Origin of the sequence: Streptomyces sp. 7-21, assembly GCF_016741785.1 — a bacterium.
GTDB lineage: Bacteria > Actinomycetota > Actinomycetes > Streptomycetales > Streptomycetaceae > Streptomyces.
In genome coordinates, this window is sequence record NZ_JAERRL010000007.1 from 1 (window position 1) to 55811 (window position 55811).

A 55811-nucleotide genomic window follows, 5' to 3' on the forward strand; every position below is an offset into this window, starting at 1 on the left:
ACCGGTAGGGCCCCGCTCCCTCCGGTCGCGGGTGTTGGGGGGTTGGGGCTTGGCCTCCGGCCTGCGCCTGGGTTCTGGCTGCTCCCGTCAGGGTGTCAGTGAGCGGCGGTGTACGGGGAAGTTGAAGTAGGTGTCTGGGTAGGCTTCGGGTGTGTAGGTGAAGTGCCACCATTCACGGTCGTAGTTGACGAAGCCGACGTCTTCTAGTGTTTTTTTGAGCAGTTGCCGGTTGGTTCGCTGTTCTCCTTGGATGCGGGGGTCCAGGGTGTGGCTGAGGGTGTCGAAGCAGTCGAAGCCCGTACCCATGTCTATGGAGTTGTCGGGGAAGCGCTCGTCTTGTGGGGCGGCGCAGTCGGTCAGTGGTTCGCCGGGTATGTAGGGTCGTTGTTCGGCTGCGGGGAGTTGTACCAGGGTGAGGTCGACGGTGCTGCCGCGGCTGTGTCCTGAGTTTTCGGCGATGTAGCCGTCTTCGAAGAGGCGTGACTTGTCGACCCGAGGATAGAATTCGTCGCGCATGCGCTGGTCGTCGAGGTCTTCGGCCCATTCAACGAATTGGTCGACGGCGCGTTGCGGGCGGTAGCAGTCGTAAACCTTGAGGGTGTATCCCTGTTGCCGGAGGGTTTCTTGTGCTTCGCTCAGTGCTTGTGCGGCGTCCCTGGTGAGGATGCACAGGGGCATGTTGTAGCCGTCGATTGGTTCGCCGACGAAGTTGTGGGCGGTGTGGTAGCGGATGTCGTGGAGGATGGTGGGGTCTATGTCGGCCAGGGCGACGAAGTCTTCGGGAGCTTTGGGCTCTGGGTCTGCTTGTGCGGGCGTGGTGGTCGCCACGAGCAGCGCGGCAGTGATCGGGACGGCGGTGCGGAGTGCGGAGGGGAGTCGTTTCATGGCTTCATTCATTTACCAGGGCAGCGTGCTGGTTCGGTAGAGCCGGGTTGTGCGGAGCGCCGCCGTGGTGCGGTGGACGGGTCTCCACCACTGTCGTCACTCGTCTGGAGCTGGTGCACGGAGTGGTCCGCCGTTTGGGTGAGGTGTGGGGGCTCGGGGCTGCCTGGCGGCTGCTGGCCCGCATTACCGTGCGGGCCAGGGTGCGGGGTGTGTCAGCCGGTATGCATTGCGTGTTTTTGTTCCCCGGCGCGGTGGCGGCTGAGGGGGCGGAGGGCGTCGAGGACCGCGTCGTTCGCGGCGCGGTTGCCGACTGTCAGGCGTAGGCCTTCGCCGGGGTAGGCGCGGGTCACGATGTTCTCTTGGGCCAGTTGCTTGCCCAGCCGGTCGGCGTCCTGGGGTTCGTCGAGCCAGAGGAAGTTGGCGTGGCTGGGCAGGACGTGCCAGCCCTGGTTGCGGAGGCGGTGTGCGAGCCGGTCGCGTTCGGTGACGATGTGGCGGACTCGCTCGTGGAGTTCCGCTTCGGCGTGCAGGGATACCTCCGCTGCTGCTGCGGCGAGGGAGGTGAGGGCGAAGGGCAGCTCGTATGCCCGGATGCGTGCGGCGAGTTGGGGGTTCGCCATGCCGTAGCCGACGCGAAGGCCCGCGAGTCCGTATGCCTTGGAGAAGGTGCGCAGCACGAGGAGGTGGGGGAAGCGGCGTATCCAGTCGCGGTGGTCGGGGCGGTGGTCTGGTGCCGCGAATTCGATGTAGGCCTCGTCGAGCAGCACCACGGTGTCGCGCGGGACGGCGGTGAGGAAGCGCTCGAGGTCGTCGGGGGGGATCAGCTGGCCGGTGGGGTTGTGCGGGTTGCACACGATGACCGCGCCGGCGGAGGTGGCGGCGGCCTGTGCCATGCCGTCGAGGTTCTGGTGCCCGCCTGGGAGGAGCGGTACGGGCCTGGCGGGTGCGTTGGCCATGCGGGCCAGGAGCGGGTAGGCGTCGAAGTTGCGCCATCCGTAGACCACGCTTCGGCCGGGGCCGGTGCTGGCCTGCAGGGCGTGCAGTGCCACGGCGACGGACCCGGGGGCCACGATGAGGCTGTCTTCGGGGACTTGTTGCCAGTGGGCGATGGCTTTCCTGAGGCGGTTGGGGTAGAACTCGGGGTACCGGTTGGCTTCGCTGGCCGCTTGCCTGATCGTTTCGGCTACTGAGGGCAGGGGCGGCATCGGGTTTTCGTTCAGGGACAGCAGGTGCCTCACGTGATCACCTAGCCGTTGGCTGCTGCCGATTTCACCATCTCCACGGCATCGGCGAGGGTGGAGTCGCGGGTGAGTTCGTCGCCCGCCAGGGGGATGTCCAGCTCGCGCTGGAGGACGAGGAGAAACTCGACGACTTTCAGCGAGTCGAAGCCGGCTTCCTGGAAGGTGGCGCCGGCGACGATCTTGCCGGTTTCCGCGGGATAGGTTTTCTGCAGGATGGCCACGAGCTGGTCGTGCGGTGTTGGCACCGTTGTTTCCTCCGTGTGTGTGGGGGGGGTTACGTCTGCGGGCGGATGTCCGCCCAGGTGAGGGCCGCTGATCCCCAGGTGAGGCCGCCGCCGAAGCCGGTGAGGACGACGCGGTTGCCGGGTTTGAGGCTGCCGTCAGCGGCTGCGTCGGCGAGGGCGAGCGGTATGGATCCGGCGACCGTGTTGCCGCGCTGCGCGATGTTCTTGGCGATGCGGTGCTGGGGCAGGCCGAGTTCTTCCGCGCAGGCGTCGAGGATGCGCACGTTTGCCTGGTGGGGCACGATCAGGTCGATGTCGTTGGTGGTCCAGCCCACGCGTTCGGTGACCGCGGCGACCGATCCGCTCATCCGGCGTACCGCTTGGACGAAGACCCGGGGTCCGGCCATGCGGAAGTAGGGGTCGGCGTCGGCTGACTCGGAGCCGCCGCCGCGCACGGTGATGAGGTCGGCGCCGCTGCCGTCGCTGCCCAGGTCGAAGCCGTGGAGGGCGCCGGGTTCCGCCGGGTCGCCGGCGCGGAGGACGAGGGCGCCGGCGCCGTCGCCGAAGATGGCGCGGGTGGAGCGGTCGGTGGGGTCCAGGATGGTGGAAAAGGTGTCCGCTCCGATGACGAGCGCGGTGTTCGCGGTGCCGGTGCCGATCAGGCCGGTGGCGGTGGCCAGGGCGTAGACGAAGCCGCTGCAGACGGCGGCGACGTCGAAGGCCCCGATGTCGCCGAGGCCGAGGCGCGCGGCCACTGTGGGGGCGGTTGCGGGGCAGGGCCGGTCGGGGGTGCTGGTGGCGAGCACCAGGATGTCGGGGGCCGTTGTTCCGGCGGAGTCCAGGGCGCGGCGGCCCGCCTCGGCGGCGAGCAGGCTGGTGCTCATTGAGGGGTCGGCGATGTGCCGGCGGGTGATGCCGGTGCGGGTTCTGATCCACTCGTCGGAGGTGTCGAGTGCGGGGTCGGCCGCGAGGTCGTCGTTGGTGACCACGGTGGGTGGCACCCATGCGCCCAGTCCCGCGACGACGGCGGCCCGCCGCGTGTTGTCCATGGGTTTTGTGCTCCTTTGCGGCTGGTCAGCCGATGCCGGCGGCGTGCGGGGCGCGGACGCGGTAGCCGTCGCGTTCGGCGCGGCGGTAGATGCGCCGGGCGCGGGAGATGGCGGACAGTGTCCGGGGGACCATGACGACGGAGGAGAAGCCGAGTCCGGGGCGTCGTTTACGGAAGAAGGCGTAGTCGTTGGCGGTCAGTGCGGCGATCATGCGGTCGTGGACCTCGATGTCGAGTTCCATGAAGGGGCGTGAGGTGGGGTGCAGGGTGCCGGGCCAGGCGCGGCCTGCGTCGAGGTGGGTGCGGGCCCGGTCGATCTCGGTCTGCAGCAGTTCGCGCAGGGGTGCGGTGAGCTGTCCGGCGCTGAGCAGTTTCCTGAGTTGCGGCAGGTCGAGGCCGGCCTTGCGGAGTTGGTCGGTCGGGAGGTAGATGCGGCCGAGTTCGAGGTCTTCGTGGAGGTCCCAGAGGAAGTCGAGCAGCTGGAAGGAGGTGATGGTCTGCCGGCAGAGTTCCTCGGCCTCGTCACTGAGCGGCTCGAAGATCTGGTTGATCATGACGGCCGGGGGGAGCGTGACGTCGTCGATGAACTCGTCGATTTCGGCGCGGGTGGCGTACTCGCGGGTGTGCACGGCTTTGCGCTGGCCGTCGAAGATCCGCCACAGGGAGTCGAAGGAGAGGTCCCAGGTGCGGATGGTGTGGACGTAGGCGCGGGCGAGTGCGGCGTCGTCGCGGGCTTTACCGGTGGCGGGGGGTGGTGCGGTTTCGCCGGATTCGGCGGCGCGGAAGGCGGTTTCCAGTTCGGTGACGCGCCGTTCGCGTTCGTCGGTGCTGAGGGTGGGGTCGTCCACGAGGTCGTCGAGGTAGACGACGAAGCCTACGTGGGCGTCGAAGTAGGGGCGCTTGGCCGGCGGGAACATCAGGCGGCCGGAGAAGCGCTTCCGGGCGCGGTCGCGGAACAGGGCGGTGGTGACGGCGTATGCCTGGCGGAGGCCGGGGTCGCGGATGCCGGCGGCGTCCAGTTCCTGGGTGGTCTTGCTCACGGGTGTCTCTTTTCTTGACGGGGTGGGGGCCCGTCAGGTGTCGCTGGGGGCGGGGATGGCGGCCGTGGGCTCTCCTGGTGGGAGGAGCGGGAGGAAGGGGGGCACTTCTTCGGCTGCCAGGCGGAGGTCGAGGACGCCGGGGAGGTGGCTGGTTTTCTGGTAGTCGTCCAGGGCTTGTGCTAGTTCGCCGGGTGTTTCGGCCCGGCCGGTCCACAGCCGGTCGGGGGCGCCGATCCCGCGGGCCACGCTGCAGGCGTCGACGGGGGTGTAGCCGACGGCGGTGATCCGGGATTCGAAGAAGGTCTGCTGCCGGGTGGCGCACATGCCGTGCATGCCGTTGTTGAAGACGACGTAGAGGATGGGCAGGCCCCATTCGACGGCGGTGTGGATTTCCAGGCCGCTCATGAGGAAGGCGCCGTCGCCGCAGAAGACCACCGAGCGGGTGCCGGCTGGTTCGCCGAGCTGTGCGCCGATGGCTGCGGCGATGCTGTAGCCCATGCCGCCTGCGCCCAGGGCGATGGTGGAGGTTGTGCCCGGGGGCACGGCCGACAGGTGCATGGCGGCGGCGGCGCAGTTGCCGGCGTCGTAGAGCAGGTGGCCGTTGGCGGGGAGGTAGCGCTCCAGGATGGCGATGGCCTCGCTCTGCCGGAGTGTTCCGCCGGTCAGGTGTGCCCGGGGGGCGGCGTCGTCGGGCAGGGGTTCGGCGAGGCGTGGCACGAAGCGGTCGAGCCGGAGGGGGCCGGCGTCGGGTGCGGTGAAGGGCTCGTCGGCCAGGTGGTCGGTCAGCTGCTCGAAGACCAGCCCGGCGTCGCCGGTGACGGTGAGGCTGGCGGTGTCCGCGCGGGTGAGGTCCTGTGGGTCGGTGTTGACGGCGATGACTTTTGCGGGGTCCCATGCGGGGAAGGCGCCGCTGGTCATTTTGGACAGGCCGGTGCCGACCGCGACGACCAGGTCGGCTTCCGTGGCCAGGTAGGCGGCGGTGGCCGGGTTTCCGCTGACGCCGGCGGTGCCGGCGTAGAGCGGGTCGTCGTGGGGGAATTCCCCGCGTGCGCCCATGGTGGTGGCGACGGGTATGCGGGCCTGCCGCGCGAACCGGGCCGGGGCGCCGGGGCGTGCGGATCTTCTGATCCCGTGTCCGAACAGCAGGACGGGGCGGCGGGCCTGCCGGAGCCTGCGGAAGAGGGTGGCGACGTCGCCGGGGTCGGGCGTGGCCGGCTGGGTGAAACCGCTGAGGTCTGCGGGCCAGTCGGCGGGCCGAGGGCCGACGTCAGCGTCGAAGGAGTCGCGGGGTACCAGCAGGACGGCCGGCCCTGGCCGACCGCTGAGGGCGGCCGTGAGGGCCTCGGTGAGCTGTTCCCAGAAGCGGCCGGGGTCGAGCAGGCGCTGGACGGTCTTGCTGACCGTGCTGAGGAGCGCGTGGGCGTCGACGGTCCGGCCGATGCCTGAGGAGTCCTGGAACGAGCCGCGCCCGTCCAGGGCGGCCGGCGGCTGGCCGACGATCGCCAGCACGGGGACGGACTCGGCGTAGGACTCCGCCAGGCCGGCGACGAGGTTCATCATGCCGCCGCCTGAGGTGGAGCAGCAGACGCCGAGCGTGCGGTGGATCCGTGCGCGGGCGTCTGCCATGAACGCGGCGCCGTCTTCCCGCTTGGTGAGGACGGCGGTGAGCCGTCCGTCGCCCAGGCGGTGGAGGGAGTCGTGCAGGTGCTCGATGTTGGCCCCGCTGACCCCGAAGACGTACCGGACGCCGAGGTCACGCAGGACCGTGGCGAGCGCGTCGTTGAGCCGCATGTCGCTGGTACCCCGCTGTCTGTCAGGCCGTTGCGAAGCGGTGTTCGAGGATCTTCTTGAGGTTGCTCATCTCGATGGAGTGGCCGGCGTGGAACATGGGCCAGATGTCACCGACCCACATGCGGTCGGTGCGGGCCCGGCCTTCGGCGATGTAGTCGGGGACGTTGGGGGTGGTCTTGTCGTAGTAGGGGTGCTTGCAGTTGGTCCACAGCACGATGGTGCCGGGCTTGTTGAGGGTCTTCGCCGAGTCGATGATGGTGAGGTAGTAGCGCATCCACAGCTCGTGGCCCTGGTCCCAGGCGCAGGGGTATATGACCAGGCCGTGCTCGGGGCCCTTCTGGGAGTCGGCGCGGATGTAGATCTCCGTGTCGGGCTGGATCATCTCCTTTGCCCGGTACAGGCCGCCGCCGACGTGCTTCATGTCGCGGATGCTGTAGGTCCACTCTTCCAGCGACCTGGCGTTGGCGCAGTACTCGAAGACGATGTCGTACGGCACGTTGATGTGCTCGGCCAGGGAGCAGAACTGTCCGTAAACCTCGTCGTGGGTGTATGTCTCCTTGGTCTTGCTCTGCATGAGCTTGACCATGTCTTCCTGGCTGGTGTTCTCGTTCCATACCAGGTCGAGTGAGGTGAGGTCGGAGCGGTCGAGCTGGTAGTTCTGGGGAAGGCCGGACTCGTCGGGCACGCGTGCGGACACCATGGTGTTTCCTTTGTTGCTTGGGGTTTGCGGTGGGGGGGGGGTTGACGGCGGGGAGCGCCGTGCGGTGAGGGGTCAGCCGTTCCAGTGCCAGACCATGGCGGAGGCCAGTTCCCCGCCGTGGCTGAAGGTGGCGAACGTGACGATGTCTCCTGTCGAGATCACGCCCTTGTCGCGGGCTTCCGCGAACGTGACGGGCAGGTTGCTCTGGAACATGTTCCCGTAGTGGCGCAGTGTGTCGTAGGAGCGTGCTGGCTCGATGCCGCACCGCTTGCGCCACTCGTCGATGTAGCGGGTGTTGGGCTGGTGGGTGAGGAGGCAGGAGACGTCGCCGGGGCCGAGCCCGGCTTCCTTCAGTGCCAGGTCGACCGCTTCGGGAAGGCGTTCCATCGCTACTTCCCACAGCCGGAGCAGCATCTTCTTGTTGAACCTGACGGTGAGCGGGCCGGCGCCCCGCTCCCAGTAGGGGAGGTCCACTCCGTTCACCGCGTCGGGTTCGATGCGCAGGGCTCCCCAGTTCTCACCGAAGGCCCGTTCGTGGACGGAGAGGACGGTCGGTTCGCCGGAGGAGGCCACGAGCAGGGTGGCCGAGGCGCCGTCGCCGAGGACCAGCGATTCGGATGAGCGCTGGAACTCCGGCAGCCGTGAGACGAAATTGGTGGCGGTGACGACGGCGACCCGCCGGTAGCGGCCCGAGTCGATGTAGGCACGGGCCATGTCGATCGAGGACACCCAGGAGCAGCAGCCGTTGTCCACCTGCACGACGGCTGCGGAGGTGGCGCCGACGGCGTGCTGGATGGCGGTTCCGACGCCGGGTGAGAAGACGTCGTTAAGCTGTGCGGAACAGATGATGAGGTCGAGTTCCGTGGCGCGTATACCGTTGCGCTCCAGGAGCTTTTTCAGCGCCTGGGTGCCCAGCTCGGCGGAGGTGTAGTCGGGCGAGGCGAAGCGGCGTTCATCGACGCCGGCAAAGAACGCGTCGTCACTCAGCTCGCTCGCGCTGACCTGGAATTCGTCGTTCCGCACCACGCGCTCAGGCATGAATTGGACGACGTCGACAACTCGCGTAGAAGCGGCTGAAGTCACCGAAAGTACCCCCGTATTGCACTTTTGGACATGGTGACGTTAACACAGTCGCAGAGCGATAACGCGCCAGCCTGACGAAATTCGATCTTCGATGCAGAACTGCGATAAGGCAGTGACAGAACCATGACGTCCGCCCTCTTGCGGGAACATTAGAGGCGCCACTCAGAAGTGGTGTTGCACAAACGCCGCCTGACTCAGCGAAAGACCGGTTTACGGCTTTTTTCGATTGCCCATTTTCGAGACATAGAGGGACAGATAGTAATGAAGCGTCAGATCTTTCTGACCCTTTTTCACCTGTTTTCCCCGGCGCCGCGGCAGCCCGCATGTCCTCCGCCCGGCGCCGGCGGAAAGCTGGATGGCAGGCACACAGGCCGAGTGGCCTGCAGCAGGCGGGTTGACGTCACGGCAGCGTCTTGACAGACCGTCCGCACCACGGCGGCCCTTCGCATGGTGCCCGGCGGTCAGCGGGCCGGACGTGGCGCGGAGGCCTGCGTCGTGTCCGTCGCCGGGGCCGGCAGCCCGGGGCCCTGCGGGTGTGAGGCGCCCCGGGCCCCCGCGGTGCCTTACCAGCAGACGAAACCGCCGTCGACGATCAGGTCGGTGCCGGTGACGAAGCTGGCGGCGTCGCTGAGGAGGAAGACGGTGGGGCCGACCATCTCGTCCACGGTCGCCATGCGGCCCAGCGGGGTGTCGGACTCGAACTGCTTGGCCTGCTCGGCTACTTCGGGCCGCCGGTTCATGGGCGTGGCGGTGTAGCCGGGGCTGACGCTGTTGACGCGGATGCCGCGGTCGCACCACTCGGTGGCCAGGCTCTTGGTCAGGTGCATCACGCCGGCCTTGGAGGAGTTGTAGGAGGCCTGCTGCAGGCCGCGGTTGGCGATGGTGCCGGACATGGAGGCGATGTTGACGATGGCGCCGCCGCCGTTGCGGAGCATGGCGCGGCCTTCGGCCTGGCAGGAGAGGAACACGCCGGTGAGGTTGACGTCGATGACGGACTGCCACTGCCGCAGCGGCATGTCCTCGGCGGGGGCGGCGTTGGCGATGCCCGCCGCGTTGACAGCCAGCCGCAGCGGGCCGAGGTCCGACTCGGTGCGGGCGACGGCCTGTTCGAGGTCGCCGGGCCGGGTGACGTCGGCGGGCAGGGCGACTGCCTTGCGCCCCGTCTCCCCGACGGCCGCGACGGTGCCGGCCAGGTCGCTGCCGGGCAGGTCGAGACAGCCGACGTCGGCGCCCATCTCGGCGAGTCCGGTGGCCAGGCGCCGGCCGATGCCGCTGCCGGCTCCGGTGACGAGGGCGACGCGTCCGTCGAGTCGGAAAGAAGGGGCGGGCATGTGGTTCTCCTGCGGTGGTGTGTTGGGTGCGGGGTCAGGGGCCGCCGGTGCCGCTGTCACCGGCTGCGCGGTCGGTGCCGCCGTCCGGCTCGACGAGCCGGCTGGCGACTCCCAGGTCGGTGATGAGGACATCCACCCACTTGCCCAGCAGGGCGGCTTTGATCGCCGCGTGCTTGCGGTATCCGCCGGCCACGCCGATGCGGCGCGGGATGGCGGCGTAGACGTCGGGTGAGATGCCGATGACGCGGTCGTTGAGCTCGGTGTCCAGCAGGGCACCGTCTTTGTCGAAGAAGTGCAGGCAGATGTCGCCGACGGCGCCGAGGGCGCGGAGTTTCTCCTGGTCCTCCAGGGAGAAGATGTTGCCGCTCTGCCGCAGCAGCGGCGAGGGTTCGAGGCTGCCGATGCCGACGATCGCGGTGGTGAGACGCTGCCAGGCCTCGGCGACGCTCGCTACCTTGGGGTCGGCGCTGATGGCTTCGCGCGCGGCGCTGTTGGCGACGAGGCCGGGAGCCGACATGAAGACCGGCTCGGCGCCCGTCATGTCGCTGAGGCGTCCCATCAGCCGTGTCGCCTGGACCTGGACCCGGGGGTCGCCGACGCCGCCCACCAGCTGCACCACTTCTTCCAGGAAGCGGCCGCCAGGGCGGGAGCGCATGGCTTCCACGGAGGCCAGCAGGGTGGCGCTCCAGGAGGAGATACCGAGCCGGTCACCCTCCATGAGGGTGGTCTCCAGGTAGACGGCGGTGGCGGCGCCGAGCGCGGGTATCACGGCTTCGGCCTCGCCTTCGACGTCGACCACGACGACGTCCCGCAGCCCGTAGCGGGCGGCGATCTCCTCTTCCAGGTCGGCGAAGACGCCGTCGGGAGGGACGACGACGGTGCGGACGATGCCGAGTTTCGCGGCCTGGTTGAGCAGCCGGGACACCCGCGGCTGGGAGATGTGGAGCTCCTCGGCGATCCGCGGCTGCCGCATGCCCTGTTCGTGGTAGAGACGGGCAACGCGGGTCATCAGGCGCAGCTGCTCGTCGGTGGTGGCCATCCGGGTTGTCCGCCGGCCCACCGCGGCAGAGCTGCGGCTACGCGTGGTCATCAGGTTTCCTCGTTCACTCCGGCTTCGACGGCGTGGGGACGCCTCCCATCATGCCGTCGCCAGGCGCATCACGGCCGTGTCGGTCGCTTCGGCCGCGGTGAGGATGCCGCGCTGCTGGCCCCGGCTGAGGACGAGGACGCGGTGGGAGAGCCCGAGCACTTCCTCGAGGTCCGAGCTGACCACCACGACGGCCGTGCCGGTGCGGGCGAGCTGGGCGATGACCTCGTAGATGGCGGCCCGGGCGCCGACGTCGATGCCGCGGGTGGGTTCGTCGAGGATGACGACCTTGGGCCTGCGTTCCAGCCATTTGCCGATGACGACCTTCTGCTGGTTTCCGCCGGACAGGGTGCGTACCGGCTGGTCCGGGCGTCCTTTGACGGTCATCGTGGCGATGGCGTCGCTGGCGACCGCGGTGACGGTGGACGGGCGCAGCCAGCCTCGTGAGGTGACGCGGTCGAGGTTGGCGAGTGCCACGTTGTCGGCGATGGACATGTCGAGCAGGACGCCCTGGTGCTTGCGGTCCTCGGGGACGAGGACGATGCCGGCGCTGATGGCGTCGCGGGGGCCGCGCAGCCGCAGCGGGCGGCCTTCGACGGCCACGGTTCCGCTGGTCACCGGGTCTACGCCGGCCACGGCGCGGACGAGTTCGGTGCGTCCGGCGCCGACGATGCCGGCGATGCCGAGTACCTCGCCTTCGCGGACGCTGAACGACACGCCGGTGAAGGAGTCGCTGCTGAGGTCCGTCACCCGCAGTACCTCGCGGTCCCGCGGTGTGCCGGTTTCAGGGAAGATGCGTTCGATGCTGCGGCCGACCATGTCCTCCACGAGCCGGGAGACCGGCACCTGGGCGGTGGGGTGGGTGGCGACGCACTGCCCGTCGCGCATGACGACGACGCGGTCGCAGATGCGGGCGATCTCCTCCAGCCGGTGGCTGACGTAGAGGAAGGACATGCCTTCGTCGCGGAGGGCTTCGATGCGTGCGAAGAGGTGGTCGGTCTCCTCGCTGCCGAGGGCGGCGGTCGGCTCGTCGAGGATCAGCAGGCGGGCGTTGAGGGTGAGTGCCTTGGCGATTTCGACCTGCTGCTGCGCGGCCACGCTGAGGTGGCGGACCAGCCGGGTGGGGGGGATGTCGAGGCCGAGGCGCCGCAGTTGTTCGGCGGCGCGCCGGTTCATCGCGGCGCGGTCCAGGCGGCCGGCGCGCATGGGGAGCCGGCCGAGGAAGACGTTCTCCGCGATGGACAGGTCGGGCAGCAGCCGCATTTCCTGGTGGATGATTCCGATGCCCTGGGCGATGGCGCCGCCGGAGGACTTCGGGGCGTAGGGGCGGCCGCGCCAGGTCATGCTGCCGGTGTCGGAGGGGAAGGTGCCGGCGATGATGTGGGAGACCGTGGACTTGCCGGCGCCGTTCTCGCCGAGGAGTGCCACGACTTCGCCGGGCTGCACGTCCAGGTCCATCCGGTCCAGTGCCTGGGTGGCGCCGAAGCGCTTGGAGACGCCGCGGACGATGAGGCCGTCGTGGGTGTCCGGCGCTGGTGTGCTGGCGGTGGCTGCCATGCGGTCCTCCTCGGCGTTCCCGGGGTTGTGGCCGGTGGTGGTCATGGGTGGTGCTCCAGGAAGCGGGTGGCCTGTTCGGTGTCGTCCGAGGTGAGCAGTTCGGCGGGCAGCAGCTGTTCGGCGGGGACGTCCTTGCCGCGGATGATGTCCAGGGCGGTCTGCACGGCCATGCGGCCCATGCGACGGGTCTGCTGGACCATGGTGGCGTCGATGGTGCCCCTGCGGACGGCCTCGATGCCGGCGATGTCGCCGTCGAAACCGACGATGAGGGTGTCGCCCTTGCCGCCGGCGCCGCGGAGGGCCTGGGCGGCGCCGAGGGCCATGGCGTCGGCCTGCCCGAAGAAGATGTCGATGTCGCGGTGGGCCTGGAGCATGTCCTGGGCGACCGCGTATGCCTTGTCCTGGGCCCAGTCGGCGGGCTGCTGGGCGATGACGTTGATGCCGGGGGCATCGCGCAGTGCCCGTTCGAAGCCGGTCTGGCGGTCGACCTGCGGGGTGGTGCCGAGCTGGCCCTGGAGGACGGCGAGGTTGCCCTGGCCGCCGCTTTGTTCCACCACCCAGTCGCCGAGTTCTTCGGCGGCGGCGACGCTGTCGCTGGCGATGAAGGACTGGCCGGGTGCGTCGGGCGGGTTGCGGTCGACGGTGACGACGGGGATGTCCTCGCGTTCGGCGGCCTTCACGGGGACGCTGGCGGCGGTCGCGCCGGCGGGGATGTAGATGATGGCGTCCACCTGCTGGGCGATCAGGTCGTAGATCTGGTTGACCTGGGTGGCGGCGTCGCCGCGGGCGTCGGAGACGATGATGTCGACGTTGCGCCGCTCGGCTTCAGCTTCGACGGACTGCTTGATCTGGTTGAAGAAGTCGGCCTGGAGGTTGGCTACGGCCAGCCCGATGGTGGCCCTGGACCCGTCGTTGCCCCGGCCGCAGGCGCCGAGGCCCGCCGCCATGGCCAGGGCCATGAGGATTGCGACGATGGCTCGTCCGCGCATGGGAACCACTCCTTTGTCGGTTTTCACCGGGCCGTCCGGCGGCGGAGCACGTCGAGCATCACGGCCAGGGCGATGACGACGCCGATGATGATCTGCTGGACGAACGGGGACACGCCGAGCAGGTTGAGGCCGTTGCGCAGCACGCCGATGATCAGGACGCCGAAGACGGTGCCGCTGACGGAGCCGACGCCGCCGCTGAGGCTGGCGCCGCCGATGACGACGGCCGCGATGGTGTCGAGTTCGTAGCCGGTGCCGATGCTCGGCTGGGCGGAGTCCAGCCGCATGGTCATGAAGACGCCGGCCAGGCCGGCCAGCAGGCCGGTGACGGCGTAGACGAGGACGGTGGTGCGCTTGACGTCGATGCCGGCGAGCCGGGCGACCTCCGCGCTGCCGCCGATGGCGTACAGGGAGCGGCCGCCGGCGCGGTAGCGCATGTACAGCCAGCCGGCTGCGAAGAGGATGACGAGCGTGAAGGTGGCGACGGTGAAGACGCCCAGGTAGCGGGTGACGGTGAGGTTGCTGAACCAGTCGGGGAAGCCGACGATCTGCTGGCCGTCGGTGATGACGTTGGCCAGGCCGCGCGCGATGGACATCATGGCGAGCGTGGCGATGAACGGCGGCAGCATCGTGTAGGTGACGCCCAGGCCGTTGGCGAGGCCGCAGGCGCCGCCGACGAGTATCGCGGCGAGGGCGCTCAGCCACACGGGCCATCCGGCCTCGTGGCTGAGCCAGCCCAGCACCATGGATGACAGCGCGAGCACCGCGCCGACTGACAGGTCGATGCCGCCCGCGATGATCACCCCGGTCATGCCCAGGGCGAGCAGGCCGAGGACGACGGCCTGGTCCAGCACGTTGAGCAGGTTGTTCTGCGTGAGGAAGTGGGGCGTTGCGATGAAGAAGACCACGCACAGCGCCGCAAGCCCCAGCGCGGGCCCCCGGGAGCCGGTGAGGAGTGACACTCCCCAGGACGGCAGCCACGGGCGGCCGGTCTCCGACGGCGGCGAGGTGTCTGCTGGCGGCATGGTGTTCTCTGTCGTGCTCATCGGTGTGGTTCCTCTCAGTGGTGCGGCGTCGCTGCCGCGCGCGTGCCGGTCGCCGGGGGCGCCGGCGGCGCGTTAGTTCATGAACATCCCGCCGTCGACGTTGATCGTCTGGCCGGTGATGTAGCCGGCCTCGGGAGAGGCAAGGAAGAGAAGCAGGTGGGCGATGTCGTCGTGGGTGCCGGCGCGTCCGAGGGGGATGCCGGCCACCCATTCGGCCATCAGCTCGCCGGGCTGGTAGTCGCCGAGGAGCCGGCCCCACTCGCGGTCGTTGTAGTCCCACATGTCGCTGCCGACGATGCCGGGGCAGTAGGCGTTGACGGTGATGCGGTCCGGGGCGAGTTCCTTGGCCAGGCTCTGGGTGAGGCCGACGACCCCGAATTTGCTGGCGGCGTAGTGAGGGGTGTAGACGAAGCCCTGCCGTGCCTGGCCGGAGGCGGCGTTGAGGATGCGGCCGCCGTGGCCGTGCCGCCTCATGATCGCGGCGGCGGCCCTGGCGCACAGGAAGGTGCCGGTGGTGTTGACCGCGAGGACTTTCTGCCAGTCGGCGAGGGTGAGGTCTTCCAGGCGGCTGATGGTGATGACGCCGGCGTTGTTGACGAGGACGTCGAGCCGGTTCCAGGTGCGTTCGGCGAGGGCGAAGGCTGCTGTCACGGCCGTCTCGTCGGTGACGTCGGCCTGTACGCCCAGGACGGTGGCGGGGCTGGTGGCGTCCAGCTGGGTGGCGGCGTCCTCGACGGCGGGGTCGGCATCGATCACCAGCACGGCGGCGCCCTCGTCGGCGAACCGGGTGGCGATGCCCCGCCCGATGCCCCGGGCGGCGCCGGTGACCGCGACGGTCCTGCCTGCGTATCGTCCGGCGTTCATGCTGGTCCTCCTTGCGGGCTGCTGCTGTGCGGTGGCTGTCCCGGGGGGTCGCGCCGTTCGGGGGCGCGGAGCCGGGCGCGGTGCACGGCGGTGTGCCAGTGAGCGCGCCGGCGGGCGGCGCCGGCGGGGTCTTCGGCGGGGTGGTACCGGTCGCGGGGCCGGTCCAGCGCGGCGAGTTCCCTGTGGGTCCAGACGCCGGCGGCGAGTCCGGCGAGGTGGGCGGCGCCGAGTGCGGAGGTTTCGCGTGCGCGGGCCCGTTCGACGGTGCGCTGGCCGGTGTCGGCCTGGAGCTGCATCAGGACGGGGCTGGCCGCGGCGCCGCCGTCGGCGAGCAGGCGGGTGACGGGGGCGGTGTCGCGTTCGATGGCCGCGACCACGTCCTCTACCTGGAAGGCGATGGACTCCAGGGCGGCGCGGGCCAGCTGGGCGGGTCCGGCGCCGAGCGTCAGACCGCTGATGAGGCCGACCGCCTCGTCGTCCCACCAGGGTGCGCCGAGGCCGCCGAAGGCAGGGACGATGACGACGCCTTCGCTGCTGGCGGCGGCTGAGCGGGCCAGCTCGTCCGGGGTGGTTCCCAGCAGGCGGGCCAGCCAGGAGACGGTGGCACCGGTGGAGCGGATGTTGCCTTCCACGCCCCAGACGGGCCGGTCGGTCTCCCAGGCGACGGTCAGGCACAGGCCGGGTGAGAGGGGGGTGGCGGCGGGGGCCGCGGCCATGACGGACGAGCCGGTGCCGTAGGTGGCCTTGACGGTGCCTGGTTCCCAGCCGGCGTGGGCGAACAGCGCCGCGTGGGAGTCCCCCAGTACGGCGGTGACGGGAACGCCGTCGGGCAGCGGGTCCAGTCCGCGGGTGGCGGGAAAGGGGCCCTGGGAGGAGACGACGCGCGGCAGCGCCTGGGCGGGCACGTCGAACAGGCGGGTCAGCCGCTCGTCCCAGGTGCGCCGGCGGACGTCGAGCAGCTGGGTGCGTGAGGCGTTGCCCACCTCGATGAGGTGGGTGCCGCCGAGCTGCCACAGCAGCCAGGAGTCGACGGTGCCCAGGCACAGGTCGCCGGCGCGGGCGCGGTGGCGGTCGGGGTCGTGGGTGTCCAGCAGCCAGGCGGCGGTGGGGGCGGAGAACATCGGGTCCAGCGGCAGTCCGCTGGCCTCGCGGACCAGGTCCGCCTCGGGTGCGGCGCGCAGCAGGGCGGGGTGGCCGGCGGTGCGCTGGTCGAGCCAGCTGACCAGAGGGCTGAGGGGGCGGCCGGTGGCGCGGTCCCACAGCAGGAGCGATTCGCGCTGGGTGCTCAGGCCGACTGCGGCGATGCGGGCCGGGTCCTGGTCTTGCAGGCAGGCGGCCACGGCCTGGCGGCAGCTGGTCCAGATGTCGCTGGGGGACTGCTCGACCCAGCCCGGTGCGGGGGTGTGCAGCGTGAGCGGGGCGGAGGCGCGGGCGATGATGGTGCCGCTGCGGTCGACGAGGACCGCCTTGGTGGCGCTGGTGCCCTGGTCGATGGCGAGGATGAGGGGCTCAGCCATCGTTGTTCCCCAGCAGGTCGCGTGCGGCGGCGGCGATGCCGGCGGCGGTCAGGCCGAAGTGTTCCAGCAGGAAGGCGGGGCTGCCGGTGGGTGCGAACTCGCGGTGGACGCCGAGGATGCGCATGGGCACGGGGTGGTGCTGTGCCACCAGGCTGGCGGCGGCGGCGCCGAGGCCGCCGGTGGTGGTGGCTTCCTCGGCGGTGACGATGCCGCGGGTCTCGCGTGCGGCGCGCAGGACGGCGTTGGTGTCGAGCGGCTCGACGAACGTCATGTTCAGGACGCGGACGCCGATGCCGTCGGCGCGCAGCTCGCGGGCGGCTTCCAGGGCGCGGGAGACCATGGTGCCGATGGCCAGCACGGTGATGTCGTCGCCGTCGGTGAGCTGGAGGGCGCGGCCGGTTTCGAGGGGGGCTTCGCCGGGGGTGACGGAGGGCACCTTGAAGCGGGGGACGCGCAGGTAGACGGGTCCGTCGTGGGCGGCGGCCCAGCGCACCGCGGCCCGGGTCTGGGCCGGGTCGGCGGGCACCAGGACGGCCAGGTCGGCGATGGCCCGCATCCAGGACAGGTCCTCGATGGAGTGGTGGGTGGGGCCGAGTTCGCCGTAGGCCATGCCGGGTGACTGGCCGCACAGGGCCATGGGCAGGCCGTTGTACGCGGCGTCGGTCTTGATCTGTTCGGTGGCGCGGCCGGTGAGGAAGGGGCCGGCGGCGCTGACGAACGGGAGCAGTCCGCCGTTGGCCAGGCCGGCGGCGACGCCTACGAGGTCCTGTTCGGCGATGCCGACGTTGATGAGGCGGTCGGGGTACAGCTCGCGGAAGCGGACGAGGTTGGAGGAGCTGACCGAGTCGTTGCAGACGGCGACGACGCGTTCGTCTTCGGCGGCCAGCGCGATCAGCTCGTCTGCGAAGGCCTGCCGGCAGTCGTAGGTGGGGGCGGGGGTCTGGACGAGTTCCGCGGTCATCGGCTCAGTTCCTCCAGCGCGGCGTGGACCTGCTCGGTGGTGGGCACTTTGTGGTGCCACTCCGCTCGGTCCTCGATGAACGACACGCCCTTGCCCTTGACGGTGCGGGCGATGACGGCGACGGGCCGGCCCGTGGTGGAGGGCCGGAGGGCGGACAGCAGGGCGGCGTGGTCGTGGCCGTCGGCCTCGCGGGTTTCCCAGCCGAAGCTGGCCCACTTGTCCGCCAGGGGTTCCAGCCGCGTGGTCTGCTCGGTCCGGTCGCCCTGCTGCAGGCCGTTGCGGTCGACGATGGCGGTGAGGGAGTCCAGGCCGTGGTGGGCGGCGGTCATGGCGGCCTCCCAGTTGCTGCCCTCCTGCAGCTCGCCGTCGCCGAGGACGACGAAGGTCCGGTAGGAGCGGCCGGAGAGGCGGGCGGCGAGGGCGCAGCCGACGGCGACGGGGAATCCGTGGCCGAGCGGCCCGGTGTTCGTCTCCACGCCGGGTACCTTCCTGCGGTTCGGGTGGCCGTTGAGGGGGGAGAGCGGTGCCATGAACGCGGACAGCTCGGACCGGGGGAAGTAGCCGCAGTGGGCGAGCGTGGCGTACAGGGAGGCCGCGCAGTGGCCTTTGCTGAGGATGAAGCGGTCGCGGTCGGGGTCATCGGGGCGTGCCGGGTCGTTGCCGAGCACGCCGCCGAACAGGGTGACGAGGATGTCGGTCACCGACATGTCGCCGCCGATGTGGCCCATGCCCGCGCGGTCGATCATGGTTACGACGCTGCGTCGCACCTCGGTGGCGAGCCGCTCGAGATCGCGGGCCTGGCCGGGCAGGTCGGCGTCGGCGAGCTGGTGTCGCCAGGTGCGGAACCGTTCGGCTGCGGCGGGATCTGCACTGAGCATCTTGGAACGTCCTTGGATTGCGCTGATCCGCCGGCCCGGCAGGGGGCACGGGGCGCGGATCACAAAGAAAGTGAATATCTATTCACTAGTGGTTTTTGATGCGGCTCAATGTAGGGCGCTGCGCGGCCGAAGGTCAATGGATGTGCGGCATCCGGAGCGAGCCAGCCAGTCGGCCCCGGCCAGGGGCAGCCAGAAGCCCTCTGCATTCCCGTTTGCCCCGCATATCACCGCTCTCCCCCATCCGGCGCCCCGGCTCCGGGGCGCCTGGCGGCGTGTCCGGTCCGGGCAGCCGAGCCTCCGACCCGGTGGGGCACCCGGTACGGGGCGCCCGGCGGCGTGTGTTCCCGCATTAACACCACCTGACGGTCTCAGTCAGTAGCCGGACGGTCACGATCCGGGGGCGCCGTCGGCGGCGGGTTGGCGGAGACAGCCGGGCTGGGCGAGGCTGGGCCCGGGAGCGGAGGGATGCGCGTGAGCAGCCTGGTCGTCGTCGGCGTGGACGGGTCCCGGTGGAGCGATGCCGCGGTCGTGCAGGCCGCGCGGGAGGCGGCGTGGCGGCGCGCGCGGCTGCATCTGGTGCACGTCGTCCCCCGGCCCGTGAGTGCCGTGGGGGTGCCGTCGCTGGATCTGGCGCCGCTGCGGCGGCTGACCCGCCAGGCCGCCGCGCTCGCGCAGGAGGCGGCACCGGGGATCGAGGTCTCCGAGACGGTGGAGGCCGGTGCCACGGTGCCCGTGCTGGCGCGGGAGGCGCGCGGTGCCGGTCTGGTGGTCACCGGCAGCCGGGGCATGGGCGGATTCACCGGCATGCTGCTGGGCTCCACGGCGGAGTCGCTGTCCGCTCACAGCGAGTGCCCGGTGATGGTGGTCCGCGGCGACACCGAGCACGCCGGGCCGGTCGTGCTGGGGGCCGACGGTTCACGCAGCGGGGAGTGGGCGGTGGAGTTCGCCTTCGCCGAGGCGGCGCTGCGCGGCGCCGGGCTGGTTGCCGTGCACGCCTGGTCGCCGGAGGGAAAGGCACCGGAGCGACGGGACGAGGAGGCCGCCGAGCGGCTGCTGACCCGGGTGGTCGCGAGCCGGCGCGAGCGCTATCCGGAGGTGGCGGTCACGCGGGAAGTGGTCCGCGGTGAGCCCCGCCAGACGCTGATCGGCGCAAGCGCGGCGGCGCAGCTGGTGGTCGTCGGCGCCAGGGGCGGGGGCGGGTTCCTCAGGCAGCTCCTGGGGTCGGTGAGCAAGGCGCTGCTGCACCACGCGCACTGTCCGGTCGCCGTGGTGCGGAATCCCCGGGCGTCCGGCTGACGGCGGCCGCGGCGTGGCGGGCGCCGCCGGGTGCCGATACGTCGCGTACGGCTGCGGCTGCGCACCGCAGGCAAGGGGGCGGGATACTCCTCACGGTGCGTGCAAGCGGGCACTCCGGTCGGTGACGGCGCGCGGGGCGGGGTGTGAGGCCGCGCACGGGACGCGCGTCACATCCGAAGGCCGGTAGGAGCGGGTGAGGGTGCGGCTGCCCAGGCGGGACGGGGCGGGGCGGCAGACGGGGGCGGCGGGCTACGAAGCGGCTTCGCAGACGGCGGTTTTCCGGTGGCGGCACGCCGGTTCCCACACTGGGCCAGGCCGCACCACGGCGGCACCACTCCCCCAGCAGTCGTGAGGATCGAGGTACGCCTTTATGACCGCCACCACCGGCACCCGCCGCGCCACGACCCGTTCGGTCGCCCTGGCGAGCGCCGCCGTCGCCGGCGTCGCGGCCCTGGCACTGCCTTTCGCCCCTGTGGCCGCCGCTGACGACGCGCACCACGGTTCCGCTCCGGCGGCCGAACGCGCCGACGCTCCGGCCGCCGCTACCCCGCGGGCTTCCGAGATCGTCTACGGCAAGACAGCCTCGCTTGGCGGCGACGACCGCGACGACGCCGGGCAGGAGAGCCAGGACAAGCAGGACGGCGACGGGCACGGGGAGCGTTCCGGCCGGGACGGCCACGGCAGCGACCGGGACCGCGGCCACGGCTCTGGGTCCTCCCAGGAGCGGCACGAGGACCGGGGCCGCGGTGCCCGGTACCACGAGGACGGCACGCTGATCACCGTGGAGCGCCACCAGCAGCCCGAGCCGCAGCCCGCTTCCCGGGAGCAGATCGACCGCTGGATCGACCAGGCCCTGGAGATCATGGACGAGCACGGCATCCCGGGCTCCTACGAGGGCATCTACCGCAACCTGATGCGCGAGTCCAGCGGTGATCCGCTGACGATCAACCTGTGGGACTCGAACGCGCACAAGAACATCCCGTCCAAGGGGCTGCTCCAGGTGATCGAGCCGACGTTCGAGCAGTACCACGTCGAGGGCACCAGCACGGACATCTACGACCCGGTCGCCAACATCGTGGCCGCCTGTAACTACGCGGCCGACCGGTACGGCTCCATGGACAACGTCGACAGCGCCTACTGACAGTGCTGACAGCGCTCTGCTGACGGCGCTTGCGGGGCGGCACCGCCGCCCGCAGCCCGTGGCTTCCCGTGCCTGTGGCGCGGGAAGCCACGGGCTTCGTGCTGTCCGCCCGCGCTCCCGCGCCCGCTGCCGCGTCCCCGCCGTGCCGTCTGCTGTGCCGTTTGCACTGTCGCGCCGGGCCGCTGGCCCGCTCGCCGGGGCGGGGCGATGGTGGGGCGGGACGTCGGCGTTCGGGGAAACGGGGGCGGTCATGGAGTTCCAGGTGCTGGGAGGCCTCGGGATTCGGCGTGAGGGACGGTTCACGGAGCTGTCCGGACGGCTGCAGCGCACACTGTTCGCCATGCTGCTGGAGCGGGCGGGGCAGCCGGTGCCGGTGGATGTGCTCACCGATGCGCTGTGGGGAGCGCAGCCGGTTCCCCGGGCGGGGCAGAAGCTCCAGGTCCATGCGCACCGGCTGCGCCGGCTGCTCGGGGAGCCGGAGCGGCTGTCGTTCACCGGAGGCGGGTACCGGCTGCGGGTACTGCCGGGAGAGCTGGATGCGCAGCGGTTCGAGACGCTGGTCGCGGAAGCGGTGCGCGCCACCGGGCGGGAGCCGCGCGGTACGGCGCAGTCACTGCGTGAGGCGCTGGCCCTGTGGCAGGGGACGCCGCTGGGTGACCTGGAGGTGCCGGTGCTGGCCGACTGGGCGCACCGGTTGTCGGAGTGCCGCCTGACCGCGCTGGAGACGCTGTACCAGGCGGAGCTGGCCGCGGGCCGGGAGGCGGAGGTCGCCGGCGAGCTGGCTGGTCTGGTGCGTGCGCACCCGCTGCGGGAGCGGTTTCACGGCCTGCTGATGACGGCGCTGTACCGGGCGGGGCGGCCCGCTGACGCGCTGGCCGCTTACCGGGCGGCGCGCGAGGTGCTGGCCAGTGAGCTGGGGCTGGAGCCGGGCCCGGCCCTGCGCGGTCTGCAGCGGCGGATGCTGGCCGGAGCGCCGGTGGGGCCGGACGGCGGCACCCCCGCGGGGGCGTGCCCGCCGGCGCAGCTGCCCGTCAGGGTGCGGGGGTTTACCGGCCGGGAGGCGGAGCTCGCGGAGCTGGACCGGCTGCTGCTGGCCGGGGGGCCGGGGGCGGTCGCGGTGGTGGCGGGGACGGCCGGGGCGGGGAAGACGGCGCTGGCGGTGCACTGGGCGCACCGGGCGCGGGCGCGGTTTCCGGACGGCCAGCTGTACGTGGATCTGGGCGGCTACGGTCCCGGCCGCCCGGCCGGGCCGGAGGAGGCCCTGGCGGGGCTGCTGCGGGGGCTGGGGGTGGACGGCGCCGCGATGCCGCCGGGGAGGGACGAGCGCGCGGCGCGGTTCCGCTCACTGGTGGACCGGCGCCGTCTGCTGGTGCTGCTGGACAACGCCCGCAGCGCCGAGCAGGTGCGGCCGCTGCTGCCTGGCGGCACGTCGTGCGTGACGCTGGTGACCAGCCGTGACGCGCTGGCCGGGCTGGTTGCCCGGGAGGGGGCCCACCGGATCTGCCTGGACAGGCTGCCCGCCGGGGATGCCCGGGCGCTGCTGCGCGCGCTGGCGGGTGAGCGCGCGGCGGCCGAGCCCGCTGCGGCGGGGGCGCTGGCCGAGCGGTGCGCTCGGCTGCCGCTGGCGCTGCGGGTCGCCGCGGAGCTGGTGCGGTCGCGGCCGGCGGGCGGGGTCGCGGCGCTGGCGGCGGAGCTGGCGCGCGCGGAGGAGGCGCTGGATCTGCTGGATGCCGGGGGCGACCCCCGTTCGGCGGTGCGGTCGGTGTTCTGGTGGTCCTACCGGGTGCTGGACCCCGCGGCGGCCCGGGTGTTCCGGCTGCTGGGGCTGCTGCCCGGAGAGGGGGCGGACGTGCGCGCCGTGGCGGCACTGGCCGGGAGCGGGCCGCGCGAGACCCGGCGGGTGCTCGGGGCGCTGCTGCGTGCGCATCTGGTGGAGCGGACCGCCGCCGGCCGGTTCCGGGTGCACGGACTGCTGCGGGCGTACGCCGCTGAACTCGCCGGTGCGGCCGGTGAGCGGGAGGCGGCGCTGGAACGGCTGCGGGATCACGACCGGGCCGCCGCGGCGGGGGCTGACGCGGGGGTGCCGGGCGGGTACGGCCGGGTCACCGGCGTCTGCCGCGGCGAGGCGTTCCGCTGGCCGGGCGGCGGGCGAGCGGCCGTGCTGGCGGCGGCGCGGGATGCGGGGGCCTGAGAAGCGGGCCGTGCGCCGGGGACGGCCGCCAAGCGGGAGGGAGGCCCGGCACGCGCCGCGGGAGGGAGCGAGGCGTGCCGGGGGCTTCGGTGTGCCGGTGCCGCGGCGGCGTCAATAGATGTTGACGTATCCCCACCAGCCGTCGGCCGAGGACGCGCAGTAGCCCTCGACGGCGGGGGTGGCCGCCACGTGGGCGGCGACGCCGTCGGCGCACGCCACCGCGTCCGGGTACCAGGACAGGCAGCGGAAGCCGGGCTGCGGCGCCGGCTCGTTGCCCGGGCAGGACATCGGCGTGACGTCGGCGGGCGCGGAAGCCGCGGCGGCGGACGGGGCGAAGGCGAGCGCGCCGCCCAGGGCAGTGGCCGCCACGACGCCCGCGGTGGCGACGGCGCGCTGGGTGAAGGTCTTCAGGGTCATGACTGCTTTCTCCTGTGATCGCCGTGCTGACGGGCTGCCAGCAGGCGCCGGACGGTCTGTCAGCGTCAGCCTGGCGGGCGGGGATGACGCCTGGCTGACGGTCCGCTGACCGCGGCGCGGGCGGGGCCCGGTCAGGGGCGGGAGTCGTCGGCGGGCGTCAGGACGTGGGTGGCGGTCTGCTGGTAGATCACTGAGCTGCGGAAGGTCATGACCTCGCGCCGGGCGCTGACGCGGTCCATGAGGAAGGCGTGCAGGCGCTCGATGTCGCGGACGGCGACGTGGATCACGATGTCGTCGTCCCCGGAGACGACGAAGACGGACAGCACCTCGGTGAGCTGGGACAGGTAGTCCTGGAACCCGGTGATGACCTCGCGGCTGAGCGGGCGGAGGCGTGCGAAGACAAGCGCCTGGAGGTTGCGGCCGAGGGCGCGGGGGTCGACGGCGGCGTGGTAGCCGGTGATGACGCCGCGGGCGCGCAGGGCGCGGACCCGTTCCAGGCAGGTGGAGGGGGCGACGCCGACGAGGCGGGCGAGTTCGCGGTTGGTGAGCCGTGCGTCCCGCTGGAGATAGGCCAGGATCGCCGAATCTGTGTCGTCCATGGTCGCCTTCTCCCGGGTCGTGCCGAACGTCGTTCGGGGATCCGCCCATTGTGCCGGATCTTGATCTACATTCGCTGTGCGCTGCCGCACACGGAGAGGATGCGCGATGACGAGTCCCGCCCAGGGCCAGGTGACGACCGCGGTGGAGCACTACGACCGGCTGCTCGCCGAGCACTACACGTGGATGCTGGGCGGGGACATCCCGGCGCTGGCCCGGGCGCAGCGGGCGGAGTTCGCGCGGATGGGGGTGGAGCCCGGGGCGGCGGGGAGGGTCGCCGTGGATCTGGGGTGCGGGCCGGGGCACGCGAGCCTGGCGCTGGCCGGGCTGGGGTTCGACCCGGTGCTGGCGGTGGACCTGAGCCAGCCGCTGCTGGACGAGGTTGCGCAGCACGCGGCGGGGCTGGCGGCGGTGCGGCCGGTGCGGGCGGATATCAGGACGGCGCTGCGGGAGCTGGTCGCGCCGGGGTCAGCGGGGGCGGTGGTGTGCCTGGGGGACACGCTGACGCACCTGCCGACGCGGGGGGACGTGGCGGCGCTGGTGCGGGATATCGCGGCGGCGCTCGCGCCCGGCGGGGTGGCGGTGCTCGCCTACCGGGACCTGTCGCGGCCGCTGACGGGGACCGACCGGTTCGTTCCGGTGCGGACCAGCGAGGACCGCATCATGACGTGTTTCCTGGAGTATCCGGACGACTTCGGCGACTACACGGTGGTGGTGCACGACCTGGTGCACCAGCGGCGCGGTCCGGACTGGACGCTGCGGGCCGGCAGCTACCGCAAGCTGCGCCTGGCGCACGCGTGGGTGCTGAGCCAGTGCCTGTCGGCGGGACTGCGGCTGGTACGGGAGAGCGCGGAGGACGGGACGTGGACGGTGGTGCTGCGGCGTGACGGCCGCGGCTGACGGCCTACCGCGCCCGGCCCCCGGCTGGCGGCGGGCGGGGGCCGCTGGGCGGCGCGGTGGCGCCGCGGGTCACAGGCCGAAGCCGACGCTGGAGACGTAGGAGTAGGAGTCGTACTCGGAGCCGAGGTCGTAGATGATGTCGTCCCAGGCGGCATCCAGGAGTTCGCTGTTGCCGGTGAGCCAGCCGTCGATGATGTCGTCCCAGATGCGGTGGCCGCGGACGGTGATCCGGCGGACGGTCAGGTCACGGGCGTGGCCCGGAAAGTCGCGCCGCACCTGCTCCTGGTCGACGGGGTGGATCTCGATGCGGGTGCCGCGCTCGGCCAGGCGGCGCTTCCAGGTGGCGGCGAGGCGGCGGCGGCGCAGGTCCCAGTAAGCGGCGTCGATCCGGCGCAGGTTCTGGCGTGACGGGACGCGTTCCGCGGCGAGCCAGGCGAACAGGGTACGGCGGGTGACGGAGATCCCGGCGCGTTCCATGGCGGCGTACCCGGCCGCTGAGGCGGTGAGGTAGCGCAGCCGGGCTGCCAGGCCGCGTTCGCTCTCGACCGGTGAGGTGATGCCGGTGACCTGGCGGTTCATCTCCCGCTCGAGGGCGACCCAGCCGGGGACGCCGTGGGCGCCGTAGTAGCCGAAGCCGTCGCGGCTTCCCCACCGGCCCGCCATCAGCCCTCGCCTCCGATGGTGTACTCCTCCTTGACCTTGACCTCGGTGAGGCGGCGGCCCTCGCGGAAGACCCGCCGCCAGTCGCCGCCGGTGACGTGGAGTTCGTCGGTGCCCATCATCCGCACGATGGTCAGTCCGGCCTCGTGTGCCTTGTACGCCTTCAGCCAGAGGTTGGCGAACGCCTGGGAGCGGATCAGGTGCATCCAGTCGGGGCGGCGCATCTCCCGGTTGGCGCTCGACTCGCCGATGGTGGAGACGAACTTGCTGTAGATGGCCTTGACGTACTCGAGGGTGACGGTGTCACCGGCGTCGAGGGCGGCGTCGCGGGCGGCGGCCAGTTCGCGGCGGAAGCGTTCCAGGAGGGCCTCGGAAGAGCCGGAGGTCCAGGACTCGTGGATGACCGGCGGGTCGCACAGGCGCATCCGGGGGCCGGACAGCCGCAGCAGCAGGCGCAGCGTCGGGTCGGTGATCCACAGCGGGCCGGGCTCCTCGCGGTTCCCGAGCGGATTGGGCAGGTGGGGGTGTTCCCAGGCGGGCGGGGTGACGAGGTAGATGCCGGAACGCTTGCGGTCGTATTCGCCGGTGGGCGAGTGGACGAGCTTGCCGATCGGCAGGTGGCACTTGAGGGCCGACAGGTAGGCGCCGTTGATGTCGAGCGCGGTGACGGTCTGCCGGGGGCCGCGGCGGTGGAGGGTGGGGTTGCGCCACTTGGGGCGCCCTTCCCAGACGAGGTCGGCCCCGTCGCGGGAGGGCTTCTTCAGCACCGGGATGTCGTCCAGTGACAGGAAGAAGGTGAAGTCGTAGGTGGAGCCGACGCGCGTGGAGTTGAGCAGGGCCATGCCGTCGGGGATGGCGCGTTTGACGAGGGCGGCGGTGGCGGCCTGGACGTCGCCGTCGTTGTCGGCCAGGGCCCGCTCGACGTTCCGGGCGATCATGCCGGAGGTGTCGCGGCGGGCGGGGCGGCTGGCGGCGCGCGCGGGCGGCGTGGGCCGCTGGGGTGCCCGGTCCCCGGCGGGGGCAGGCGCCGGTGCGGGTGCGGCCGCGGAGGCCGCGCAGAGGCCGCCCATGTGCTGCGGCAGGCCACGGGCGCGCAGCGGAGTGGGCTGCCCGCACAGCACGCAGGGCTGGGGGTCGGCCCAGAGGAGGTCGCCGCTGGGGGCGCGGTCCGGCTCCGGGACGGGCACGGGTCCGGGTGCCGGGGCGGCGGGCGGGGGCGGGTCGCCGGGCCCGGCGGGGAGGAGCCGGGCGCGGCCGAGGTCGGCGCGCAGGTCCAGCGCCGTGGTGGGGCCGTGGCGGTGGCGGGTGAGGGCGAGGCGGGCGCGGTCGCCGTCGCGTTCGAGCCGCAGCACCAGGTCGGCCTCGGTCTCCAGCGGGGCGGTCAGGCCGTGGCCGGCCGGGAGGGTGGCCACGACGGCCGCGCCGAGGTCCTGAGCGAGGCGGCGCAGGGCGAGGGGCGGCGGAGCAGACCCGAAGCCGACGTGGGTGACGGGGTCAAGCAGGACGAGAGCGGGGCCGTCGCCGAGCGCCGCGGCGGCGTCGCGGACCTGGCGCAGGGTGGTGAGGCGGTCGGCGACGTGCAGCGGTGCGGTGCGCAGCCGCTCGGTGGCCCCGGCGACGCGGGGCCGGTCGGCGGCGGGGAGGGTACCGTCGGCGAGGTGCTGGAGGCTGGCGGGCGCCTCGGCGGCGAGGAGGCGCAGCAGCACATCGCGGCGGGCCAGCTGGCCGGTGACGACGAGGACGGGGCGCGGCGGGTCGGCGAGCGCGGCCGCGCGGGCCATGCCGAGGACGCAGGCGGAGGCGCCGGCGGCGGGCGGGGCGGTGAGTACGGCGAGACGGCCGGGGCGCAGGCCGCCCGCGGTGGCGTCGTCGAGCCCGGGGAGCCCGGTGGGGACGGGGTCGGGGGCGGTCCCGGAGGCGGTGAGGCCGTCCCACTCGCTGAGCAGGTCGCCGAGCGGCGGGGCGTCGTCCGCCGCCGGGGCCGGCTCCGGCGCGGGCGCGGGCGGCGCGGCGTGGGGCGCGGGGACGAGCGCGGCGACGGGCCGGGCGCGGCGGGTCAGGACGGCGGGCTGGCCGGCGGCGGCGTCGCGGACGAGGTCGCCGAGCTTGTGGCGGGCGTCGGTGACGGTCCAGCGGGGCCAGCCGGCGGAACCGCGGGGTGCGGGCAGCGGGGACAGCGCGGCCTCGTCGCCGGTGGCGGGGTCGCGGATCCAGGCCGTGCGGCCGTCCTCGGCGCCGCGCACCAGCTCCGTCCAGCGGTCGCGCGCGGCGCTGACCGGCAGCGGTTCCGGTTCCCGCGCTGTCACTGCGTTCACCCCGACTCGTGCCCCCGTATGTGCGGCTGTGTGACCAGGCGCCACCTTACCGACGGGCGGCGGGGCGCGGTGCCCCCGCCGCCCGGGGCGGTGCGGTCAGGGGGTCCAGTCGCCGCGCCAGTCGCCGGTTTCCTGCGGCGCGGCCGTTCGTCGGTCAGCTGCGGCCGGCCCCGGCGCTGGCCCCGCCCGCGCCGGGGCCGGTGCTGTGGTACTCGGCGAACCGGGCGCCCTGCCAGGGGAATCCGCTCATGCCGGTCCAGGGGGTGTCCTTGATGGCGGCGCTCAGCTCGGTGTCGCGGACGGTGGTCTGCGGGTGGAGGAAAGGCGTCGCCGCCGGCGTACCAGGCCGGCCGAGGCAGTACGTGCCGTCCTCGACGTCGCCGGTGATGACCGGTCGGTGATGAGGATGCCGGGCATGCCGGGGCTGTGGACGGGGCGGTGACGTAGCCGCCTGAGGAGCCGTCGGGGCGGGTGGTGACCTCGATGACGGAGCCGGTGCTGACGGCGGTGGCGCGGCCGAAGATGAAGTCGACGTTGCCCTGGATCAGGGAGTCGGTGACGTACACGCGGCCCTGCACGCCGCGTCCGGCGCTGTCGAGCAGCAGGGTGTCCTGGTCGCCGGTGACGACGACGGAGTCCAGCACGATGCGGTCGCCACGGGTGCGCAGGGCGACGGCCTGGGGCCCTCCTGGCCGGCGTGGGCGAGCTCGTCGAAGTCGTTGGCGAAGGTGAGGTTGGGCGCGCGGACGTCGTCGGCGTCGATGGCCACGGCGGCGCTGCCGCTGGTGCCGAGAGTGCCGCCGCCGGGGGCGGAGGTGCCGGCGGAGGTGCCGTAGACGATCGTGACGTCGCGGGGGCTGCCGCCGGTGCCGGTCAGGCGCAGGTGCGGCTTGTCGCGGGGGATGGTGACGGTCTCGCGGTACTCCCCCGGCGCGATGGCGATGGTCACCTGGTCCTGGTTGTCCGCGGGGACGGCGTCCACGGCGGCCTGGACGGTGGTGAAGTCGCCGGTGCCGTCCTGGGCGACGGTGAGGACGGCGTCCTGTGCCGGGGCCGTGGCGGCCCCGGCGGAGGTGCTGCCCCAGGCGGCGGGGCCGGCGGTGGCCGCGCAGGTCAGCAGCGCCAGCGCGGCCGCCAGGCGGGGACGCGGACGGCGGCGGCCGGGCCTGGTACCGGTCCGGGCATGCGACGCAGCGGAGGGCTTGCCTATGGTGGCTCGTCTGCTCGCTGAGCGGCGGGGTCCTGGCACGGCCATGTCGCCGCGGCGGCCGCGGAAGGTTGCCGCCCGGCTCAGTCGCCTTCGCGCACGCGGGCCAGCTGCTCCTCGAACGGGACGACCTCCGGCTCCGCCGGGGCGCGGGGTCCGGCGGGCCGTCCGGCGACCAGGCTGGCCAGTTCGCGGGCGGCGCGGTCGATCCGTTCCGGCAGGGGGCCGGTGCGGGAGTCGCCGGTGCCGCCCCAGTCCTCGGCGGCGGCGTAGACGCCGGTGGGGGCGGTGAGGGCGCGCAGGTAGGAGAAGAGCGGCCGCATGGCGTGGTCGAGGACCAGGGAGTGGCGGGCGGAGCCGCCAGTGGCGGCGAGCAGAACGGGGGTGCCGTCGAGGGAGCCGGGCTCGACGAGGTCGAAGAACGACTTGAACAGGCCGCTGTAGCTGCCGGCGAAGACGGGGGTGACGGCGATGAGGCCGTCGGCGCCGGTGACGGTGTCCAGTGCCTCCCTGAGCGGCGGGCCGGGGAAGCCGGTCACGAGGTGGTGGGCAATGGGGGTGGCCAGTTCCCGCAGTTCGATGACGCGGGCGGTGGCGGGGTGCCCGGCTTCGGCGAGGTGTTTGGTGGCGGCGCCGGCGAGGCGGTCGGCGAGCCGGCGGGTGGCCGAAGGCTGGCTGAGCCCTGCGGAGATGACCGCGAGGCGGGTCTCGTGAGCAGTCATGAGAGATCTCCGTGACGTGGCTTTGCGGGGACGGGTGTTACGCGTCGCGGCGGACAGCGTCGCGGCAGGCCGGGTGGACCGGGGGGTCGGCGACGCCGGCGGGGCGGCGGGCGGCGAACTCCCTGCGCAGCACGGGCACGACCTCCTCGCCGAGGATGTCGAGCTGTTCCAGCACGGTCTTCAGGGGCAGTCCGGCGTGGTCCATCAGGAACAGCTGCCGCTGGTAGTCGCCGAAGGACTCGCGGAAGGTGAGGGTGCGCTCGATGACCTGCTGCGGGCTGCCGACGGTCAGCGGGGTCTGCTCGGTGAACTCCTCCAGGGAGGGGCCGTGGCCGTAGACCGGGGCGTTGTCGAAGTAGGGCCGGAACTCGCGGACGGCGTCCTGGGAGTTGGGGCGCATGAAGACCTGGCCGCCGAGGCCGACGATGGCCTGCTCGGGGGTGCCGTGTCCGTAATGAGCGAACCGCTCCCGGTAGAGTGCGATAAGGCGCTGGAAGTGCTCCTTGGGCCAGAAAATGTTATTTGCGAAGAATCCGTTCCCGTAAAATGCTGCCTGCTCGGCGATCTCGGGGCTGCGGATGGAGCCGTGCCAGACGAACGGGGGGACGCCGTCAAGAGGACGGGGGGTGGAGGTGAAGCCCTGGAGCGGGGTGCGGAAGCGTCCGCTCCAGTCGACGACGTCCTCGCGCCACAGCCGGTGCAGCAGTGCGTAGTTCTCGATGGCCAGCGGGATGCCCTGGCGGATGTCCTGGCCGAACCAGGGGTAGACGGGGCCGGTGTTGCCGCGGCCGAGTATGAGGTCCACGCGCCCGTCGGCGAGGTGCTGGAGCATGGCGTAGTCCTCGGCGATCTTCACCGGGTCGTTGGTGGTGATGAGGGTGGTGGCCGTGGACAGCAGCAGCCGCTTGGTGCGGGCGGCGATGTAGCCCAGCATGGTGGTGGGTGAGGACGGCACGAACGGCGGGTTGTGGTGCTCGCCGGTGGCGAAGACGTCGAGGCCCACCTCCTCCGCCTTGAGGGCGATGGTGACCATCGCCTTGATGCGTTCGTGCTCGGTCGGTGTGGTGCCGTTGGTGGGGTCCGGCGTCACGTCGCCGACAGTGAAGATCCCGAACTGCACGGGCACGTCTCCTTGCGATATAGTTTATTTTTCAACTACTTGTGTGAACACCGCCGCCTGTCCCCGTGTTCCGCGGGCGGCGGGGCGGCCCGTTCAGGGCGTGCCGTAGACCTCGCCGCCGAGGTCGCAGCGGGCGGCGCCCGCCGTGGCGGCGGCGAGCCACGAGGTGAAGCCCGCAATCTCATCCTCCGGCAGCGCGACCGCAAAGGCGACTTCCGCGCCGTAGGTGACGCCGAGAACGGCGGTGCCGCGGGTGCGCAGGTCGTTCTCCAGGCGGCCCGCCCGGTCGTGCCCGACGGTCACGGTGGCCGCGCGGTACCGCCGCCGCGTCACCGTGCCCACCGCGTCCAGGGCCGCACCGACGGCGCCGCCGTAGGCACGGATCAGGCCGCCCGCACCGAGCTTCGTGCCGCCGAAGTAGCGGACGACGACGGCCACCGCGTAGCGCACGTCGCGGCGCAGCAGCATCCGGAGCATGGGCGGACCCGCCGTGCCGCCGGGCTCGCCGTCGTCAGAGCAGCGCTGCACGGAGGCGTCAGCGCCGATGACGTAGGCGTAGCAGTGGTGGGTGGCTGTGGGGTGCTCGGCCCGGACCCGGGCGATCACTTCCTTGGCCTGCTCCTCGGTGGCGGCCGGGGCGAGGTAGCACAGGAAGCGGGAGCGGCTGATCTCCGTCTCGTGGCTGCCCTCGCCGGCCACCGTCACGTATCCGTTGTCCCGCCCGTCTCGCATCCCGCCAGACTACGGGCCGGGCGCGGCGCGCCGGCGGCGGGGAATCGGCAGCGGGGCGTGACGGTTGTAACCGGCGGGCGGGACAGCGGAACGGAACGGAGGACACGAAGATGGCGGAGCGGTACGGCGACGACGCGACGGTGCGCAAGATCCTCACCGAGCTCGGCGACACCTGGGCGATCGTGGGCCTGTCCTCGAACCAGCAGCGGCCCGCGTGGGGGGTTGCGAAGCTGCTGCAGCGGTTCGGCAAGCGGATCGTGCCGGTGCACCCGAAGGCCGAGACGGTGCACGGCGAGCAGGGCTACCCGGACCTGGCGTCCGTGCCCTTCCCGGTGGACGTGGTGGATGTGTTCGTCAACAGCCAGCAGGCCGGGGCGGTCGCCGACCAGGCGGTGGCCATCGGCGCCAAGGCGGTGTGGTTCCAGCTGGGCGTCATCGACGAGGCGGCCTATGAGCGGACCCGGGCGGCGGGGCTGGAGATGGTGATGAACACCTGCCCCGCCATCGAGATCCCCCGGGTCACGGGGGCAGCCGGGAGTGCGGCCTGACGGCAGCCCGCCGGCGCCGCGCCGCGGCGGAGCGGCAGCCCGCCGGCAGCGCGGCGCGGGATCAGCGGGGGGTGGCGGGGGGCACGGAGACGGCCATCGTCATCTCGGCGGGCTCCTCGCCGTCGTTGCGGTAGCCGTGCGGCACGTGTGACTCGAAGGCGGCGGAGGACCCCGCGGGCACGCGGTGCTCCTGGCCGTCAACGATGAGGGTGAGCACGCCGGCGGTGACGTGCACGAGTTCGGCGGTGCCGGGAGGGTGGGGGTCGGAGTCACTGCCCTCCCCCGGCATCAGGCGCCAGTGCCACAGCTCCAGCGGGCCGGGCGCCTCGGTGCCGGCGAGGAGGGTGCTGTGGCTGCCCGCCGGGGTGGACCACAGGCGGACGGCCTGCTCGGCCGGGACCAGGCGCACGGCAGGCGTCTGGTCGTAGTCGAGAAGGGTGGTGACGCTCACGCCCAGGGCGTCGCCGATCTTGACGACGGTGCCGACGCTGGGGTTGGTCCTGGCCTGCTCGATCTGGATGATCATGCCGCGGCTGATGCCCGCGCGGGCGGCGAGGCCGTCCAGGGTGAAGCCGCGTTCGGTGCGCAGGCGTTTGAGATTGCGGGCGAGCGACTGGGTCAGCTGGTCGAGATCGGTCAACGGTGCCCCCTCCCCCGGGGTCGGCCGATGGTCAAATATTTTGGACGCTGCCGTGCAATGCAGTGCGTTATTGTGGAGTGAACCCTTTCGTTCACCACACTGTACTTGCGAGGCGCGTGTTGATACCTCTCGCACTGGCGACGAGCTTGCTGTGGGGGCTTGCCGACTTCGGCGGCGGTCTGCTGTCGCGGCGTCTTCCGGCCATGACGGTCGTGGTCGTCTCCCAGACCCTGGCGGCGCTGGCGCTGGGCGTTGTCGTCGTAGCGACCCAGGCCTGGACCGAGGCCGGGCCGCGGCTGTGGTTCGCCGTGGCCGCCGGGCTGGTGGGCCCCGCGGCGCTGCTGTGCTTCTACCGGGCGCTGGCGCTGGGACCGATGGGCGTGGTCTCACCGCTGGCCGCGACGGCGGCGGCGGTGCCCGTAGGCGTGGCGCTGGTCATGGGCGAGCGGCCGGGTGTGGTGCAGGCCGGCGGCATCGTGGTCGCGTTCGCCGGAGTGCTGCTCGCGGGCGGGTTCGAGGCCGGCGGGGAGCCCCTGCGGCGGCAGGCGCTGGTGCTGTCGCTGGCGTCGGCCGCGGGCATCGGAGCCGTGCTGACGCTGATCGCGGAGGCGTCGGTGAATGTCACCGGCCTGTTCCTGGCGCTCTTCGTGCAGCGGCTGTGCAACGTGCTGGCGGGCGGCGCCTGGCTGCTGGTGTCGGCGCGGCGCGGCGGCGGGATCCTGCCGGGCGGGCCGCACGCCCTGGTGCCGTCACTGCCCGCGCTGGCCTTCGTGGGCCTGGCCGACGTCGCCGCGAACGGGACGTACGCGCTGGCCGCGCGCATCGGTCCCGTCACCGTTGCCGTGGTCCTCGCCTCGCTGTACCCGGTCGTGACGGCGCTGACGGCGCGGGGCGTGCTGCGGGAGCGGCTGCGCCGCGCCCAGGCGGCGGGCGCCGGGCTCGCCATGGCGGGCACGCTGCTGCTGGCCTCGGGCTGAGCGCCGGGCGTTCCAGGTCGGTACCAATCGCCGGGCGGGCATGGCCGGGAGGAGCGGGGGGTTTTAAGGTCACGTGGCATGAGCGTGGAAAAGCCGCCGGGGGGCGCTCCGGATACACCGTGGCCGACGCCGTACCCGCCCGGACAGCCGTCCGGGCAGCAGCCCTACCCGCCGGTGCGGGGGACACCGCCGCCGGGTACGCCGCCAAGCCCGTACGCCTCGGGACAGTGGGAGCAGCCGGGGGCACCGACCGGTGGCCCGGGCGGCGAGCGCCGCGGCAAACGGACGGCCATTGCCCTGGTGACGGCAGCGGCGGTGGCCGCCGTCGCCGTGATCGCCGGCGTCGTCGTGCTGGGCGGTGACGGCGGTGGCAGCAGCGGCGAGGACGGCGGCAGCAGCGGCGGCGAGGCGCGCGCGGGCGGCGACCGCCCGGCCAGCCCGTCTCCCGAGCCGACCGACGACCACTCGATCGGCGCCGACCCCGACGATCCGCGCAGCCCGGTGCTGCCCGTCCCCGACCCCGTGGTCGCGCCGGACTGGCAGGTGCAGCGGATCTTCGACCGGCACAACGCCTTCGACGTACCGCCCGACTGGGAGGTCGGCAGCGAGAGCCAGTTGATCGGCTACGAGGACAGCCGGGAGGACGGCAACGGCGACCTCGCCGTCGCGATGTCCGCGGTCAGCACCTACATGGACGACTGGTGCGACGAGGCCGACGGCCCCAGCTGGCGGGCCGCGGCGGGCACCAAGGGCGGGCAGGGGGCGACCTCCACGGAGGAAGCCGCCGAGAACGAGGCACGGGTGTGGGCGCTGGCCGCCTACGACCAGGAGCAGCGCGGCACCCTGCGGGTGACGGAGCCGGAGCCGTTTGAGAGCGAGTACGGCATCACGGGGCACACCGCCACGGCCACCATCACCGACGTGCCCGAGGACCCGGACGCGCCGTGCGGGACGAGCGAGGGCGAGGTGGTGACCGTCTCGTACATCGACTCGGAGAACAACCTCGCCACGTGGGTGCTGCTGCGGGACACCGGCTTCGAGGGCGCGGTGGATGACGAGACCGTGGAGCTGATGATGAACAGCCTGCGCCCGTATCCCGAGGAGTCCCAGGAGTAACGCCGGACCGCGGCGGTGGCCGGGTCCGCTCAGCCGGCGCCGGGCGCGCCGGCGGGCGGCCGGGGCGAGGGCACGGCCGCCGCGGCGTCGACCGGTGCCGCGCCGTCCGCGAACCGCTCGAGCGCCGCGCCGTGCACCACGCGGGCGGGGAACGGGTCCGCCGCGGCGCGGCGGGCCAGCTCGGCGACAGGCAGCGGGGTGTCCGACGCCAGCAGGACGGCGTTGCCGAAGCGGCGCCCGCGCAGCGTCGCGGGCTCAGCCAGCAGGCACAGCTCGGCGAAGGCGGTCGCGGCGGTGGCGACCTGCGAGCGCAGGAAGGCGAACGGCGCGGTGTCGGCAAGATTGGCCGCGTAGAGGCCGCCGGGACGCAGGACGCGGGCGGCATCGCGGGCGGCGTCCGTGGTGGTGAGGTGGGCGGGGACGCGGGAGCCCCCGAAGACGTCGGCGATGACGACGTCCGTGCTGGCGGCCTCGCCCGCCGCCAGCACGTCACGGGCGTCGGCCGTCTGGAGCGTGATCCCGCCGTCCGGCGGGGGCAGATGGCGGCCGACCAGGCGGGCCAGGGCGCGGTCGGCCTCGACGGCGCGCTGGCGCGAGCCGGGCCGGGTGGCGGCTGCGTAACGGGCCAGGGTGAGCGCTCCGGCGCCCAGGTGCAGCAGGTCCAGCGGCTCGCCGGGCGGGGCGGCCGTGTCCAGGGCATGGCCGATCCAGCGGGTGTACTCGAACTCCAGGTGCCGGGGATCGGCGAGGTTCACGTACGACTGGGGGGCGTCGTCGACGGTCAGCAGCCAGGCGGCCTCGTGGTCGAGGTCGGGCAGCAGGCGGGCGGTGCCGTGGTCGACGGGGGCACTGACGGGGACGGGCGCGGGCCAGGAGCGCGCGGGGGACGGCGTCACCCGTTCATTGTGCCGGGCGCCAGGCAGCGGGCGCCGGACGGCCGGTGCGGGGCAGGCTCCCGCCGCGGCATGCGAAGATCATCTCCCGTGCGGGCACGGCGCGTCGGAGGGTTTCTCGCGGCCCGTGGTCAGCGTGCGCCCTGGAGTGGCTTAGAGTGACAGACGCTCTACGCCACCCCTGACCTTCTGTTTTTCCGTGTGCGCTGCCATGACGATGCCTGTGCCTGTCCCCTGCCCGACCACCACCTCACCTGGGATGCGCTGAGAGACCCATGTCCTGGTTCGAATCGCTCGTGCTCGGGGTCGTGCAGGGGCTGACGGAGTTCCTGCCGATCTCCTCCAGTGCCCACCTGCGGCTGACGGCGGTGGGCGCCGGCTGGGAGGACCCCGGCGCGGCCTTCACCGCCGTGTGCCAGATCGGCACCGAGCTGGCGGTGCTCATCTACTTCCGGCACGACATCTGGCGCATCCTCTCGGCCTGGTTCCGGTCGCTGACCGACCGGTCCCGGCGGGCCGACCCGGACGCGCGGATGGGCTGGCTGGTGATCATCGGGTCGGTGCCGATCGGTGTGCTGGGGCTGACGCTGCGGGAGTCGATCGAGGGGCCGTTCCGTGACCTGCGGCTCATCGCCTGCACCCTGATCGTGCTGGGCCTCGTGCTCGGCCTGGCCGACCGCATGGCCTCGCTGGACGAGTCCGCGGGCCGCCACCGGGCGGCGCGGCAGCGCAAGACGCTGGAGCACCTGAACGTCCGCGACGGGCTGCTGTACGGGCTGGCGCAGGCGATGGCGCTGGTGCCCGGGGTGTCGCGGTCGGGCGCGACGATAACCGGCGGGCTGTTCCTCGGCTACCGGCGCGAGGCAGCCGCCCGCTACTCGTTCTTGCTGGCCATTCCGGCGGTCATGGGGTCGGGGCTGTACGGGCTGACGGAGATCGGGGAGGAAGGGTCCCACGTGTCGTGGGGGCCGACCCTCTTTGCCAGCGCTGTCGCGTTCGTCATCGCGTACGCGATCATCGCCTGGTTCATGAAGTGGATCTCGACGCGCAGCTTCATGCCGTTCGTCTGGTACCGGATAGGGATCGGCGTGGTGATCCTGGCGCTGGTGCTGACGGGCACGCTGGACCCGCACTCCGGCAGCGAGTTCGGCGAGGGCTGACACCGGCCCGGCGCCGTCAGCGCCCGCCGGTGATCTCGGTGAGAACGCGCTCGCACAGCTCGTGGCTGCGCAGCGCGTCCTGTGCGCTGAGGCGCTTTCCGGAGCGCACGGCGCCCAGGAAGGCGAGCGCCGCCTGCTCGATGCCGCGCTGGCGGGCGACGGGCACCCAGTCCCCGCGGCGGCGGATGCTGGGCTGTCCCTTGTGATCGATGATCTCAGCCAGGTTGCGGACCTCGCGCCTGGCGTCCTGTCCCGCGACCTGAAGGATCTCCTCGGTGGAGCCGGAGCGGTGATTCATGACGCCGATGGCGGTGAATCCCTCGCCGGCGAGCGTGAGGACGACGTGGTCGAGCAGGCCGCCGTCCAGACGGGCGGACACGGTTACCCGGTCCGCGGGCCCCGGGGCGAGGAACCGGAGGGTGTCGGCGACGTGGAGGAAGCTTCCGAACACCAGCTGGCGGGGCTCCTGGGGCAGGCCGGTGCGGTGCTGCTGGAGCAGGATCAGGTCCCGGGGGTGCTCCCGGCACTGCGCGTAGGCGGGCGCGTGGCGGCGGTGGAAACCGACCGCCAGGCTGACGCCGCGCCGCTCGGCCAGCGCCGCGAGCCGCTCGGCGGCGGCGAGGCTGCCGGCGAGCGGCGGGTCGGTGTAGACGGGGACACCGGCCCGCAGCAGGCGCTCGACGAGCCCGGGGCGGGCCAGGTCCGGGGCGTGGACGAACGCCGCGTCCAGGCCGCTGGCGAGGAGCGCGCCGATGTCGTCGTGCCGGTCGCACGGGGGTATGCGGTACGTCTCGGCCGCGGCGTGGAGCGCGGCGGGGCTGCGGGCGTGCAGGACGGGCCGGACGCCGGGCTGCGTGGTGAGGACGGGCAGGTACGCCTTGTGGGCGATGTCGCCGAGCCCGATCACGCCGACCTTCACTGCGCGCGCTCCTTGCCGTGCGGGGACGCCGTGCTCGCGGTGCCGTGGCCGCGGTGTCTGACCGGGCAGCATACGCACCGCCCGGCGGCGCCTCAGCGGGCGGTACCGAGGTCGGGGATGCGCCAGTCGACCGGGGGGTGGCCCTGGGCGGCGAGTGCCTCGTTGATCTGCGTGAACGGGCGGGTGCCGCGGAACGGCTGCGGGGACAGCGGCGAGGGGTGCGGCCCCTGGACAACGGCGTGGCGGTCGGCGGGGATCAGCCGCAGCTTCTTCCTGGCGTGGGCGCCCCACAGCACGAAGACGGCGGGCCGGGAGCGGGCGGCGACCGCGCGGATCACGGCGTCGGTGAGCTTCTCCCAGCCCTTGCCCTTGTGCGAGTTGGGCTGGCCGCCGCGGACGGTGAGGACCGTGTTCAGCAGAAGCACGCCCTGGCGGGCCCACGGCATCAGGTAGCCGTTGTCCGGGATGGGGTGGCCGAGCTCGTCGTGCATCTCCTTGAAGATGGTGCGCAGGGACGGCGGGATGCGGACGCCGGGGCGTACGGAGAAGCACAGGCCGTGGCCCTGCCCCTCACCGTGGTACGGGTCCTGGCCGAGGATCACGACCCGGACGTCGTCGAAGGGGGTGGCCTCCAGGGCGGCGAAGACCTCCTCCCTCGGGGGATAGACGGGGCCGCGCTCGCGCTCCTCCTCGACGAAGGCGGCGAGGGCGGCCACGTAGGGCTTCTCCAGCTCCTCGCCGAGGGCTTCCTTCCAGGAGGCGGGCAGCATGCCGATCACGTGCGTCATCCTTCGCGGTTGTCTGGTGGTTGACGTGACCGAACGTACCGTGCGGCACTGACAGCCGCTCAGCCGAGCGCTCCCTGGCCGCGCAGCGCACCTGGACCGGGAGGTAGCCGGCGTCACCGCAGTGCAGGAGACCTGCCGCGGGCCACGTCCTCCAGCACGCGCCGCACCGGGATGCGTCCGGCGGCGGCCCGCTGGCCGTCCTCGGAACCGGCGCCCAGCCGGGCGGCGGCGCTGGCCGTGCTGCCGCAAGCCATCCTGGCCAGCGGGTCGCGCGGGCCCCCGGCAGGGCGGGACGAGGATGAGCCGCGGGACCGGCTCCCGGGTCAGCGGACCAGCAGCCGGTGGAGACGCTCGAGTTCGGCAGCGGGGTCGTCGGTGAGCCCGGTGTGGACGGGGCCCGGCTGCACGACCGTGCTGCGGGGAGCAACGAGCCAGCGGAACCGGCGGCCCGGGTCGTCGCCCGCGGCGGGCCCGGCGGCCGGGCCGCCCGCGCAGACGCGCTCGGCGGCCCGCAGCGCGGCGCGCACGCCCTCGGTGTCCGCCTGCGCGTCCAGGGCGCGCAGCCGGCCGGGGTCGAGGTGGGTGCGGGCGCCGAGGAACGACCGGGGGCGGCTGTAGAGGATGACGCCCGCGTTGATGAACTCGCCGCGCTCGACGCGCGGGACGACCCGCAGCACGGCGTACTCGAAAAGCTGTCGGGCGGCGTTCGCGCCGCTGAGGGCTCCGGTCACCGGCCCGCTCCCTCCGAGGGGCCGGCGGCGGTCAGCCAGCCGGGCCGCTGGGGGCGCCGGGGGTGCGAGGGGGCGCCGAGGACGATGCCGCCGGGGGCGCCGACCGCGTCGGCGCGTGCGGTCAGGGCGCGGGCATAGGCGGCGCGGACATCGTCGGGGGTGTCGAAGCCGGGCTCACCGGCGAGCCATTCGTCGGGGACGTCGGCGGTGGCGGCGGCCAGCAGGGAAGGGGTCAGCAGGGGGCGCAGGGCCGCGGCGGCGCCGGCGATGTCAGGGGCGAACGGTGCCAGGGCGTGATCCGAGGCGTCGTAGGGCCGGGGCGGGCCGGCGGCGCTGGACCAGTGGTGGTGCCAGATGAGGGCGGCGCCGTGGTCGATGAGCCACAGGTCCTGGTGCCAGACCAGGAGGTTGGGGTTGCGCCAGGACCGGTCGACGTTGTTGATGAGGGCGTCGAACCAGACGATGCGCCCGGCTTCGTCGGGGGCTACCTCGTAGGCCAGCGGGTCGAACCCCAGCGAGCCGGGCAGGTAGTCCATGCCGAGGTTCAGGCCGCCGCTGGCCTTGAGCAGCTCCTGGACCTCCTGGTCGGGCTCGCCGCGGCCGATGACCGGATCGAGCCGCATGCGCACCAGCTCGGGGACGCGCAGCCCGAGGCCGCGGGCGAGCTGACCGCAGATCACCTCGGCGACCAGCGCCTTGCGGCCCTGGCCGGCGCCGGTGAACTTCATGACGTAGGTGCCCAGGTCGTCGGCCTCGACGAGGCCGGGCAGAGAGCCGCCCTCACGCAGCGGCGTGACGTAGCGGGTCGCGGCGGTGTCGCGGAGCATCGCTCCAGGTTAACCGGCGGCGGTGCGGCTCATCCCTGGCGCCGGGGGTCCGGGGCGACGGCGGCGGCGAGGGCGTCGGCCAGCGGGCCGGTGTCGGCGGGGCTGAGCGGGGAGACGGTGACGCGGATGCCGGGCGGGCTGGCGGTCCGGAAGCGGGCGCCGGGGGCGGCGGCCCAGCCGTGGCGCAGCAGCCGGGTCAGGGCGGTGGTCTCGTCGGGCACGGGCACCCAGACGTTCATGCCGCTGTGGCCGCGTGCCGGCACGCCGCGGTCGGCGAGGGCGGCCAGCAGCGCCTGGCGCCGCTCGTCGTAGGAGCGGGCGACGCGGGCGGGGTCGACGGCGCCGGTCTCCCACAGGCGGGCGAGAGCGTGCTGGAGGAGGTGGCTGGTCCAGCCGGGGCCCAGGCGCTGGCGGCCGAGCACGCGGTCGATGGTGACCTGGTCGCCGGTGAGGACGGCCAGGCGCAGGTCGGGGCCGTAGGCCTTGGCGGCGGAGCGGACGAACGCCCAGTGGGCGGTGTGCCCGGCCAGGAGCCGCGGGGGCGGCGTGGTGGTGCCGTGGCCGTTGTCGTCCTCGATGAGGAGGGTCTGGGGGTGGCGGGCGAGCAGGGGGCGCAGCTGGCGGGCGCGGGCGGCGCTGAGAGCGGCGCCGGTGGGGTTCTGCGCGCGGGTGGTGAGCAGCAGGGCGCGTGCGCCCTGGCGCAGGGCGTCGGCTACCGCGCCAGGCAGCGGCCCCTCATCGTCAACGGCGACGGGCAGCGGGCGCAAGCCGAGCGCGGGGATGAGGTCCAGCAGGCTTCCCCAGCCGGGGTCCTCGACGGCGACGGCGTCGCCGGGGCGGGTGTGCGCGGTCAGGACGCGTTCGATGGCGTCCAGGGCGCCGGAGGTGACGGCGAGCGGCCCGGCGGGGACGCCGTCCGCGTCGAGCTGGGCACGGGCCAGCCGGGCGAGGGCGGGGGTGACCGGCTCGTCGCCGTAGCGCGTGGGGCGGGCGGCGTGCCGGGCGGCGGCGGCGCGGAGCGCGTCGTCCAGCGCGGGCAGCAGCGCCGGGTCGGGGTCGCCCCGGGAGAGGTCGCGCACGCCGTCGGGCACCTCGACGCGGATCGACTCGCGGGGGGTGCTGGCGGGCCGGTGGCGGACGCGGGTGCCGCGGCGGCCGGCGGTCTCGATGACGCCGCGGTCGCGGAGCGTGCGGTAGGCGGCGGCGACGGTGTGGGGGTTGACGCCGAGGCGTTCGGCGAGGCCGCGCACCGGCGGCAGGGCCGCTCCGGGCGGCAGGGCGCCCGTGGCAATGCCGTCTTCGACGCTGGCGGCGATCTCGCTGGCCCGCCGCCCCTGGATCCAGTATTCTTCTACCACAAAATTTGTATTGTACTAGCACAAATATTGGGTTCGCACCCGCGACGCGGGCGCCCGGGCACGCAGGAGGACCCATGCCGCACTCCCCCGCCGACGGCACCTACCAGGCCACCGCGCGCACCACGGCGAGCCGGGCCCGGCACCGGGTCTCGTACGACCGGGCGCTGGTCCACCGGATCCTCGACGAGGGCTTCGTCTGCCACCTCGGCTTCGTGCGCGAGGGGGCGCCCGTGGTGCTGCCCACGCTGTACGCCCGGGACGGTGAGCGGCTGTACCTGCACGGCTCGACCGGCTCGGCCGCGATGCGGGCGGCCGCGGACGGCGGGCTGCCGGTGTGCGTGACGGTCACGCACGTCGACGGCCTGGTGCTGGCCAAGGCCGCGTTCCACCACTCGGTCAACTACCGCTCGGTGGTGGCCCACGGCGTGGCACGCCGCCTCACCGGTGAGGCGGAGACCCGGCGGGCGCTGGACCTGCTCGTCGACCACGTCCTGCCGGGCCGGGCCGCGGACTGCCGCCCGGCCAGTCCCCGGGAACGGGCGGCCACCGCCGTGCTGGTGCTGGACCTCGCGGAGGTGTCGGCCAAGGTCCGCGAGGGCGGGCCCAACGACGAGCCCGGGGACGCGGGCCTGCCGCACTGGGCCGGGGTGGTGCCGGCCCGGCTGGCGTTCGGCACGCCCGTCCCGGCGGGCACCGGGGACAGCGGCGCTGCGCTGCCGGACTACCTCGTCTCCCCGCAGCGCCCCGGCACCGCGGGGCGGAACGCCGCCTGACGGCCGGCGCCGGCCGTCACGGGGTCGGCAGCCAGCCGACGCGGCCCGCCAGCAGCGCGTAGCCGACGAAGGCGACGATGTCGATCAGGGCATGCGCCGCCACCAGCGGCATCACCCGCCCCCAGCGCCGGTAGAGCCACACGAAGATCACGCCCATCACCGCGTTGCCGGCGAAGCCCCCGATGCCCTGGTAGAGGTGGTACGTGCCGCGCAGCAGGGAGCTGGCCAGCAGCGCGCGGCCGGGCGACCAGCCGAGCTGGTCCAGCCGGCGCAGCAGGTAGCCGACGACGATGACCTCCTCCAGGACCGCGTTCTGGAGGGCGGAGGCGACCAGGACGGGAATCTTCCACCACACGTCGGGCAGCGACTCCGGCACGATCGTCAGGCTGGCGCCCGCGGCGTGGGCACCCAGGTACAGCAGCAGGCCGCTGCCGCCGATGCCCGCGGCGACGAGCGCGCCCCAGCCGAGGTCGGAACGGGGGCGGCGGGCGTCGAAGCCGAGCTGGGACAGACCGGGCCCGCCGGCACCAGGCCGCTCGCGCGTCAGCAGGTGGGCGACGAGCAGCACCGGCACCAGCGCGGTCGCGATGCCGAACAGCTGCCAGGCGAGGTCAAGCCAGGGACGGCCGGGGGCGCTGGAGCCGTTGAGCGTGGCGGCCTGGTCGCGCAGGCCGCCGGGCCGGGTGAGGGAGCCGGTGAAGCTGATCAGGGAGCTGACGGCGCTGGCGCCCAGAGACAGTGCCAGTACGAGCAGCAGCTCCCGCCGCAGGACCGCACGGGGCAGCGCAGGGCGCGGCGGCGCCGCGGCCATCTGGTCGGGCTCGAACGGCACGGTGTCTCCGTTTCGCCAGCGGGATCGGTCACGCCGCACCGGCGGCGGCACGCCGTCTCAGGCCAGCGGCCACTCGTGCACGGGCAGGTCCGACCTGGCCAGCTCCGCGTAGCGGGCGACGAGCGCGCGCAGGGCCGTGGCCCGGTCGGCTCCGGCGTCCACCGCCTGGTGGTAGGTCCGAGTCTGCCAGCTCGCTCCGGTGACGCCGCGGCGGCACCTGCCCTCGATGACGGACAGGTAGCGGTCGCGGTCGGCGGCGGCCACACCGAAGGCGTCGAGCCCGGCGGCGGCGAGCGGCAGCAGGTGCTCGCGGACGAGGCGGGCGGCGGACTGGCGGGTGCGGCCTGCGCCGGTGGTGCCGGGCCAGCTCAGCTCGGCGCGCAGGCCGTGCCGGCAGGCCTCATGGAAGTTGCGTTCGGCAGCGGCGAACGGCAGGCGCGTCCACACCGGCTCCGGCTCGTCGGCCAGCGCCCGCACCAGGCCGTAAAAGAAAGCAGCGTTGGCGACGGTGTCGGTGACGGTGGGGCCGGCGGACAGCAGGCGGTTCTCGACGCGCAGGTGGGGGATGCCGCCGGAAACGGCGTAGACGGGGCGGTTCCAGCGGTAGACGGTGCCGTTGTGCAGGGCCAGTTCGGCCAGGGCGGGCACTCCCCCGGCGTCCAGCACCGCCAGCGGGTCCTCGTCGGCGCACAGCGGCAGCAGCGCCGGGAAGTAGCGGAGGTTCTCCTCGAACAGGCAGCGCACGCTGGTGATCCATCGCTCCCCGAACCAGGTGCGCGGCCGCACGCCCTGCGCGGCCATCTCGGGCGGCCGGGCGTCGGTGGCCTGGAGGAAGAACGGCGGCCGGGACTCCTGCCACAGCTCGCGCCCCAGGACGAAGGGGGCGTTGGCGCCGACGGCGGCCTGGGCGGCGGCCGCGGCCTGGGCGGCGTTCCAGGTGGCGGCGAAGCGCTCGGGGGTGACCTGGAGATGGAACTGCACCGAGGTGCACGCGGATTCGGGAGCGATGGAGTCGAAGGTGTGGCTGACCGTCTCGGCTCCGGCGAGGTCGAGGACGATGCGCTCGCCGCGTGCGGCCAGGATCTGGTCGTTGAGCAGGGCGTACCGGTCGGCCGAGGAGAAACTGGACGGACCGACCTGCTCTTCAGTGATCGTGGGGAGAAGCCCTATCATCACGATCTGCGCGTCGAATTCCGCGGCCATTCGGTCGGCATAGCCGATGGCGATGCGCAGCTCTTCGGCCAGATCGTCAAAGGCCCGGCCGGCGAGCGCACGGGGCGCGACGTTGAGTTCGATCGTGAATTTCCCCAGCTCGGTCTGGAAATCCCGGGTGGACATTCGCGCGAGGAGCGGCTCGTTGACCATTCGCGGAGCACCCCGGGAATCAGCCAGGTTCAGCTCCATCTCCAGCCCGATGAGATCACGGGGGCGGTCGAACCGTTTCTCGCGCAGCAGCCTGTCAAGCGCTTCGGCGCACGCGCGCAGCCGGGCGCGGAACCGCCGCCGGGCGTCCAGATCGAACCGGTCGGCCACGACCTTGGCCCCCATGGGCGCTCACCTCCAGCGTCGGGCGATGCCGTGATCATGCCCACAGCGGCCCCGGGCGACACCGGCCGGGCGGACCGGATGGCATATTCGATCCGCATATTCCGGGCGTCTTGCGGGGCACACCGGCCGGCACAGCAGTTCCGGGCGGAAGTAAGCAGCGGCTTATTTCCTCCTTGCCGAAACCTCGCGGGTAGGGTACCTGAAACATAGAAGGCACACGCCTTGGATAAAATCCACGAACACGTGTCTCCCACTCAAGAGGCGACCTACTCCACAGCGAGAGGCGACCCCACATGTCACTGCATATCCCCCCGGCCCCCGCGGCCGCGGAGCGCAGCGTGCTCGCGGCCCTGCACCCGGCCACCCCGCATCTGCCCCACCCTCTCCATGTCGACCGGGGAGCGCTCACGCCGGCGCTCCCGCTTCCGCTGCACCGGCTGCTGCCGGCGCCTTCCTCCGGCGCACTGCCCGACGCCAGGCTGACGGGCTGGCGCTTCCTGCTGGAGCGCGGCGGGCGTGCCGTCGGCGCCGCCGAGACCATGCTCACCGCGGACGGCTGGGCGTTCTCGCACTTCTGCGAGGGCCCGTACATCGCCTCCACCGAGCGCGTGGTGCGGCTGGCCGAGTCGCTCCCTGACGCCTACCAGCCGCGGCTGCTGTCCGTGCCCGAGCTGTACATGCTCACGCTGTGGCTGCACGCCGACGTCTCCGCCGACCCGGCCACGGGCGGGCCCGGTCCGCAGGACCTGCTGGTGCCGCTGGCGCCCGCGCCGCCCGGCATCGCCGCCGACCAGCCGATGCGGGTCGAGGCGCTGGTGCCGCTGATGAGCACCCGGCTGGCTCCGGCCGGCCCGGCCGCCCCGGTGGCCTGACAGGCCAGCCGCCGGCCGGCCGCGCAACGGCGCGCGGCCGGCCTTCTCTGCACGCGGCGCGGCGCGTGGCCGCGGCGTTGGTCAGCGGGCGGGGGTGTCTTCGTAGGCGTCGACGGGCGGGCAGGAACAGACGAGGTTGCGGTCGCCGTAGGCGCCGTCGATGCGCCGCACCGGCGGCCAGTACTTGTCGGACCCGGCCGGGTGACCGGTGCCCGCCGGGTACACGGCCGTGCGGCGGCTGTAGGGGTGCGGCCACTCGTCCTGGGCGAGCTGCTCGGCGGTATGGGGTGCGTTGACGAGCGGGTTGTCGTCCCGCGGCCACTCCCCCTCCCCGATCCGGTCAATCTCACCGCGGATGGCGATCATTGCATCGCAGAACCGGTCAAGCTCGGCCAGATCCTCGCTCTCAGTCGGCTCGATCATGAGCGTCCCGGCGACCGGGAAGGACATCGTCGGGGCGTGGAAGCCGTAGTCGATGAGGCGTTTGGCGATGTCCTCGACCGTGACGCCGGTCGCCTTCGTCAGCGGCCTGACGTCGATCACGCACTCGTGCGCCACCAGGCCGCCGGGCCCCGTGTACAGCACCGGGTAGTACGACTGGAGGCGCCGGGCCACGTAGTTGGCGTTCAGCACCGCGACCTGGGTGGCGCGGCGCAGCCCTTCCGGGCCCATCAGGCGCAGGTAGGCCCACGAGATCGGCAGGATGCCGGCGGAGCCGTACGGGGCGGCCGCCACCGGTCCTCCCCGGCGCTCCTGGGCTTCCCCGCCGCCGTCGCCCGCCTCGCGCAGCGGGTGTCCGGGCAGGTAGGGCGCCAGATGCGCGCGGGCGGCGACCGGGCCCACGCCGGGCCCGCCCCCGCCGTGGGGAATGCAGAACGTCTTGTGCAGGTTCAGGTGGGAGACGTCCGCCCCGAACCTGCCGGGCCGGGCGAGCCCGACCAGGGCGTTGAGATTGGCGCCGTCGACGTAGACCTGGCCGCCCGCGTCGTGGACGGCGGCGCAGATGCCGGCCACCTCCTCCTCGAACACACCGTGCGTGGACGGGTAGGTGATCATCAGCACGGCCAGTTCGTCGCGGTGGGCATCGATCTTGGCCCGCAGGTCAGCGGGGTCGATCCCGCCGTCCTCGCCGGTGGCCACGACGACGACGCGCATGCCGGCCATGACGGCGCTGGCGGCATTGGTGCCGTGCGCCGAGGACGGGATGAGGCAGACGGTGCGCTCGGGCTGGCCCTGGGCGCGGTGATAGGCGCGCACGGCGAGCAGGCCGGCCAGCTCTCCCTGCGAGCCGGCGTTGGGCTGGAGGCTGACGGCGTCGTAGCCGGTGATCTCCGCGAGCCACGACTCCAGATCGGCGGTGAGCCGGGCATACCCCTCAGCCTGCTCGCGCGGGGCGTACGGGTGCAGGCCGGCGAAGCCCGGCCAGGTGATGGCGTCCATCTCGGCGGCGGCGTTCAGCTTCATGGTGCAGGAGCCGAGCGGGATCATGCCGCGGTCGAGGGCGTAGTCGCGGTCCGCCAGGCGGCGCAGGTAGCGCGTCATGGCCGCCTCGGAGCGGTAGCGGTGGAACACCGGGTGGGTCAGGAACGGCTCCTGGCGCGCCAGCGCGGCGGGCAGGGCGTCGGGCGTCGCTGCCTCAAGCGCGGCGGCGTCCGTGACGTGGCCGGCGACGCCGAACGCCTCCCAGACCACCGCGAGGTCCCCGCTGCCCGTCGTCTCGTCGCAGGCGATGCCGACGTGGTCCTCGTCCGTCAGGCGCAGGTTGACACCGCGGTCGCGGGCCGCGGCGACGACCGCGGCCGCGCGGCCGGGGACGCGGGCGGTCACCGTGTCGAAGAAGGCGTCGTGCACCACCGTGACGCCGCCCGCCCGCAGCCCGGCGGCGAGCAGCGCGGCGTGGCGGTGGGTACGGCGGGCGATGGCGGTCAGGCCCTGCGGGCCGTGGTAGACGGCGTACAGCGCGGCCATGACGGCGAGCAGGACCTGTGCCGTGCAGATGTTGCTTGTAGCCCGCTCCCGCCGGATGTGCTGCTCCCTGGTCTGGAGCGCCAGCCGGTACGCCTCGCGGCCGTCGGCGTCGCGGGAGACGCCGACGAGGCGGCCCGGCAGGTTCCGGGCGTAGTCCTTGCGGACCGCCATGAAGCCGGCGTGCGGGCCGCCGTACCCCATGGGGACGCCGAAGCGCTGGCTGGAGCCCACAGCGATGTCCGCGCCCAGCGCACCGGGCGGGGTGAGCAGCGTCAGCGCCAGCAGGTCCGTGGCCACGGTCACCACGGCCCCGAGCCGGTGGGCCTCCTCAATCACGGGGCGCGGGTCGCGGACGGCGCCGCTGGCACCGGGGTAGGACAGCAGGACGCCGAAGACACCGCGCTCGGCGGCGGAGGCCGGGATGCCGTCGCGCAGGTCGGCCACGACGATCTCGGTGCCGGTGGCCTCGGCGCGGGTGCGGAGCACGGCCAGGGTCTGCGGCAGGCAGTCGGCGTCGACGAGGAAGAGGCCGCCCGCGTCGCGGGTCACCCGCCGCGAGAGCGCCATAGCCTCGGCGGCGGCGGTGGCCTCGTCGAGCAGGGAGGCACCCGCCGTGGGCAGGCCGGTGAGGTCGGCGACAGCGGTCTGGAAGGCCAGCAGGGCCTCCAGGCGGCCCTGGGAGATCTCGGGCTGGTAGGGCGTGTAGGCGGTGTACCAGGCCGGGTTGCGCAGCACGTCGCGGAGGATGACGGGCGGGGTGACCGTGCCGTAGTACCCCATGCCGATCATCGAGCGTGCCACGGTGTTGCGGGAGGCGAGCTCTCTCAGCTCCTGCAGCACGCCGGCCTCGTCGGTGGCCGCTGGCAGGCGCAGCGGCTCGGTGCTCGCGATCGAGGCGGGCACGGCGGCGGCGGACAGCTCGTCGAGGCTGCCGTAACCGATGAGGGCAAGCATCTTCGCCTGGGCGTCGGCGTCGGGACCGATGTGGCGGCGGGTGAACGGAACGGGCTGGGTGGTCATGCGGAGGCTCCTGTGGGACGCGGCGTTCCGCCGGGGCCGGGGCACCCTGCCCCAGCCGGCCTCCCCTCTGTCATGCGACCTGAGAGCTTCACCGCGGCGGGCCGCGGCTTGCACCGTCGGTGAGGGCGTCCGCCGCCCCCGCAGGCCGCGGATCCGCCCTGCTTTCCAGAGCGGTTTCGCTCGCGCGGTACGGGTGCCTGAGAGATTCCGGGGAGGGGTTGCTCCTTCGGCGCCCCGCGCCCGGGCGGGCGCGGGAACTCTCCCGCACGAGGTCGTCAACCGCTACTGAGACTACCAGCGGGCCCTCGTCCCGGTGTTTTCCGCTTCACCCGACTAGCAACCGAGAGGTTTGTGCCGTTTCGTAGTACATGGGGGTGTTTTCCTGAGGCAAGCCGCCGGGGCGCCGCTGAAGCAGCTGGAGGAGAAGCGTGCAGACCGACATTGACCCGCGCAGCCTGATCGGGCGCAAGGCCTTCGACCGTCACGGCACGAGAATCGGGACCGTGGACGAGGTGTATCTCGACGACGCGACCGGCACGCCGGAGTGGGCGGCCGTGCGCACGGGGCTGTTCAGCCGCGACGCGTTCGTGCCGCTGGAGCCGAGCGAGGTCGTGGACGACACGCTGCGGGTGCCGTTCGACCGGGCGCTGATCCGGCGGGCCCCCGGCTTCGGGGTGGGCCGCCACCTGTCGCCCGAGCAGGAGCTCCAGCTGTACCGGCACTACGGCCTGGACGTCCCCGGCTCATCCGGCGGTCCCGGCACGGACGGGGACTGGGACCGGCTGACGCCGCCGGGCGCGTCCTGAGGGACCAGCGGCAGCGGGTCGGACCGCCGCAGCAGCGGGTCGTCCTGCGCGAACGTGCGGACGCGGCCCGGCGGCGATCCCGGACGCTCGAAACGCACGGTGACCCGGCCCAGGCCGCTGCCCTGCACCCAGCCGGGCCCGTACCGCTCGTGGCACACGTCGGTGCCCGGCGGCCAGGCGCGCGGCGGGGCGGGCGGCGGCGCCGCCGGCTCCGCGGCCGCGGCCGTGCCCTGCGCCGCGGCCGCATCGGCCTGGACCGCGGCCTGGGCGAAGAGGTCCTCCTGCGTGAAGTCGGCGAGGCCGCTGACGCCCACGCCGAGCAGCCGCACGCCGGCGCTGGTGTCCACGCCCGCCAGGAGCCGCAGCGCGGCCTCCCGCACCACGGCGGGGTCGTCGGTCGGCCCGCGCAGAGTGTCGGAGCGGGTGAGCGTCGTGAAGTCATAGCGGCGCACCTTCAGCACGACGGTGCGGCCGGAGCGGCCCGCGGCGCGCAGCCGCTCGGCACAGCGCAGCGCCAGCCGCCCGGTCTCGGCGCGCAGGCGGACCGGGTCGGTGACGTCGGTGTCGAAGGTGTCCTCCACGGAGACGGACTTCGAGGCACGCTCCGCCGATACCGGCCGGTCGTCGACGCCGCGCGCCATCGCGTAGACCGACTGGCCATGCGCGGTGCCCAGCAGGCGCACCAGCTCCGTCTCCCCGGCGCGGACGGCGTCCCCGGCCGTGGCGATCCCGGCCCTGCGGAGCACGGCGTCCGTGGCGGGCCCGACGCCGGGCAGGGTGCGCACCGGCAGCGGCGCGAGCAGCTCCCGCTCGGTGCCCGGCTCGATGACCGCGAGGCCGTCAGGCTTGGCGCGCTCGGAGGCGATCTTCGCGAGCAGCTTCGAGCCGGCCAGGCCGACCGAGCCGCTCAGGCCCGTCGCCGCGCGGATGCGGGCCCGCAGCTCCTCCCCCACGGCCCGGGCCTCCCTGGCGGAGGCAGCGGCGCCCCCGGCCGCGAGATCGACGTACGCCTCGTCCAGGCTGAGCGGCTCGACCAGCGGGGAGAGCCGGGCGAGCAGGCCCATCACTGTCTCGCTGATCTCGCGGTAGACGCCGAACCGGGGCGCGAGGTAGGCGGCGGACGGGCACAGCCGCCGGGCCTGGGCGGTCGGCATCGCCGAGTGCACGCCGAAGCGCCGCGCCTCGTAGGAGGCGGTCGCCACCACGCCGCGCGGGCCGAGGCCGCCGACGACGACCGGTTTTCCCCGCAGGCTTGGCTTGGCCGCCTGCTCCACCGAGGCGTAGAAGGCGTCCATGTCGAGGTGAAGAATGGTCGGCGCGCTCCGCACGCCGTCGATAGTGCCGCACCGGGCTGACAGCGCGGCCTGGGCACGCGCGGTGGGCGGGCGGGGTCGGCTAGCCGCGGCGGCGGCGCGCGGCGAGCTCGTCGCCGGGGTGGCCGGGGCCGGGGACGGACTCCCCGGTGTCGACGCGCTCGGCGGCCAGCCGCGACAGCGCCTCCTCGACGTCCCGCCACACGGCGCCCACGGCGATGCCGAACAGGCCGCGGCCGCCGTCGAGCAGGCCCGCGAGCTCCTCTGGGGAGGCGCAGCGGTAGACGGCGGCGCCGTCGCACATCAGGGTGAGTCCGGGCAGCTCGTCCGGGTCGGCGGTGAGCAGGGCCCGCACGGCCGTGCGGATGCTCGGCAGGGAGACGCCGGCGTCGAGCAGCCGCTTGACGATCTTGAGCACGAGCACGTCGCGGAAGCTGTACAGCCGGTGGCTGCCGGCGCCGTGCGCCGGGCGGACACTGGGCTGCACCAGGCCGGTCCTGGCCCAGTAGTCGAGCTGCCGGTAGGTGATGCCCGCCGCGGCGCAGGCGCTGGGGCCGCGGTACGCCAGCCGGTCCCGGTCCGGTGCGGACCGGGAAGCGAAGGCCTGGCGGGAAGCCGGCGGCCGTACTCCGGGAACGCCAGAGACGCCGGGAAGGGCGGAGACCCCGCCCACCGCCTGGCTGTCGCCGTTACCTGTCACGCCGGCCTCCGTTCCGCATGCCCCGACCGTGTCCGACTGCGCTCACCGCGTGTGACGGTGCGCGTGCGCACGGCGCTCCTCCCTAGACATGCCCCGCTGACGCTAGGCATGCACGCGGAGCGCGTCAACGAACGCCGCGCACCGCTACTGGCTGCTCGTCCCGAAGTCCTCCGGGGAGATCTGGTCGAGGAACTCGCGGAAGCGTTCCACCTCGTCCTCCTGCTCGTCGGGGATGATGATCCCCGCGTCGTCGAGGACGGCGTCGCTGCCGTAGATGGGGGTGCCCACCCGCAGCGCCAGCGCTATGGCGTCGGAGGGGCGGGCGCTGACCTCGATCCCGCTGGAGAACACGAGCTCGGCGTAGAAAACACCGTCGCGCAGGTCGGTGATCCGCACGGCGCTCAGCTCCTGCCCCACCGCCTCCAGCACGTTCTTGAACAAGTCATGCGTCAGCGGCCGGGCAGGTGTCATCCCCTGCTGGGCGAACGCGATGGCGGTCGCCTCCCCCGGTCCGATCCAGATCGGGAGATAGCGGTCACCACCCACTTCACGGAGTAGCACGATGGGCTGATTGTTGGGCATTTCCACCCGTACGCCCACGACATCGAGCTGGTTCACACAGCAACCCTAGGACGTGCCCGGGGCGTTTGGATAGTCGAGCACCTCCGCGCGGCGCCCGTGCGCCCCGGGGGCGGATCACGCCGTGTGCCGGCTGGCGAAGTACACCAGGCGGTACTTGCCGATCTGGACCTCGTCGCCGTTGTTGAGAACGGCGGAGTCGATCTGCTCGCGGTTGACGTACGTGCCGTTGAGGCTGCCGATGTCGGTGACGGTGAACCCGCCGTCTGGACGGCGCCGGAACTCCACGTGGCGGCGGGAGACCGTCACGTCGTCGAGGAAGATGTCGCTCTGCGGGTGGCGCCCGACGGTCGTCAGGTCGCTGTCCAGCAGGAAGCGGCTGCCGGCGTTCGGCCCGCGGCGGACGACCAGAAGCGCGGACCCGGCGGGCAGGGCGTCGACCGCCGCCTGCGCCTCGGCGGACAGCGGCGGCACCGGGTGCTGTCCGGTGGCTTCCGCGTCGTACGCCTCCAGTCCGCTGATCGAGATCGTCGAGGTGGTCTCGGAAGACCCCTCCAGGCCGGCCCGCAGCGGGTTGCCGCACTGGGAGCAGAACCGGCTGGTCTCGGGGTTGCGCTGGCCGCACCGGGCACAGGGAGCCCCGCCTATGCCGCCGTGGCCGGCGGCCGGGGCGGGAGCGCCGCCCTGACCGCCGACCTCGTCACGGAACAGCGGGCGGTCCGGCTCCGCCCCGGGCGCCGGCGCGGACGACTCGCCATGCTGGCGGGCGCGGGACCGTGTGGCGCTGTGCGCGCCGCTCTGACGCCTGCCGAACAACCGAGCGAAAAAACTCACCAGCGATCCCCTCGCACCTAGCCCGACCCCGGACGGGGCGGTCCATTGTCTCTCACGGGCCGCGAAAGACACCCTGTCAACGTTCACGGTCCCTGCTCAGTTTCCCTCAGGGCGCATCCACCACTGCTGGTGGCCCCCGCGGGTGAGAGATCCGGTCACGGTGACGACTGAGCGTAGTCAGGCTGCTCCGTCGTCCGCAAGGCGCGGTGGCGGGCGGGCTCCTCAGCGGCCCGCGCCGTCCACCACCTCCGACCAGGTGTCAAGCAGCTCCTGCGCCGCGGTGTCGTCCGGGCCCTCGGCCCACAGGTGCGTGACGGCCTCGGCGGGGTCCGGCAGCACGAGCACCCAGCGCCCGTCCGGCTCGACGACGCGGACCCCGTCGGTGGTGTCCACCTGGCGGTCACCCGCCGCCTCGACGACGCTGCGCATGACCAGGCCCTTGACCGCCCACGGGGTGGCGATGTCGCGCCGCAGCACGTGGGCCCGCGGGATCCGGGCGTCGATCTGGCTGAGGGACAGCTGCGTGCGTGCCACGAGGCCGACGAGCCGGGCGAACGCGGCGGTGGCGTCGAAGACGCTGGAGAACTCGGGGATGATGAAACCGCCCCTGCCGTCCGCGCCGAAGACCGCGCCCTCCTTGTGGGCGGCGCTGGTCAGGTCGTGGGCCGAGGTCGTGGTCCACTCGACCTGGGTGCCGTGGTAGGCAGCGACCTGCTCGGCGATCCTCGTCGTGGTCACCGGCAGCGCGACCCGGCCGCTGCGGCGCTCGGCGGCGATCAGGTCGAGCATCACCAGCAGAGCCCGCTGGTCCTCGATGATCCGGCCGCGTTCGTCGACGAGCGCGAGCCGCTCGCCGACGGGGTCGAAGCGCACGCCGAACGCAGCGCCGGCGGAGGCAACGATCTCGCCCAGCCGCACCAGGCCGGCCCGGCGGGCCTCGGGAGTCTCGGTGGGCCGCCCCTCGTCGAGCCCCGGGTTGATGGTCAGGGAATCCACCCCGAGCCGCCCCAGGAGGCTGGGGAGGACGAGCCCGGCGCTGCCGTTGGCGGCGTCGACGACGACCTTCAGGCCCGACTCAGCGATGCCGGTGGTGTCCACGGCCCGGAGCACGGAGCCGGTGTAGGCGTCGAAGACGCTGGAGGGGAAGCGCAGGTCGCCGATCTCGCCGGGGAAGGCGCGCCGGTACTCCTGCCGCGCGTACACCCGGTCGAGCTTGCGCTGCCGCGCCATGGACAGGTCGGCGCCCCGTTCGTCGAAGAACATGATGTCGACGGAGTCGGGCACGCCGGGCGTGGTGCGGATCATCACGCCGCCCGCGCTGCCCCGGGCCGTCTGCTGGCGCGCCACGGGCAGCGGCACGTTCTCCAGGTCGCGCACGTCGATGGCGCTGGCCTGGAGCGCGGAGATGACCGCGCGTTTCAGGGCGCGGGCGCCGCGGGAGTGGTCGCGGGCGGTGGTGACCGACGAGCCCTTCTTGAGGGTCGTCGCATACGCGCTGGCGAGGCGCACGGCGAGTTCGGGGGTGATCTCGACGTTGAGGATGCCGGAGACGCCGCGGGCGCCGAAGAGCTGCGCCTGGCCGCGGGACTCCCAGATGACCGAGGTGTTGACGAACGCGCCCGCCTCGACGGTCTTGAAGGGGTAGACGCGGACGTTGCCCTGGACGATGGACTCCTCGCCCACCAGGCACTCGTCGCCGATGACGGCGCCGTCCTCGATGCGGGCGGCGCGCATGACGTCGGTGTTCTTGCCGACGACGCAGCCGCGCAGGTTGGTCTGCGGGCCGATGTAGACGTTGTCGTGGACGACGGCCCGGTGCAGGAAGGCGTCCGACTTGACCACGACGTTGGAGCCGATGACCGTGTGCTCGCGGACCTCGGCGCCCGCCTCGATCTTCGCGTAGTCGCCGACGTACAGCGGGCCGCGGAGCTTGGCGTCGGGGTGGACCTCGGCGCCCTCGGCGATCCACACGCCGGGAGAGATCTCGAATCCGTCGATCTCGACGTCGACCTTGCCCTCGAGCACGTCGGCCTGCGCCTTGACGTAGCTCTCGTGCGTGCCCACGTCCTCCCAGTAGCCGTCGGCGACGTAGCCGTAAATCGGCTTGCCTTCCTTCATCAGGCGAGGGAAGACGTCTCCGGACCAGTCGACGGAAACTCCGGGCTCGACGTACTGGAACACCTCGGGTTCCATGACGTAGATGCCGGTGTTGACCGTGTCGGAGAAGACCTGACCCCAGGTGGGCTTCTCCAGGAAACGCTCGACCCGGCCTTCCTCGTCGACGATGGTGATGCCGAATTCCAGCGGGTTGGGAACGCGGGTGAGGCAGACGGTGACCATCGCGCCGCGTTCCCGGTGAAACTCGATGAGTTCCGTGAGATTAATATCGGTGAGCGCGTCACCGGAAATGACGAGGAACGGCTCGTCCTTCAGCGCTTCCTCGGCGTTCTTCACACTTCCGGCCGTACCGAGCGGTTTTTCCTCGTGGGCGTAGGTGAGGTCCATGCCGAGTTCCTCGCCGTCGCCGAAGTAGTTCTTCACCAGCGAGGCCAGGAACTGCACGGTGACCACGGTTTCGGTGAGACCGTGCCGTTTCAGCAGCCGGAGCACGTGCTCCATGATGGGGCGGTTGGCCACAGGGAGCAGCGGTTTGGGCATGCTCGCGGTCATCGGGCGAAGCCGGGTGCCTTCGCCTCCAGCCATTACGACGGCCTTCATATCGGAAGTGTCCTCCTTGGGGAGTAGGCAGTCACTCCGACTGCGCCCGTCTGGAGGGGCCCTGGCCCGGGTGGCTCCCCGGAGATGCGTGCGGCACGTACGGGCACCAGGCCCCCGCGACGCTGCCAGGGCGAGCTCAGTCGGCCGTGGCATCCGCCGTGAGGAGCCGGCGGACCTGGACCACGTAGAGGATCCCTGCCCACCAGTAGAGCGCTGTACCCCAGCCGGCGAACGCCCATCCGAAAATAGCAGCGAGTGATGCCACCCAGCCAGTTCCGTCACTGAGCAGCAGCAGCGGGAAGGCATACATGAGGCTGAAAGTGGCGGCTTTGCCGAGGAAGTTGACCTGTGGCG

At 72.9% G+C, this 55811-nt stretch carries 54 protein-coding genes and 1 riboswitch (1 of these 55 running past the window's edge); of the genes, 11 read left to right on the forward strand and 43 right to left on the reverse strand.

All coding sequences use genetic code 11. The annotated features are described in order from the left end of the window. Positions 1–87: 87 nt before the first annotated feature. The 17 genes from JK356_RS10780 to JK356_RS10860 all read right to left on the reverse strand — a co-directional run bounded on the left by JK356_RS10780 (position 88) and on the right by JK356_RS10860 (position 18239). Positions 88–885, reverse strand: coding sequence for a M15 family metallopeptidase (locus JK356_RS10780; RefSeq protein WP_201867670.1), 798 nt, complete (start codon positions 883–885; stop codon positions 88–90). A 212-nt stretch (positions 886–1097) separates the two neighbouring features. Beyond that, positions 1098–2123, reverse strand: a complete 1026-nt coding sequence (locus tag JK356_RS10785; protein WP_201867429.1) for an aminotransferase class I/II-fold pyridoxal phosphate-dependent enzyme — start codon at positions 2121–2123, stop codon at positions 1098–1100. 8 nt (positions 2124–2131) lie between these two features. Further along, entirely contained in the window at positions 2132–2371 is a 240-nt protein-coding gene (locus tag JK356_RS10790; RefSeq protein WP_307815522.1) for an acyl carrier protein, read from the reverse strand. A 29-nt stretch (positions 2372–2400) separates the two neighbouring features. Then, positions 2401–3399 carry a beta-ketoacyl-ACP synthase III gene (locus JK356_RS10795; protein ID WP_201867431.1) on the reverse strand — a complete coding sequence of 333 codons (999 nt, stop codon included), beginning with the start codon at positions 3397–3399 and terminating at the stop codon, positions 2401–2403. Positions 3400–3424: 25 nt separating this feature from the next. Next, positions 3425–4438 (reverse strand): squalene/phytoene synthase family protein, encoded by a 1014-nt coding sequence (locus JK356_RS10800; protein WP_201867432.1) that lies wholly within the window; start codon positions 4436–4438, stop codon positions 3425–3427. Between the two features lie 33 nt (positions 4439–4471). Further along, entirely contained in the window at positions 4472–6229 is a 1758-nt protein-coding gene (locus JK356_RS10805; RefSeq protein ID WP_201867433.1) for a thiamine pyrophosphate-binding protein, read from the reverse strand. A gap of 22 nt (positions 6230–6251) precedes the next feature. Beyond that, positions 6252–6929, reverse strand: a complete 678-nt coding sequence (locus tag JK356_RS10810) for a hypothetical protein (protein WP_201867434.1) — start codon at positions 6927–6929, stop codon at positions 6252–6254. Positions 6930–7001: 72 nt separating this feature from the next. Beyond that, on the reverse strand, positions 7002–7967 hold the full coding sequence (locus tag JK356_RS10815) for a 3-oxoacyl-ACP synthase III family protein (RefSeq protein ID WP_201867435.1): 966 nt from the start codon (positions 7965–7967) through the stop codon (positions 7002–7004). A 608-nt stretch (positions 7968–8575) separates the two neighbouring features. Continuing rightward, positions 8576–9343: an SDR family oxidoreductase gene (locus tag JK356_RS10820; protein ID WP_201867436.1), complete on the reverse strand. Its 768-nt coding sequence runs from the start codon at positions 9341–9343 to the stop codon at positions 8576–8578. Between the two features lie 34 nt (positions 9344–9377). Then, on the reverse strand, positions 9378–10433 hold the full coding sequence (locus JK356_RS10825) for a sugar-binding transcriptional regulator (RefSeq protein WP_201867437.1): 1056 nt from the start codon (positions 10431–10433) through the stop codon (positions 9378–9380). Positions 10434–10481: 48 nt separating this feature from the next. Next, a complete protein-coding gene (locus tag JK356_RS10830) occupies positions 10482–12032 on the reverse strand; it encodes a sugar ABC transporter ATP-binding protein (RefSeq protein ID WP_236671136.1) in 1551 nt (516 codons plus the stop codon). After that, positions 12029–12976, reverse strand: coding sequence for a sugar ABC transporter substrate-binding protein (locus JK356_RS10835; RefSeq protein WP_236671137.1), 948 nt, complete (start codon positions 12974–12976; stop codon positions 12029–12031). Before JK356_RS10835 ends, JK356_RS10830 begins: the two co-directional genes overlap by 4 nt. Before the next feature lie 23 nt (positions 12977–12999). After that, a complete protein-coding gene (locus JK356_RS10840; RefSeq protein ID WP_201867438.1) occupies positions 13000–14019 on the reverse strand; it encodes an ABC transporter permease in 1020 nt (339 codons plus the stop codon). A gap of 72 nt (positions 14020–14091) precedes the next feature. After that, positions 14092–14883 (reverse strand): SDR family oxidoreductase, encoded by a 792-nt coding sequence (locus tag JK356_RS10845; RefSeq protein WP_201867439.1) that lies wholly within the window; start codon positions 14881–14883, stop codon positions 14092–14094. Continuing rightward, positions 14880–16400 (reverse strand): FGGY family carbohydrate kinase, encoded by a 1521-nt coding sequence (locus JK356_RS10850; RefSeq protein ID WP_201867440.1) that lies wholly within the window; start codon positions 16398–16400, stop codon positions 14880–14882. The genes JK356_RS10845 and JK356_RS10850 overlap by 4 nt, the downstream gene beginning before the upstream one ends. Beyond that, positions 16393–17361: a transketolase family protein gene (locus JK356_RS10855; RefSeq protein ID WP_201867441.1), complete on the reverse strand. Its 969-nt coding sequence runs from the start codon at positions 17359–17361 to the stop codon at positions 16393–16395. The genes JK356_RS10850 and JK356_RS10855 overlap by 8 nt, the downstream gene beginning before the upstream one ends. Beyond that, positions 17358–18239, reverse strand: a complete 882-nt coding sequence (locus JK356_RS10860; RefSeq protein WP_201867442.1) for a transketolase — start codon at positions 18237–18239, stop codon at positions 17358–17360. Before JK356_RS10860 ends, JK356_RS10855 begins: the two co-directional genes overlap by 4 nt. Positions 18240–18704: 465 nt before the next feature. On the opposite strand from JK356_RS10860, the gene JK356_RS10865 reads away from it, so the two are divergent. The 3 genes from JK356_RS10865 to JK356_RS10875 all read left to right on the forward strand — a co-directional run bounded on the left by JK356_RS10865 (position 18705) and on the right by JK356_RS10875 (position 22867). Next, entirely contained in the window at positions 18705–19535 is an 831-nt protein-coding gene (locus tag JK356_RS10865; RefSeq protein ID WP_201867443.1) for a universal stress protein, read from the forward strand. Between the two features lie 370 nt (positions 19536–19905). Next, a complete protein-coding gene (locus JK356_RS10870; protein ID WP_201867444.1) occupies positions 19906–20676 on the forward strand; it encodes a transglycosylase SLT domain-containing protein in 771 nt (256 codons plus the stop codon). A gap of 250 nt (positions 20677–20926) precedes the next feature. Further along, positions 20927–22867, forward strand: a complete 1941-nt coding sequence (locus JK356_RS10875; RefSeq protein ID WP_269137125.1) for an AfsR/SARP family transcriptional regulator — start codon at positions 20927–20929, stop codon at positions 22865–22867. A 111-nt stretch (positions 22868–22978) separates the two neighbouring features. On the opposite strand, the gene JK356_RS10880 is transcribed toward JK356_RS10875, so the two are convergent. Then, a complete protein-coding gene (locus tag JK356_RS10880) occupies positions 22979–23284 on the reverse strand; it encodes a hypothetical protein (RefSeq protein ID WP_201867446.1) in 306 nt (101 codons plus the stop codon). 131 nt (positions 23285–23415) lie between these two features. After that, on the reverse strand, positions 23416–23883 hold the full coding sequence (locus JK356_RS10885) for an Lrp/AsnC family transcriptional regulator (RefSeq protein WP_201867447.1): 468 nt from the start codon (positions 23881–23883) through the stop codon (positions 23416–23418). Between the two features lie 106 nt (positions 23884–23989). On the opposite strand from JK356_RS10885, the gene JK356_RS10890 reads away from it, so the two are divergent. Continuing rightward, on the forward strand, positions 23990–24781 hold the full coding sequence (locus tag JK356_RS10890; RefSeq protein WP_201867448.1) for a bifunctional 2-polyprenyl-6-hydroxyphenol methylase/3-demethylubiquinol 3-O-methyltransferase UbiG: 792 nt from the start codon (positions 23990–23992) through the stop codon (positions 24779–24781). 69 nt (positions 24782–24850) lie between these two features. Here the strand turns inward: JK356_RS10890 and JK356_RS10895 are convergent, their stop codons facing one another. The 7 genes from JK356_RS10895 to JK356_RS10920 all read right to left on the reverse strand — a co-directional run bounded on the left by JK356_RS10895 (position 24851) and on the right by JK356_RS10920 (position 31537). After that, the gene (locus JK356_RS10895; protein ID WP_201867449.1) at positions 24851–25444 is read right to left on the reverse strand and encodes a transcriptional regulator; all 594 of its coding nucleotides are present in this window, start codon (positions 25442–25444) and stop codon (positions 24851–24853) included. After that, the gene (locus JK356_RS22345) at positions 25444–27747 is read right to left on the reverse strand and encodes a type II toxin-antitoxin system prevent-host-death family antitoxin (RefSeq protein WP_201867450.1); all 2304 of its coding nucleotides are present in this window, start codon (positions 27745–27747) and stop codon (positions 25444–25446) included. Before JK356_RS22345 ends, JK356_RS10895 begins: the two co-directional genes overlap by 1 nt. A 5-nt stretch (positions 27748–27752) precedes the next feature. Further along, on the reverse strand, positions 27753–28400 hold the full coding sequence (locus JK356_RS22350) for a hypothetical protein (protein ID WP_307815523.1): 648 nt from the start codon (positions 28398–28400) through the stop codon (positions 27753–27755). Next, positions 28301–29005 carry a pectinesterase family protein gene (locus tag JK356_RS22190; protein WP_307815524.1) on the reverse strand — a complete coding sequence of 235 codons (705 nt, stop codon included), beginning with the start codon at positions 29003–29005 and terminating at the stop codon, positions 28301–28303. The genes JK356_RS22350 and JK356_RS22190 overlap by 100 nt, the downstream gene beginning before the upstream one ends. 41 nt (positions 29006–29046) lie before the next feature. Beyond that, on the reverse strand, positions 29047–29685 hold the full coding sequence (locus tag JK356_RS10910) for an FMN reductase (RefSeq protein WP_201867451.1): 639 nt from the start codon (positions 29683–29685) through the stop codon (positions 29047–29049). 37 nt (positions 29686–29722) lie between these two features. Beyond that, on the reverse strand, positions 29723–30805 hold the full coding sequence (locus tag JK356_RS10915; protein WP_201867452.1) for an LLM class flavin-dependent oxidoreductase: 1083 nt from the start codon (positions 30803–30805) through the stop codon (positions 29723–29725). A 93-nt stretch (positions 30806–30898) separates the two neighbouring features. Then, the gene (locus JK356_RS10920) at positions 30899–31537 is read right to left on the reverse strand and encodes a YigZ family protein (RefSeq protein ID WP_201867453.1); all 639 of its coding nucleotides are present in this window, start codon (positions 31535–31537) and stop codon (positions 30899–30901) included. A 110-nt stretch (positions 31538–31647) separates the two neighbouring features. Here JK356_RS10920 and JK356_RS10925 point away from each other — a divergent pair, with 110 nt between their 5' ends. Then, positions 31648–32085: a CoA-binding protein gene (locus tag JK356_RS10925; protein WP_201867454.1), complete on the forward strand. Its 438-nt coding sequence runs from the start codon at positions 31648–31650 to the stop codon at positions 32083–32085. 61 nt (positions 32086–32146) lie between these two features. Here JK356_RS10925 and JK356_RS10930 read toward each other — a convergent pair whose 3' ends face one another. After that, entirely contained in the window at positions 32147–32725 is a 579-nt protein-coding gene (locus JK356_RS10930) for a helix-turn-helix domain-containing protein (protein ID WP_201867455.1), read from the reverse strand. 119 nt (positions 32726–32844) lie between these two features. Here JK356_RS10930 and JK356_RS10935 point away from each other — a divergent pair, with 119 nt between their 5' ends. Together JK356_RS10935 and JK356_RS10940 are read left to right on the forward strand one after the other, a co-directional pair. After that, on the forward strand, positions 32845–33702 hold the full coding sequence (locus JK356_RS10935) for an EamA family transporter (RefSeq protein ID WP_201867673.1): 858 nt from the start codon (positions 32845–32847) through the stop codon (positions 33700–33702). 300 nt (positions 33703–34002) lie between these two features. Then, positions 34003–34818 (forward strand): hypothetical protein, encoded by an 816-nt coding sequence (locus JK356_RS10940; protein WP_201867456.1) that lies wholly within the window; start codon positions 34003–34005, stop codon positions 34816–34818. Positions 34819–34847: 29 nt separating this feature from the next. Here JK356_RS10940 and JK356_RS10945 read toward each other — a convergent pair whose 3' ends face one another. Continuing rightward, positions 34848–35714, reverse strand: coding sequence for a spermidine synthase (locus JK356_RS10945; RefSeq protein WP_201867457.1), 867 nt, complete (start codon positions 35712–35714; stop codon positions 34848–34850). 272 nt (positions 35715–35986) lie between these two features. On the opposite strand from JK356_RS10945, the gene JK356_RS10950 reads away from it, so the two are divergent. Next, positions 35987–36871: an undecaprenyl-diphosphate phosphatase gene (locus tag JK356_RS10950; RefSeq protein ID WP_201867458.1), complete on the forward strand. Its 885-nt coding sequence runs from the start codon at positions 35987–35989 to the stop codon at positions 36869–36871. 16 nt (positions 36872–36887) lie between these two features. Here JK356_RS10950 and JK356_RS10955 read toward each other — a convergent pair whose 3' ends face one another. From JK356_RS10955 to JK356_RS10980, 6 genes are all read right to left on the reverse strand, one after another. Further along, positions 36888–37790: a Gfo/Idh/MocA family protein gene (locus JK356_RS10955; protein ID WP_201867459.1), complete on the reverse strand. Its 903-nt coding sequence runs from the start codon at positions 37788–37790 to the stop codon at positions 36888–36890. Positions 37791–37882: 92 nt separating this feature from the next. Then, positions 37883–38578, reverse strand: a complete 696-nt coding sequence (gene ung / locus JK356_RS10960; RefSeq protein WP_201867460.1) for a uracil-DNA glycosylase — start codon at positions 38576–38578, stop codon at positions 37883–37885. A gap of 113 nt (positions 38579–38691) precedes the next feature. Then, entirely contained in the window at positions 38692–38832 is a 141-nt protein-coding gene (locus JK356_RS10965) for a hypothetical protein (protein WP_201867461.1), read from the reverse strand. Positions 38833–38901: 69 nt separating this feature from the next. After that, the gene (locus JK356_RS10970; RefSeq protein WP_201867462.1) at positions 38902–39309 is read right to left on the reverse strand and encodes a DUF3037 domain-containing protein; all 408 of its coding nucleotides are present in this window, start codon (positions 39307–39309) and stop codon (positions 38902–38904) included. Beyond that, positions 39306–40136: a HipA family kinase gene (locus JK356_RS10975; RefSeq protein WP_201867463.1), complete on the reverse strand. Its 831-nt coding sequence runs from the start codon at positions 40134–40136 to the stop codon at positions 39306–39308. Before JK356_RS10975 ends, JK356_RS10970 begins: the two co-directional genes overlap by 4 nt. 29 nt (positions 40137–40165) lie before the next feature. After that, complete coding sequence (locus JK356_RS10980) at positions 40166–41494, reverse strand: aminotransferase class I/II-fold pyridoxal phosphate-dependent enzyme (RefSeq protein WP_201867464.1); 1329 nt, start codon at positions 41492–41494, stop codon at positions 40166–40168. Between the two features lie 74 nt (positions 41495–41568). On the opposite strand from JK356_RS10980, the gene JK356_RS10985 reads away from it, so the two are divergent. Beyond that, complete coding sequence (locus tag JK356_RS10985; protein ID WP_201867465.1) at positions 41569–42267, forward strand: pyridoxamine 5'-phosphate oxidase family protein; 699 nt, start codon at positions 41569–41571, stop codon at positions 42265–42267. 16 nt (positions 42268–42283) lie between these two features. Here JK356_RS10985 and JK356_RS10990 read toward each other — a convergent pair whose 3' ends face one another. After that, positions 42284–43078 carry a CPBP family intramembrane glutamic endopeptidase gene (locus JK356_RS10990; RefSeq protein ID WP_201867674.1) on the reverse strand — a complete coding sequence of 265 codons (795 nt, stop codon included), beginning with the start codon at positions 43076–43078 and terminating at the stop codon, positions 42284–42286. A gap of 78 nt (positions 43079–43156) precedes the next feature. Next, positions 43157–44647 carry a glutamate--cysteine ligase gene (locus JK356_RS10995; protein ID WP_201867466.1) on the reverse strand — a complete coding sequence of 497 codons (1491 nt, stop codon included), beginning with the start codon at positions 44645–44647 and terminating at the stop codon, positions 43157–43159. Positions 44648–44940: 293 nt separating this feature from the next. Between JK356_RS10995 and JK356_RS11000 the strand changes: the two genes are divergently transcribed. Further along, positions 44941–45519: a hypothetical protein gene (locus tag JK356_RS11000; protein ID WP_201867467.1), complete on the forward strand. Its 579-nt coding sequence runs from the start codon at positions 44941–44943 to the stop codon at positions 45517–45519. Positions 45520–45600: 81 nt separating this feature from the next. Here the strand turns inward: JK356_RS11000 and gcvP are convergent, their stop codons facing one another. Beyond that, positions 45601–48507 (reverse strand): aminomethyl-transferring glycine dehydrogenase, encoded by a 2907-nt coding sequence (gene gcvP, locus JK356_RS11005; protein ID WP_201867468.1) that lies wholly within the window; start codon positions 48505–48507, stop codon positions 45601–45603. A 175-nt stretch (positions 48508–48682) separates the two neighbouring features. After that, positions 48683–48782, reverse strand: a riboswitch (glycine riboswitch). A gap of 153 nt (positions 48783–48935) precedes the next feature. Between gcvP and JK356_RS11010 the strand changes: the two genes are divergently transcribed. Further along, complete coding sequence (locus JK356_RS11010) at positions 48936–49313, forward strand: PRC-barrel domain-containing protein (protein WP_201867469.1); 378 nt, start codon at positions 48936–48938, stop codon at positions 49311–49313. Here the strand turns inward: JK356_RS11010 and JK356_RS11015 are convergent. The 6 genes from JK356_RS11015 to JK356_RS11040 form a co-directional block, all read right to left on the reverse strand. After that, positions 49229–50641 carry a DNA polymerase IV gene (locus JK356_RS11015; RefSeq protein WP_201867470.1) on the reverse strand — a complete coding sequence of 471 codons (1413 nt, stop codon included), beginning with the start codon at positions 50639–50641 and terminating at the stop codon, positions 49229–49231. The two genes, JK356_RS11010 and JK356_RS11015, sit on opposite strands and share 85 nt — an antisense overlap. Before the next feature lie 67 nt (positions 50642–50708). After that, on the reverse strand, positions 50709–51326 hold the full coding sequence (locus JK356_RS11020; RefSeq protein ID WP_201867471.1) for a MerR family transcriptional regulator: 618 nt from the start codon (positions 51324–51326) through the stop codon (positions 50709–50711). A gap of 144 nt (positions 51327–51470) precedes the next feature. Continuing rightward, a complete protein-coding gene (locus JK356_RS11025; protein WP_201867472.1) occupies positions 51471–51944 on the reverse strand; it encodes a bifunctional nuclease family protein in 474 nt (157 codons plus the stop codon). Between the two features lie 78 nt (positions 51945–52022). Beyond that, positions 52023–52739: an FHA domain-containing protein gene (locus JK356_RS11030; protein WP_201867473.1), complete on the reverse strand. Its 717-nt coding sequence runs from the start codon at positions 52737–52739 to the stop codon at positions 52023–52025. Positions 52740–52961: 222 nt separating this feature from the next. Further along, on the reverse strand, positions 52962–55457 hold the full coding sequence (locus JK356_RS11035) for a mannose-1-phosphate guanyltransferase (RefSeq protein ID WP_201867474.1): 2496 nt from the start codon (positions 55455–55457) through the stop codon (positions 52962–52964). A 136-nt stretch (positions 55458–55593) separates the two neighbouring features. Further along, positions 55594–55811 carry the end of a CDP-alcohol phosphatidyltransferase family protein gene (locus tag JK356_RS11040; RefSeq protein WP_236671139.1) on the reverse strand. The gene runs 436 nt beyond the window's last position, so only the last 218 of its 654 coding nucleotides appear in the window; its start codon lies beyond the right edge, outside the window; its stop codon occupies positions 55594–55596.

What these genes read in the sequence shown, in the direction of transcription:
- JK356_RS10780 (WP_201867670.1), bottom strand. Translation starts at nt 885, where the DNA reads ATGAAACGACTCCCCTCCGCACTCCGCACCGCCGTCCCGATCACTGCC.
- JK356_RS10795 (WP_201867431.1), bottom strand. Translation starts at nt 3,399, where the DNA reads ATGGACAACACGCGGCGGGCCGCCGTCGTCGCGGGACTGGGCGCATGG.
- JK356_RS10805 (WP_201867433.1), bottom strand. Translation starts at nt 6,229, where the DNA reads ATGCGGCTCAACGACGCGCTCGCCACGGTCCTGCGTGACCTCGGCGTC.
- JK356_RS10810 (WP_201867434.1), bottom strand. Translation starts at nt 6,929, where the DNA reads ATGGTGTCCGCACGCGTGCCCGACGAGTCCGGCCTTCCCCAGAACTAC.
- JK356_RS10815 (WP_201867435.1), bottom strand. Translation starts at nt 7,967, where the DNA reads ATGCCTGAGCGCGTGGTGCGGAACGACGAATTCCAGGTCAGCGCGAGC.
- JK356_RS10820 (WP_201867436.1), bottom strand. Translation starts at nt 9,343, where the DNA reads ATGCCCGCCCCTTCTTTCCGACTCGACGGACGCGTCGCCCTCGTCACC.
- JK356_RS10825 (WP_201867437.1), bottom strand. Translation starts at nt 10,433, where the DNA reads ATGACCACGCGTAGCCGCAGCTCTGCCGCGGTGGGCCGGCGGACAACC.
- JK356_RS10830 (WP_236671136.1), bottom strand. Translation starts at nt 12,032, where the DNA reads ATGACCACCACCGGCCACAACCCCGGGAACGCCGAGGAGGACCGCATG.
- JK356_RS10835 (WP_236671137.1), bottom strand. Translation starts at nt 12,976, where the DNA reads ATGCGCGGACGAGCCATCGTCGCAATCCTCATGGCCCTGGCCATGGCG.
- JK356_RS10840 (WP_201867438.1), bottom strand. Translation starts at nt 14,019, where the DNA reads ATGAGCACGACAGAGAACACCATGCCGCCAGCAGACACCTCGCCGCCG.
- JK356_RS10845 (WP_201867439.1), bottom strand. Translation starts at nt 14,883, where the DNA reads ATGAACGCCGGACGATACGCAGGCAGGACCGTCGCGGTCACCGGCGCC.
- JK356_RS10850 (WP_201867440.1), bottom strand. Translation starts at nt 16,400, where the DNA reads ATGGCTGAGCCCCTCATCCTCGCCATCGACCAGGGCACCAGCGCCACC.
- JK356_RS10855 (WP_201867441.1), bottom strand. Translation starts at nt 17,361, where the DNA reads ATGACCGCGGAACTCGTCCAGACCCCCGCCCCCACCTACGACTGCCGG.
- JK356_RS10860 (WP_201867442.1), bottom strand. Translation starts at nt 18,239, where the DNA reads ATGCTCAGTGCAGATCCCGCCGCAGCCGAACGGTTCCGCACCTGGCGA.
- JK356_RS10865 (WP_201867443.1), top strand. Translation starts at nt 18,705, where the DNA reads ATGCGCGTGAGCAGCCTGGTCGTCGTCGGCGTGGACGGGTCCCGGTGG.
- JK356_RS10870 (WP_201867444.1), top strand. Translation starts at nt 19,906, where the DNA reads ATGACCGCCACCACCGGCACCCGCCGCGCCACGACCCGTTCGGTCGCC.
- JK356_RS10875 (WP_269137125.1), top strand. Translation starts at nt 20,927, where the DNA reads ATGGAGTTCCAGGTGCTGGGAGGCCTCGGGATTCGGCGTGAGGGACGG.
- JK356_RS10880 (WP_201867446.1), bottom strand. Translation starts at nt 23,284, where the DNA reads ATGACCCTGAAGACCTTCACCCAGCGCGCCGTCGCCACCGCGGGCGTC.
- JK356_RS10885 (WP_201867447.1), bottom strand. Translation starts at nt 23,883, where the DNA reads ATGGACGACACAGATTCGGCGATCCTGGCCTATCTCCAGCGGGACGCA.
- JK356_RS10890 (WP_201867448.1), top strand. Translation starts at nt 23,990, where the DNA reads ATGACGAGTCCCGCCCAGGGCCAGGTGACGACCGCGGTGGAGCACTAC.
- JK356_RS10895 (WP_201867449.1), bottom strand. Translation starts at nt 25,444, where the DNA reads ATGGCGGGCCGGTGGGGAAGCCGCGACGGCTTCGGCTACTACGGCGCC.
- JK356_RS10910 (WP_201867451.1), bottom strand. Translation starts at nt 29,685, where the DNA reads ATGACTGCTCACGAGACCCGCCTCGCGGTCATCTCCGCAGGGCTCAGC.
- JK356_RS10920 (WP_201867453.1), bottom strand. Translation starts at nt 31,537, where the DNA reads ATGCGAGACGGGCGGGACAACGGATACGTGACGGTGGCCGGCGAGGGC.
- JK356_RS10925 (WP_201867454.1), top strand. Translation starts at nt 31,648, where the DNA reads ATGGCGGAGCGGTACGGCGACGACGCGACGGTGCGCAAGATCCTCACC.
- JK356_RS10950 (WP_201867458.1), top strand. Translation starts at nt 35,987, where the DNA reads ATGTCCTGGTTCGAATCGCTCGTGCTCGGGGTCGTGCAGGGGCTGACG.
- ung (WP_201867460.1), bottom strand. Translation starts at nt 38,578, where the DNA reads ATGACGCACGTGATCGGCATGCTGCCCGCCTCCTGGAAGGAAGCCCTC.
- JK356_RS10965 (WP_201867461.1), bottom strand. Translation starts at nt 38,832, where the DNA reads ATGGCTTGCGGCAGCACGGCCAGCGCCGCCGCCCGGCTGGGCGCCGGT.
- JK356_RS10975 (WP_201867463.1), bottom strand. Translation starts at nt 40,136, where the DNA reads ATGCTCCGCGACACCGCCGCGACCCGCTACGTCACGCCGCTGCGTGAG.
- JK356_RS10985 (WP_201867465.1), top strand. Translation starts at nt 41,569, where the DNA reads ATGCCGCACTCCCCCGCCGACGGCACCTACCAGGCCACCGCGCGCACC.
- JK356_RS10990 (WP_201867674.1), bottom strand. Translation starts at nt 43,078, where the DNA reads ATGGCCGCGGCGCCGCCGCGCCCTGCGCTGCCCCGTGCGGTCCTGCGG.
- JK356_RS10995 (WP_201867466.1), bottom strand. Translation starts at nt 44,647, where the DNA reads ATGGGGGCCAAGGTCGTGGCCGACCGGTTCGATCTGGACGCCCGGCGG.
- JK356_RS11000 (WP_201867467.1), top strand. Translation starts at nt 44,941, where the DNA reads ATGTCACTGCATATCCCCCCGGCCCCCGCGGCCGCGGAGCGCAGCGTG.
- gcvP (WP_201867468.1), bottom strand. Translation starts at nt 48,507, where the DNA reads ATGACCACCCAGCCCGTTCCGTTCACCCGCCGCCACATCGGTCCCGAC.
- JK356_RS11035 (WP_201867474.1), bottom strand. Translation starts at nt 55,457, where the DNA reads ATGAAGGCCGTCGTAATGGCTGGAGGCGAAGGCACCCGGCTTCGCCCG.